The organism is Methylomonas methanica, from assembly GCF_001644035.1.
GTDB lineage: Bacteria > Pseudomonadota > Gammaproteobacteria > Methylococcales > Methylomonadaceae > Methylomonas > Methylomonas methanica_A.
Window position 1 is genome coordinate 1 of sequence record NZ_LUUG01000075.1, and the last position, 57,671, is coordinate 57,671.

Here is a 57,671-nt window from a genome sequence, read left to right on the forward strand (position 1 = left end):
GGTTGGCGAAAGGGGCTTCCTGCCCCTTCGCCAACGAGCGGCATCCCTGCCGCTCCCCTCCGGGCTGATCCTGCAAAAAACTGCGATGCTCGGGGTCGAAATACGGGACCAAAACCCTCCCGATGACAAAATCCTCCTGTCTAGCAATCTGCTTAAGCTAAACCAAAAAATCCGTCATGCCCGCCGGGAGCGGGCATCCAGTGCCATGGATGGCCTGTCTTGATCGGTTTGATGCTCAAGAGGAATTTCATAAATAACCAAACATCTGCTACACAGCAAGGGTGTTCCCCCGTATGCCGCGCCGAGCACCGGAGCTTTTATCGAGAATAGCCCGAAGGGGCAGCGCATGGATGCGCTGCGTCGGCGGAGGGGCTGGGAAGCCCCTTCTGCCGACCCTCGATAAAAGCTTCGGAGCGCAGGATTAAAGCGGCATCCGGGCCGCCTTTTCTTTGGATACTTTCTTTTGGCGGAGCAAAAGAAAGTATCTCGGTTGTCGGTCCGAGAACCGATTTCTAAATAAGCCGTCGCGCTAGCGACACATTACCTCCACGGGTACTAAAACCGTACTTAACCTACCGAGCGAAATTAACTAGAAATCCAAGGTACTCGAAAAATTTTCTTCCAATCATATTGCCATGTCGGAAGGAGTGACTCCATGTGACTAGCATGAAAAAGAAAGAAATAACGCACAAAGAGTCTGTCGAGCATATCAATGCAATCGTCTAACTGTTTATATGTTGGAAGGTCCTTTGGATCTCGTCTGTCACGATGTGCAACACGTCTGTCTGCAAAATCCTCACATGCAGCACTTGTCTCGCGCAGATGCTTTAGGTCACAAGAAACTCTGTCAGGATCAATATGTTTACAATTTGGATCAGCAAACCGATTAAAGTCTTTGTTGGCAAAACCCTCAACAACTGAGCCTTTATAAAGTGAGACATAATAATCGCGGCTTAAAGTTTGAGGAGATGCGACCATTTCAGTCAACAACCGAGCCAAAGAAATACTTTGATCATCGCATTTTACTTGACGGCGAACCCCACTAACCACGTGGGATACATAAGTGTTAGAAAAGTATCTATAAAATGAGTTAGATTCGTGCAACTCAGGATTATCGCTAATTATTTTCTGGACTTCATGAAAGGTGTGCTTTGCAACGACAAGCTCTTGAATCTCTGACTTTATAATATCAAGCCATTTCAGCCATTTTTCGAGTTTCTTGTCCATGATTTCTTGCTTAGGGGCCTGAATTAAACAAGACCTAACCGCTTAGAAACCCTCACCAAATCCTCCTCCGTATCGACCCCCGCCTCCGGCGTCTTCTCCACAATCTTCACCAAAACTTTTTCACCATGCCAAAGAATTCTAAGCTGTTCCAAAGACTCGACACTCTCTAACGGCGACGCCGCCCAACTGCAATACCGCTGCAAAAACCCAACCGTATACGCATACATCCCAATGTGTCTGAGATGCGGCAACGTCGAAACGGCAGGATCGTGCTGATCAGGAAAAGTCGAACGGTTCCAGGGAATCGGCGCCCGGCTGAAATAAAGCGCATACCCGTTTTTGTCCAAAACGACCTTCACCGCGTTCGGATTGAAAATTTCATCCACATCCAAAATCTTCGCAGCCAGGGTGGCGATCCCGGCCTGGTCTTGACCAGCCAAAGCCATAGCCGCATCGCGGATGTACGCAGGTGGAATCAATGGTTCATCGCCTTGCAGATTGACCACGATTTGCTCGTCCGCCCAACCCATAATCCGGGCCACTTCGGCGATGCGCTCGGTCCCGGACTGGTGGTTGGGATCGGTCATCACCGCCAGCAGGCCCAGGTCACCGACCGCATCGAAAATGCGTTGATCGTCGGTCGCTACCACCACTTGTTCCGCGTCGGCTTCCAGCGCGCGTTCGCAAACATGCACGATCATCGGCTTGCCGGCGATGTCCAGCAAGGGTTTACCCGGCAAGCGGGTAGAACCGTAGCGAGCCGGGATAACGACTTTAAAACCGGTGCTCATTTACGTAGCGCGTCCGCTTCTTCAAAACTCAGTTCGCGGGCTTCGTCTTCCAGCATCACCGGAATATCGTCGCGGATCGGGAAGGCTAAATTGTCGGCCTTGCAAATCAATTCCTGTTTGTCTTTATCGTAAATCAGGGAGCTTTTGCATAGCGGGCAGGCCAGAATATCAAGCAGTTTTTTATCCATGAGCTTTGTCTTTGAGTAGTTTTAAGAGTTGTTGGGAAAATGCCTCGGGCAGTTCGGCATCAATAGGTAAATACCAGTACTGGTCGGTAGCGAAGCGGGCACATTTGACCGCGTCTTTTTCGGTCATAAGCACCGGGCGCGGCTCTTTAAATTGTAAGTCTTCGGCAGTAAACGGGTGATGATCAGGCAAGGCGTGGGTTTGACAATTCAGACCGGCGGCAGCCAATTGCGCAAAGAACCGGGCCGGGTTACCTATCGCAGCGACTGCGTGACACGCCACACCCTTGAATTCGCCGAGCGGTTTTCTTTCGCCGGTTTGCAAATTGATCAGTTGTTGGCCCTTGCAGTGCATAGGCAATTCGCCTTCCAGCAATTCGTCAGGGCCGTTGACGACCACCAGATCGACGTGTTTGACGCGCTCCTGCGGCTCGCGCAACGGGCCAACCGGCAGACAATAACCATTACCGAAGCGGCGCTGACCGTCGATCACCACAATCTCGATGTCGCGTTCCAGCGCATAATGCTGCAAACCATCATCGGAGATCAGCACATCACAAGCGTTGCTTGACAGCAATTGCCTGCCCGCCGCGACCCGCTCCGCCCCTACCACTATCGGGCAAGCGCAACGTTTGGCTAATAACACCGCTTCGTCACCCACTTGCGCCGGGTCGCTGTCCGCGGTGACTACTTGCGGACTGGTGCTGGCCGCGCCGGCATAACCGCGGCTGATCACGCCGGGTTTGTAGCCGTTTTGTTTCAGGAATTCGACCATCCAGATCACCAAGGGCGTCTTGCCGGTACCGCCCACGGTAATGTTACCGACGATGATTACCGGCACCGGTAGCCTGGTTTTTTTCAATACGCCGATGCGGTACAAAAAGCGCCGCAAGCGGATGGCATCGACGTAGAGCATGGACCAGGGCATCAGCCATGCGGAGATATACATCTCTTTGTACCAGGCATCCTCAAACCATTTGATTAGTTTCTTGTTCACGGCTTTTCCGGTCTGTTGATAGCGAAAGTAATGTGGTGAAAGCCCAATTGATTCGCGACATCCAAGGCGCTGACTACGGCTTGATGCGGGGCTTTGCCGTCGGCGCTGATGATGAAGGGCAACAGCCTGGAGTCACCAGCGGTTTGTGCTAAAGCCGCTTTCAAACCTTCCAGATTCTGATTCACCAGCTCGTGAAACTGATTGTCGTCGCCGGCCAAAGCATAAGTGCCTTTCGCATCGACATATAAATTGATGGTCTTAACCTGCTCCGTGGCGTCGCTGCCTTGGGCTTCGGGCAAGTTGATCTTCAGTTCGGAATGATGGCGAAAAGTGGTGGCCACCATGAAGAAAAACAGTAAAACCAACAACACGTCTATCATCGGGATTAAACCGATATCGACCTGTGTGCGGCGTTTGCGGCGGAATTGCATTAAATATCCTCGCGCGCGCCTTGCATGATGTCGATCAGGCGGAGCGATTCTTCTTCCATGCGCACCACATGATCGTCCACCAACCGTTCGAAATAGCGGTGAAAAAACAGGCTGGGAATCGCCACGGTCAAGCCCGAGGCGGTACAAATCAAGGCTTCGGAAATACCACCGCTCAACACGGCCGGATCGCCCATGCCGCCTATCGCGATGTCGGAAAACACCCGGATAATGCCGTCCACGGTACCCAACAATCCTAATAAGGGCGTGATCGACGCGATGCTGCCCAACGCATTCAAATAACGCTCCAACTCGTGAGTCACCTGCCGGCCGACTTCTTCGATACTGGATTTCATGATTTCCCGACCATGCTTGCGATTCAATAAGCCGGCTGCCAAAATCCGCCCGAGCGGCGAACTCAGTTTAATGCGCCTGATGGTCGGTTCGTCGAGTTTTTTGTCCCGATGCAATTGCCAAATGTACGGCACCAAATCGGCGGGAATAATGCGTTTGCGTTGCAAGGACCAAAAGCGTTCGCCGATGATCGCCATCGCCACGATGGAACACAAAATGATCGGCGCCATCATCCAGCCGCCGTTTTTGATTACTTCAAACACGTTGTCTATCCCTCTTTCATGAAACTGATCAATTTTAACCCAATCCCGGGCGAGATTGCCGGGCCACGCCGATATAGGTAATCAGTAAGGCCACGCAACACACCAAGGCGGCGATGATGTAAACCAAACGCCCACCCAGCATATCCCAGAAATAGCCGCTGTACAGACTGCCTATCATCCCGCCCAAGCCAAAACTGATGCTGCTATAAAGCGCCTGGCCTTTGCTTTGATGCCGCTCGCCAAAATACTGATAAAGCAATTGCATTGCCACCACGTGCGCCACCCCGAAGGTCGCCGCATGCAGAATTTGCGCGCTAATGGTCAATGCCAGCGAATCCACTCCCTCGGCGATTAACAGCCAACGCACCACGCTCAGTAATACCGCGAAAAGCAATAAAGTGCGCGGCGAGAGCCATTTCAACAACTGGCGCATCGCCATAAACAGCAGCACCTCAGCGGCGACACCGCTAGCCCACAATAAACCGGTTTCGGTGGCCGAATAGCCGTGCTGCTTTAAGTAAACCGAATAAAATACGTAGTAAGGGCCGTGGGCGACTTGCAGCAGCATATAAACCAGCAGAAACGCTAGCAGCTCCGGCTTGAGGAGAATTTGCCAGATGCCGCCAGTGCTGCTGTGTGTCAGACGCGGCCGCGCTTCCGGCGTCATCAGCGCCATCAGCCAATTCAACAGCATCAAACTGCCGATAATCCACGGCAAATAGGCGATGCTAAACTGATCCAGAAACCGGCCTATGCCCAGTACTGCCGCAATAAAGCCGATAGACCCCCACAGCCGGATTTGGCTATAACGCTGCGGTTCGGCTTGTAGATGAAACAAGGTAGCCGCTTCGAACTGCGGTAGGGTAGCGTTCCAGAAAAAACTGAAGATCACCGTCACCGCCGCAAACCACAGGTAATCGCTACGGTACAAAAAACCGGCAAAACACAGCACAGACAGCAAAGAGGTGATACGAATCAGGCGTAAATTACGGCCGGTTTTGTCGGCTAACCACCCCCAGTAATTCGGCGCGACGATCTTGGTAGCCACCAAAAACGCCGTAAGCTCGCCGATTTCGGTAGCGGCAAAGCCGACTTGCTTCAGGTATAAACTCCAAAACGGCAGGAAAGCGCCCAGCGTGGCGAAATAGCAGAAGTAAAAGCCGGATAAGCGCCAGTAAGGTACGCTCATTCAGCGCAGAATCGGCAACCCGGAATTTACATGCAAATTCTGCGCGCGGTGCCGTAACAGATGATCCATCAACACAATGGCGACCATCGCTTCGGCGATAGGCGTGGCGCGGATACCGACGCAAGGATCGTGGCGGCCTTCGGTGACTACTTCTATGACTTCGCCTTTGCTGTTGATACTGCGGCCCGGCAAGCGCAAGCTGGAGGTTGGTTTCAAGGCAATCCTGGCCACAATGTCCTGGCCGCTGGAAATCCCACCCAAAATACCGCCGGCATGATTGCTTAAAAAGCCTTCCGGGGTGATTTCGTCACGAAATTTCGTGCCTTTGGTATCGATGCACTCAAAACCGTCGCCAATCTCCACACCTTTTACCGCATTGATGCTCATCAAAGCATAGGCCAGTTCGGCATCCAGCCGGTCGAAAATAGGTTCGCCCAAGCCGGGCGGCACATTGCTGGCGATCACTTCGATCTTGGCACCGATGGACTCGCCTTCCTTGCGCAAGGCGTCCATGTATTTTTCCATCTCTTCAACCTTGCCAGCGTCAGGGCAGAAGAACGGGTTATTCGGAATTTCGTTCCAGTCGAACGCGGCTATTTTGATCGGGCCCAGTTGCGACAAATAACCACGCACCAGGATGCCGTGCTGTTGGAACAGATATTTCTTCGCAATCGCACCTGCCGCAACCCGTGTGGCGGTTTCCCGTGCCGAGGATCGGCCGCCGCCGCGATAATCGCGTAGACCGTATTTGTGCTGATACGTGTAATCAGCGTGGCCGGGGCGGAAACTGTCGGCGATTTTTGAATAATCCTTGGAGCGCTGATCGGTGTTTTCGATCAGCAGCCCAATCGGGCAACCGGTGGTTTTGCCTTCGAACACGCCGGACAAAATTTTCACTTCATCGGCTTCCCGGCGTTGGGTGGTGTGCCTTGAAGTACCGGGCTTGCGTCTATCCAGATCGATTTGCAAATCGGCCTCGGACAACTCCAGTCCGGGAGGGCAACCATCGACAATGGCGCCTATTGCCGGGCCGTGGCTTTCGCCGAAGCTGGTGACGGTAAATAATTTTCCTATGCTGTTTCCGGACATGGTTATAAAGCGCTGACAAAGTGTGAGTGATAAAGAGTGACTTGTGCGGCGGTCAGTAAAAACACGCCGTCGCCGCCGCGTTCGAATTCCAGCCATTGGAACGGCACGTCGGGAAACATTTCCTGCAAGGTTTCGGCGCTGCTGCCCACTTCGATGATCAAAATGCCCTGCTCCGCCAGATAACGTTTGGCGTCGACCAAAATCCGCAACACCAAATCCAAACCGTGTTCGCCGCCGGTAAAGCCCATCTCGGGTTCGGCGTGAAATTCAGCGGGCAGGTTTTCCCATTCGGCGATGGCGACATAGGGCGGATTGCTGACGATGATATCGTAAGGCTTGGCCGGCAATTCGTTGAATAAATCGGATTGATAGAGTTGGACCTGTTCTTGCAGTTCATGTTTTTCAATATTGATCTGCGCCACCGCCAGCGCATCATCCGACAATTCCACTGCGTCCACTTGCGCATCCGGAAAGGCATAAGCGCAAGCGATAGCGATACAGGCGCTGCCGGTGCATAAATCCAGGATATTGAACACCTGAGTTTCTTCCACCCAAGGCTCGAAGCGTTCGGAGATTAGTTCGGCGATGGGCGAGCGCGGCACCAACACCCGTTCATCGACATAAAACGACAGGCCGGCAAAAATCGCTTCGTGGGTTAAATAGGCGGACGGTTTACGTTCGACGATGCGGCGCTCGATCAATGCCACCACCGCCTGCCGTTCGGCCATAGTCAGTACCGAATCCAGATAGCCGTGATCCAAATCGTAAGGCTGATGCAAGGTATGCAACACAATCGCCGCCGCTTCGTCCAAAGGCGTGACAGTGCCGTGACCCAGAAAAACCCGATGTTCGGCAAAGCGGCTGGCAGCCCAGCGAATATAGTCTCTGATGCTGCTGAGGGTTGTGATAACATCCGGGCCTGTTAAATTCATAGCGTGTCTATACTTAAAAATACGTTTAAAAATGCAGCAGCGGATTTTAAACCAATCCCCCGCCGCTTGCCCGAATAAAGCAAAGTAAATGACCGAGGCCCATTCTCAAGCGCTATCCGCCAAACTGGCAAAAAATCGTCTGTATCAAGATTGCTTTAAATATATGCAATCCGATTCCTTGGCGTTACCGACCATCCCGGATGTATCGGTAAAAATCCGCCGGGCGATCAACGAACCCAACGCCAACAGCAACAAAATCGCCAGAGTCGTGCAAATCGACCCCAGCATTACCGCGCGCTTGGTAAAAATCTCCAATAGTCCGCTATACCGAGGCCGGCGCAAGATTGAGAGCTGCCCGGAGGCCTTGACCCGTTTGGGCTTGAAAGCCGCGCAGGACATCATTACCGCCTTCGCGTTAAAAGCAGTGTTTAACGCCAAATCGCCGGTGATTCGCCGCAAGATGCAAGATCTTTGGGCCCATAGCAGTTACGTGGCAGCGATCAGCGCGGTGTTTGCTCACAAAACCCCCGGTTTCGATCCGGACCGAGCTATGTTGGCCGGCTTGATTCACGACATAGGCGTGGTGCCGATTTTGGCCTATGCCGACCGGCAACCGGAGATTTTGGCTAACCCGGGCGATCTGGCCGAAGCGGTACGCGAATTGCGCTGCCCGATAGGCGTGCAAATCGTCCGCAAATGGGATTTTCCCAGCGACTTTGAAGACGTGATCATTCATGCCGAAAACTGGCACCGCGACAGCGGCGAACAGGCCTGTTACAGCGACATAGTCATGATCTCGCAACTGCACAGCTTTATTGGCAAGATAGACATCAAACAAATGCCCAAGCTGGACGAATTACCGGCGTATAAAAAACTGGCTAAAGGCAATCTGGACGCGGATTTAAGCATCAATATCCTCGATCAGGCAAAGGATGAGATCGAGCATATCCGACAAATGTTGAGTTAAACCGCCCTGCGCAAGCGTTGGCAATCTGCTCAAGTTGCGGAATAATCTGCCCAGCCCGGTTTGGTTGCCTACATTGCCATTCGTGGCGTTGATTTTTCTTGGCTTTTTTCTATCGACGGAGTTAACTACATGTCATATAAACTACTGTTTGCCGCCCTTCTGCCCTTGATTTTTGTAACCCCTGCCCAAGCTGGCAGCCTGAACAACGGCAGTTGGCAACCTAGCGGTTGCGGCGTAGTGCCTGACTCACCTACCATCGATGGCGGCAATATCGATGCCTACAATAAGAGCATTGCGGCTATAAACACCTGGCAACAAAAATCTCGCGATTATTTCGAATGCTTGATCAAGGAAGCCAACACTGATAACGGTATCATCGCCGATCATGCCAATCAGGCGCAGGCCAAATATCGCGACACTGTGGAAAAAATCGGCGCGGAAGCCGAGGCAGCCAAGAAAAAACTGGATAAAGAATAAGCTGGTTACGCTGGTGCAATCCACGAAACTCAGTTTATGCGGCAAACACGCCATTTTTACCGCGATTTACAATTCGCGCACCGATTAAGCCTCCCGAGCAGCCGGGATTTATCATAAAATCTCCGCATGATATCAAGCAGCCATTCGCCAATGCGGAGGCTGCGCTTCAAGACCTCCACTCCTTAGCAATAAACACTATCCAAGACATGAAAAAAATCCACACCAAGCTGCTGATACTGGCGATCAGCATGCTGTTAAACGGTTGCGCCAGTCTCGGCAAAGGTATTACCGAAGCCATTCTGGAAAAGCAGGAAGCGGAAGATACCCGCATTTGCGAAATCAAAGGCGACAAATTCGAAGGTATTAAACCGCAACTGGAAGTGCATGATCGAAAAATGAAGCTGCTGATGGTGCACGGCGTCGGCAACCACTTGCCGGGTTACTCCACGCAGTTCATGGAAAAGCTGGCCAAAGAACTTGATCTGACCGTCACCAGCAGAAATGTCAAAAATATCCGCTTGTCCGATGCAAAAGCCGATGAACGACCGCTGGGCAATTTGCGTATCCACCGTTATCTGGACGCCGGCAAATCCCAGGAAATGCTGTTTTACGAGCTGACCTGGTCCGAGATCAGCGCCAAGGAAAAAGAAGTGCTGTCTTACGATAACTCCGGAGAACAGTCGTTTCGCCGCGCGGAAGTCAACGATCTGTTAAAAAAGTTCTCCAACGATACAGGACCGGACCCTATTATTTACCTGGGCGAAAAGCGCGAAGATATTCTGTCGGCATTCGCGCAATCCTTTTGCTGGATGATCCACGGCGACTGGAACAGCCTGCCGGATGACGCTAAGCAAACCTGTTCCACCAAGAACGTCACGCCGTTTTATAACGACAGTTACGCTTTCATTTCCCATAGTTTGGGCAGCCGCATTACCATTGACGGTCTGCAACAGATTGCCGCGAAGTTGAGCAACGGCGAAACAGCCAGCTATTACGCGGCATTGACCAACGTCTTAAAAAATAAGGAGATACCTATCTATATGATGTCCAACCAATTGCCCATGCTGCAATTGGGGCGGGCGCTACCGGAAGTCGCCAATCATGCCGACACCTATTGCCAAGCCGCAGGCGCCAAATATAACGAACGGATCATGGCTAAAACGTCGGTGATCGCGTTTAGCGACCCCAACGATTTGCTGAGCTATGCCATCCCGCACAATTTTGTGAATAAATATCTGGATTCGCGCTTGTGCGTTAATGTCACCAACATCAACATCAACGTCGCCAGAGTTTATGATGCGTTCGGATTGGGTAAGCTGGCTAATCCTATGGACGCCCATATCGGCTACGATACCGACGACCGGGTGATTGCCTTGATCGCTAAAGGTATTGCTAACGAGCACACCGCGCCTATCGTTAAAGAGCGTTGCCATTGGGTGGAAACCATAGATTAAGCCCTTCAGGGTATGGCTAAAGGCTTAGCCATACCCTTCCGTATAACGCGTAAGACAATCCCGCCGACTTCACCCTCGCTTCACATTCACCACATCATCCGCTCACCTTGCCGGAGCATGCTGTTCATCGTCTTTTAACTCCACGGAATAAACGCGATGCAAAAAAAACTCTGGCAAAAGATCTGCATAATGTTCGGTCTGACTTTGGTGCTGCTGATACCAATCGGCATGATAAAAAATCTGGTGGGCGAACGCGCCGAGCGCCAACAACAGGCAGTGAGCGACATTGCCGCCAGCTCGGCCGGGCCGCAACAGTTATTCGGCCCGTTGCTGGTGGTGCCTTATAGCGAACGCTGGACCGAAATTATCGAAACCAAACAGGACGGCCAAGCCAAGCGCGAACAAATTGAACGCATCGATAATCGCCTGCTGTATTTTCTACCCGAGCACCTGAATATAACCGGCGAACTGGCCACGGAAACCAAGCAGCGCGGCCTGTTCAAAGTACGCTCTTACGTGCTGAATGTCAGTATCAAGGGCGATATGAAATTGCCGGGCGGTTACGGCAACCCCAAGCCGCTGCATAACGGCCAAATCAGTTTCGGCACGCCTTACGCCAGCGTCGTGCTGGCGGATATGCGCGGTGTATTGGAAGCGCCGGGCGTGGAATGGGGCGGCAAGCAGTATGCATTCGAACAAGGCGCTGAATTACCCATGCACCAAGCTAACGGCATGCACGTGACATTGGATGCGCCGCCGGTCGAGTTTGGCCCGATTAGCATGCCGTTTGCGTTCACGCTAAAAATACGCGGGATCGAATCGTTGGACTTTATTCCGGCCGGCAAGCAAACCCGTGTCGACCTGTCCTCCGCCTGGCAACATCCGAGCTTTTACGGCCGCTTTCTGCCTGATCCGCAAACCCAGCAAGTCGGCGCAGCGGGCTTTCATGCGCTATGGTCGGTCGATGCGTTGGCATCGAATGTCGCCGAAAACCTGTACAAGTGCCAGGCCATCAGTTGCTACGACAGCTTTGGGATACGCTTGATGGAGCCAATCAATGTCTATTCCTTGTCTGATCGCGCCAGCAAATACGGTTTTTTGTTCGTCTGCCTGACTTTTGCAGCCATCTTTCTGTTCGAAATCCTGAAAAACCTGGCGATTCATCCCGCTCAATACGCCTTAGTCGGTTTGGCACTAGCGATGTTTTTCCTGCTGCTGTTGAGCTTATCGGAACACTTGGATTTTGTGCTGGCTTATCTAATCGCCAGCGCCGCTTGCGTGGCGTTGATCGGCTTCTACCTCAGTGCGGTCCTGCGTAGCGTAAAACGCGGTATTACCGCCGGCGCCTTACTGGGCGGCTTGTTCGGCAGTTTGTATGGCTTGTTGGAATCAGAGGATAACGCGTTGATGCTGGGGTCTTTACTGATGTTCGCATTGTTGGCCCTGGCCATGGTCACCACGCGGCGCCTGGATTGGTACGGACTCAGTCAATCCAGTACCGATAACTTGGCAATCATTTAAATCCCATCGGCTCGGGACGCCGGCTATAAGCATCGTTCCGAGCGACAACATCGAGGTAGTTATGATTGTTGCTCATCTCCCAGCCGGTTATATAGTATCGACACTGCTGTTTCACAGATTCGAAAAACATGGGGTGCCAAGGTTAGTTTTTCTGCGTGCCGGCTTACTCGGCAGTATAGCCCCTGATCTGGATATGATTTATTTTTATGGTTTCGACCACCGCGCTCACCCACACCACAGCTATTTCAGTCACTTTCCGAGCGTTTGGCTACTGTTATTAACACTGGCAATACTTGGTTTTCAGCATTGTAGGCACAAGAAACTGCCGTTGTTGGCGCTAATTTTTACCTGCAACGGGATGTTGCATATGTTGCTGGACTATATCTCGACCAATATTTACTGGTTGGCGCCATTCGTAAACAGGCCTTTTGCTTTATTCAGCGTGCCTAAGGCCTACGAAATCTGGTGGCTAAACTTTCTGCTGCATAGATCGTTTGCGCTGGAAATTTTGCTTGTCTTTTGGGCCGCCTATTTGTGGAGTAAGCAGCGCATGGCCCGGCGCGACTGATGAAGGGAATAAGGTCTAATCGGGCAACATAATTTTGCCTTCCGCGAACAACACGGCTTGCCCACCGACCCTGATGGTCAAGTTCTCCAGGCCTTTGTTATCCATTTCCAATTGAATCAAGCTGCGGCGAGTGCTTTGCTCGCCGCGTTCGACCGCGAAAGTGTGGGTACCTTTTTGGGTGTGTTCGAAGGAACACAAGTAGCAACAAAACGCCGGCATCGCGCTGCCGACCGGCGGGTCGGCATGGATGCCGATATTAGGTCCGAGCAAGCGCGCATTGAAATCCGCTTCCGGGCTTGACGATTTCGGACAAAACAGCAAGATTTCCTGCGCCGCGGTTTGCGGGGCCGCCGATTGCGCCCAGGCCGCATAATTAAAACGCGCCTTGCGCACCGATTCGACATTCCAAACCGGCACTACTAAATAAGGAAACCCGCAAGACACCAAGCGCGGCGAGTATTTTTTATGATCCAGCTCCGATAATTGCAAGCCTAAAAAACTGCAAATTTCATCGTCGCTGGGCGCGAAGCGGTCGACAATGGAATCGACGCTACGGCTAAATTGCACCAAGCCTGGCTGACCATCCTGACTGGACAGATTGACTTGGATAACGCCGATATTTTGTTCGAACTCAAGTTTGGTGAGCGGCTCGGTTAACGCCACATCGCCGGAGATAGCCAACACATAGGCTGCGGCAATAATCGGATGGCCGGCAAAATTGATTTCGCCCAACGGGGAAAATATTCGCATCCGCCGGTGCTTGTCGCTATCGGCTTTGTGAAACAGAAATACCGTTTCCGACAGATTCAATTCCTTGGCAATCTTGGCCATTTTTTCGGCATTCAAGCCGTCCGCCTTCGGCAATACCGCTATCTGCGCACCGTTGAAAATCTGGTCGGTAAAGACATCAGCGATGTAATATTGGTAGTTCACACGTTACTCCATTTCACAGACAGCCAAAGACGGCGATTTTTGTTGCACCGGCGGCGACGCCAGCATGACGGCGACTCTGCCGTTTTCCAAGCGTACCGGATAGGCGGGCACACTAACACCGGCATCTTCAAAGCAAACACCGGTACGTAGACTGAAATGTTGCTTGTACATGGGCGAGGCGACCATTGGTTCGTCACCGATGTCGCCTATCATACCTCGCGACAGGACATTGGCCTCGCTAAACGGATCGAAGTTACCGATTGCATAGACTTCCTGCCGACGCTGCAAGTAAAAAATCGCGATTTGTTTGCCTTTTAGTAGGGCACACACGCCAGAATCGGCTTGCAAATCGTCGATGTCACACACATCTATCCACGTACTCATTATGCCGCCTCCTCGATCAATTTGAAATGTTTACGTTCTTGCGCGTTGGCGGGCCGCACTTGACCGCGCTCCTCGACAAACACCACGTTGTCGTCGGCTTGATCGCTGTTGACGAAATGCCGGAAACGTTTCAGCCTTTGCTCGTCCGCCAGCGTAGTTTTCCATTCGCACTGATAGGTATCGATAACATGCTGCATCTGCCCTTCCAGCTGTGCACCTATACCCAGCCGATCATCTATCACTACCGATTTCAAATAGTCCAAGCCGCCTTCCATGTTTTCCATCCATACCGAGGTGCGCTGCATGCGGTTGGCGGTGCGGACATAAAAAATCAACACCCGGTCGATGTATTTGATTAGTGTCTCTTTATCCAGATTGGTGGCGAACAAATCGGCGTGACGTGGTTTCATGCCACCGTTGCCGCACACATACAAATTCCAGCCGTTCTCGGTGGCAATTACACCGATGTCTTTACCTTGCGCTTCCGCACATTCGCGGGTGCAGCCCGACACCCCAAATTTGATTTTATGCGGCGCGCGCAAGCCTTTGTAGCGGTTTTCCAACTCTATCGCCAAACCAACGCTGTCATCGACACCGAACCGGCACCAGGTACTGCCGACACAGGATTTCACCGTGCGCAAGGATTTGCCGTAAGCATGACCGGACTCGAAACCGGCGTCGATCAGCTCTTGCCAAATCGCCGGTAATTGCTCGACGCGGGCACCAAACAAGTCCACGCGCTGACCGCCGGTGATTTTGGTGTAAAGCTGATACTTTTTGCCGACTTGGCCAATTGCGATCAACATGTCCGGCGTAATTTCCCCGCCGGCTACCCGCGGCACCACGGAATAAGTCCCGTCTTTTTGCATATTGGCCAGGAAGATGTCGTTGGTATCCTGCAAACCGATATGTTCTGTTTTCAGGATGTAGTCGTTCCAATGTGAAGCCAGGATAGAACCGACCGCCTGCTTGCACACTTCGCAGCCCAAGCCTTTGCCGTGTTTGTCCAGTAATTCGTCGAAGGTTTTGATTTCCTCGACCATCACCAGGTTATACAAATCCTGGCGGGTATGTGGAAAATGCTCGCAAATATCGGTGCTGACTTCGACACCCAGCTTGGTTAATTCGCAATCCAATACTGACTTCAATAGTGCTGAACAGCCGCCGCAACCGGTGCCTGCTTTAGTCTCGGCTTTCAGGCCGCCCAGCGTGGTGCAACCGGCTTCAATTGCGCCGCAAATCTGGCCCTTGCTGACATCGTAACAGGAGCAAATCTGCGCCGAGGCGGGTAAGGCATCCGGCCCCAGACCCACCGGTTCGCCCGCGAGTTGCGGCAAAATTAATGAATCCGGATGCTCCGGCAGTTCGATGCCGTTCAAACAATATTGCAACAACGTACTGTAAGCGGAAGCCTCGCCGACCAAAACCGCGCCCAACAGGCGTTTCTGGTCTGGGCTGACCACCAGGCGTTTATAGATTTCGCTGGCGCCGTTTTGATAGGTGTAGACCATGGCGCCTTGGGTCTTGGCATGCGCATCGCCGATACTGGCTACATCGACACCCATCAGTTTAAGTTTGGTGCTCATGTCCGCACCGGTAAAACTGCCCGCTTCGCCGGCCAAATCGGCGACCACGGTACGCGCCATCGCGTAACCGGGCGCTACCAAGCCAAAAATCTGCCCGTTCCACAGCGCACATTCGCCAATCGCGTATATATCCGCGTCGGAGGTGCGACATTGATTGTCGATGACGATGCCGCCGCGCGGACCCACTTCCAAACCGCAGCCGCGCGCAATGTCGTCGCGCGGGCGGATGCCGGCGGAGAACAAGACGATGTCGGTTTCCAGCGTTTCGCCGTCGGCAAAATTCATTTTGTGTAGGCATTCCGCACCGTCGTCGATCAACGTGGTGTTTTTGTTCAAATGGACTTTGACGTCCAGCGCTTCGATCTTGCGCTTCAACATTGCCCCGCCGCCGTCGTCCAGTTGCACCGCCATCAAACGCGGCGCAAATTCGACCACATGCGTGTCCAGCCCTAAATCCTTTAACGCTTTGGCGGCTTCCAGGCCCAGCAAACCGCCGCCGATGACCACGCCGACTTTGGATTTCGCTGCCGCGGTTTTCATCGCTTCCAAATCTTCGATGGTCCGATACACCAGACACTGCGGTCTTTCATGCCCTGGCACCGGCGGTACGAATGGATAAGAGCCGGTTGCCAATACCAGTTTGTCATAATCGACTATCACACCTTTGGCAGAGGTAACTTGCTTGCGCTCCCGGTCGATACTGGCGGCCTTGTCGCCTAAATAAATCTCTATGCCGTGCTCTGCAAAGAAACCGTCTTCCACCAAGGATAAATCGGCGGCCGTTTTCCCGGAAAAATATTCTGACAAATGCACCCTGTCGTAAGCGGCTCTGGGCTCTTCGCAGAATGTGACAATCCGATAGCGATCTTTCGCGTTGCTGGCGACCAATCCAGCCAGAAAATTCTGGCCTACCATACCGTTGCCGATAACAACCAGGGTTTGTTTCATATTCATCAGGGGCCTCTGTTTACTCAGAATTTATGCAAATGCGCTACCTGGCCTAGTGGCGGTAAGGCGATTCAAGGAGCTACTGCCTGGTCGCTACCGCCCTTTTTCACAGCCAAAAAAAAAGGCATCCTGTTCGAATGAATGACTCATTCAAGCAGGACGCCTTTGTCCAGGTTTAATACGGGGGCAAGTCTAACGACAAGACTTGATAAATCTATAACAAAATTGATGCCAACATTAAAAACCCTTTAAAAATGCCGGCTCCCGCAGCCAGGTAACGTTTTTTTCCGCAAAATTCGCACCCAAATAAGGCAAATAAACCGGTCTCTTGCACCACTATGGCGCCATGCTGCCGCGAATTGACGGATTTGTCGCGACCGTATCGTTGGCACATAAGCTGCTTATATAAACCAAGGAACGACAACCACGGATCATCCATGTCTTTTACCCCTTTTAAATTACTCTCCATGCGCGGCAAGGCCAAAGTGCTGCACATGAGCTGGATCGCGTTTTTCATCAGCTTTGTTATTTGGTTCAATCATGCTTCTTTATTAGTACTGATCCAGCAAGACCTGGGGATCAGCGAAACCCAAATCGAAATTCTGTTATTGCTGAACGTGGCGCTAACCATACCGGCCCGTGTCATCACCGGTATGCTGGTAGATAGATTCGGCGCAAAAATCAGCTATAGCGTGTTACTGGCGGTATGCAGCATCCCCTGCTTCATGTTCGCGATGGCGGAAAATTTTGCCGAACTGGCTTGGTCGCGGTTTTTACTGGGCTTTATCGGTGCCGGCTTCGTGGTAGGCGTGCGCATCATCGGCGATTGGTTTCCGGCCAGCCAAGTTGGCACTGCGGAAGGTATTTACGCCGGTTGGGGCAATTTCGGTTCGGCGGTTGCGGCGATTTTCCTGCCGGGATTGGCGTTTTATTTCGGCGCCGAACACGGCTGGCGTTCCGCGATTGCCTTGACCGGCGTCATCGCTTTGATCTATTCAGTCATTTATTATTTCAGTGTGGAAAACCTGCCACCGGAAATTGCCGCATTGAAAACCCGCCGGCCGATGGCGATGGAAGTCACCAGCATCCGCGACTTGTTTTTATACATGCTAAGTCTGGTGCCCTTGTACGCGACCATCTCCTTATTGGCCTGGAAACTGTCCACGCCGGCCACGCCGGTCCTAACCGACGGCTGGAATCTGACTATTCATGCAGTCGTCTGGCTGCTGTTCCTGATCCACGTGTTTCAATTGGTCAACAACAACGCCGACCGCCTCAGCCAACCCATTGCCAGCATTCATCATTATCAATACCGGCAGGTATTCATCCTGGCGATAGCCTATCTGGTTACCTTTGGCTCCAAACTGGCCGTATTATCGATGCTGCCGATGTTTTTCTTTAAGACATTCAACGAAACCCAAGGCACCAGTATGTTGGATGCGGGGTTTTTAGCCTCCAGTTTCGTGGTGACCAACGTCATTGCCCGGCCGGCTGGCGGCTGGCTCAGTGACAAGATTGGCCGCAAATTGTCCCTGTATTTATTCGTGGCCGGCCTGGCCGGCGGTTATTGTCTAATGGCGATGATTTCCGCGCAATGGACTATCCTCGCCACAGTGGCTGTCACTTTGCTTTGCTCGATATTCATGCAAGCGGCGGAAGGCGCGATATTCGCGTTCGTGCCCCTGGTCAAACGCGCCATCACCGGCGAAGTAGCAGGCATCGTCGGCGCTTACGGCAACGCCGGCGCCATCGTCTATTTGATTTTGCTGACCTTCGTCTCCACCGGGCAATTTTTCTTAATCCTGGGCCTGTCCTGTTTCCTGTTGTTGGGATTGATTTACTATCTGGAAGAACCGAAAAATTACATCACCGAAATCATGCCTGACGGCACCTTGCTGAAAATCGCCCTGGATTGAACATGGCAGCGCTTAATGTCTTGGTCGTCGATGAATTCGACAGCGAACCCCTGCTGGAAACCAGCTTGCGCCAACACGGCTGTGAGGTGGTAACGCTAAAACTTAAAGAACTGGACATGATGCAAATTGTCCGGACACTGAATCCCGACGTGGTGGTCTTGAATCTGTATGCCCCTAACGAGGCTGTCTTACGCACTATCGTCGATATCAACCAAAACTGCTCACTGCCGGTCGTCATTTTCGCGGAGGATCAGCAAACCGAGACCATCAACAAGGTCATCAAAGCCGGGGTCAGCGCCTATATAGTGGATGGTCTGGATCCGAAACGTATCAAATCCATCATCGACATCGCCATAGCGCGTTTCAAGGAGCAACAAGCCTTAAAAGAGGAATTGAAAAAAACCAAGACTCAATTGGAAGACCGCAAACTAGTGGATCGCGCCAAGGCGATTTTAATTAAGTCGCAAGGCTATACGGAAGATCAGGCTTATCACGCTCTACGCAAACTAGCGATGGACCGCAACATCGCCATCGGCGAAATGGCCAAGAACGTCATCTCGATGGCGGAGTTGTTTAACAAATGATCGCTATTTACCCGGCCTTGCTTTGCGCCGCGAGCCCTGATGTACCAGCATCTTAGAACAGCCTTCAACTCGCCACCGCGGGGCCTCGCAACGAACGCAGGTAATCCAAAACCCGCGCTTGCCGCCAACGGTCATCGGCAGCGCAGTCAGCGATCCGCGCGCGTTGACAAGCAAGGATAGCTTCGTCGCGGCCTTTAGCTGTCCACGGTCTTAGATCCGCTGGCGAATTCGCCAGCAGCACAGCAGCCTCCTCGTCGGGCAACGCCGGGCCGTCACGCAGCCAGGCTTCGGCCTGCTGAAAGTTGTCGCGGCACATCAGCGCAATCATATAGTCGCAGGCCGATTGCAGCCCGGACCGCAGCCGGCCTGGGCTGACCGACACCATGGGTAGCAGCGGCGCCAGCGAGGGGAACAGGTGATTGGCATAGATGGTCGCACCCCAGTACGATTCGGCGGTCCGGCGAAAATGGGCCAAGTCGCGCACCGAGACTAAACCGCTGGCAGCCAGCGACAGAATTTCCACCGGCGGTTTGTTCATGTCGACGGTATCGTTGGCAACATCGACATACAAGCCGCCGAATTGCAGCGCGTTCTGGAAATATTGTTCGCGCAACACGCCCCATACCGAGCGCACGATACCGCCTTGGGATATGAAGTCGAGCAGCACTTGTTCGATCGGCATCTCCGGTTGACGTAAGCGGGTCGCGAGCAGTGCGTAAATCTCACGGGTGATCTCCTCGCAGCGACCATAGGGATAAGGCTTGCCTGCGGCAGCCGGAAGTTGCGGCGCCAACAGCGCATCGACCTTAACTCGCAGACCCAGAAAATAAGACTGCAATGCAGCGATCCGTGCAGCCAGATAGGCGTCGGTCAATGCACTCTGTTGGGCGTCAACGGGTGCGATTTGCTGGGGAAGTAAGGGAATCATGGCAGAGCGGGATTGTCGCCGCGAATGCCAATCCTTGCAAATTACTTAGAACAACTCAATCTCGGTCGAATGCCGGTCAGGTTTTGAATGTTCGACTTGCGGCTGATTTTCCGTTTCCGACAGTAATAATTTCAAGGCTGCAATTCGCTGTTTGAAACGCGTTAAACCGTCGCGCTCTTCCCGGTCGTGATGCAATCTCAAGAACGCGTGCAAGTAATTGCCGACATTTTTTGTATCCACGGCTATTTTTGCCATCATTTGGGTAACGATATCCTCAAACTGCATCGCCATTACCCCTTCCTGAGCCAGTCGCTGGATTTCATCGGTTGCCAGGGTGATGCTACTTGAATGCCCATTAGCCTTGGATGTCATTTGGATCAATTCCTGACCTAGGCTGCCCAGGTTTTCGCGTGAACGTTCCGCCAGACTTAGATCAGTCTGCGCCGCTTGCGATACCAGCTGATCCACTTCTTGCAACGATTGGATTATGTCATCGAGTGTGGCGCGGATTTCATCACTGAATTGACGAGTCTGGGCCGCAAGTTTTCGGACTTCATCGGCGATGGACCGCTTAATGTGAAAGGTTTTTAACTGAGCGAGCGCGTCTTGAATGGTTGAACTGACCTTGGTGGTAATGACCGGACTGTTCATATATTCCCTGAGTGGCCTGTCGGTGGTATCAGCGGAGGAAATAAGTTTAAAAATATCCTTGGTGGTGATGATGCCTATCGGTATTTTGGATTCGACGACAATAATAGAATCTTCCATTTTCTGGAGATGGTTGAGCACATCTTCCAAAATCCAGTCCGCAGTGAAGGTTACGGGCTCTACTCTGGTCACCAAGTCGCCGATGGTTTTTTTTTGCACCAGTACGGTAGGATCCACCGCCGATAGAATGTCGGTATCCGTTAATATCCCGACAAGACTCTCTTTGGCGTCGACGACACCTAAATACCGATCGCCGCTGGTTTCAAGGATTTCGAATGCCGTCAGAACTCGTTCATTTTCGAAAACGCAGGTAATCTTGCGTAATGCCAATTCAGCTAAGGTAGCCTCGCTGCTGCCGCCACCGTGCAGATGCTTCAGCAAATCTTCAACGGAAAATACAAAATATTCCTCGCCAATCTCAAGCACTACACTGCTGACATTATTGTGATCTATCAGCTGCGAAACCGAACGAATAGTCATATTTAACGTCGCTCGCAAAAGCTGTTTTTGCGCTATCGACCCCACAGTTGGAAAAATTGTAAATTCAGTCACGAGCGTCTCAAATTTGGCTATGCCTTGCGGTTGATTCTTGCCGAAAAGTAATTTTATTGTCTGGCAAGTGGTGTTAAGCCGGGGATTTTTGGCGTTTCTCGCGCTTATTAATTTGTTGGGTGTTCAATATTTTCAGCGGGGGTATAGTGGCTGAATCAATAAGCCCTTGGCGGGTATTTGACTTGAATGTATCGTGCAATCTCAGTAGATCGGTGACCGATTTGGCGTCGGTTTTACGCATTAAATTCGCGCAATGCACTTTTACGGTCTTTACAGAAATATCCAGTTTTTCGGATATTTCCTTGTTGGTATGGCCCAACACAACCAACTCGCAAGTTTCAATTTCGCGTTTCGTCAGGTTACGGAATTGATTGTTGATAGTGACAGCGAATTCATATTCGAAAAAAGCCAGTTCAAGGCATTTGCGTATCTGTTCCAGACTAAAGGGCTTTTCAATAAAATCAAACAATCCGATTTTTATCGAACGCAAGGTTGTCGATAGATCACTTGATCGGGTGATACAAATCCGGGGATATTCCAGTAATAAAGCAAACTCGGAACCGGACGGCGATATTTCGACCACTTCAGGGTCGAACACCATCACAAAGGCAATTTTTTTGCTGGTTAAACTCGCTTTGTTGTCGACGAGCCATCGAGACAATTCATCACGACTAGCCACGTAATCTACATTCGCTTGCAGACTTTCTCTGACCCGATTAATACCTTTAAACGATGAGACTTCGCGGTCAGCAACCAAGATTAATCTATCGAGTCCAAAACCTTTAGTGCCATAGTCTGAAAAAATTGATGCAAATTCGTACTCAAAAACGTGTCAAGTGTACGTAAGTCTTAAAGTTTGTCTATTGGGCTAAGGTCTTGGATGCCTCTACCGCTTCCCCGCTATTAAGGCTATTTTCACGGATCGAAGAAGCAAGGCATCTTCAGCACCCGCAAATATCAAGCAAACCGTATATTTGCCGCCACCTACGTTCACGGGCGATACTTGCCGATGCTTACCCCGCAAACCGAGCGATATGAAAATCCAGACACCCTCATTGAAAGAGATCGAAACCGCAACGCTGAATCATTACAGCCAAAATGCCGAATCGTATTGGCAAGGCACCAAGGATCACGACGTTACGCAGAACTACGCGGCCTTCCTGGACGCGTTGCCGCAAGAGCTCGTATTGGATATTTTAGATTTGGGCTGCGGTCCCGGCAGAGACGTGTTCTATTTCAAGTCTTTGGGCCACAGACCGGTCGGTCTTGACGGCAGCGAGGTATTTTGCCGGATGGCGCGCGCCCACAGCGGCTGCCGGATATTGCAGCAAAGTCTACTTAGCCTGGATCTGCCGCCACAAGGTTTCGATGGCATCTTCGCCAATGCGTCTTTATTTCATGTACCGAGCCGCGAATTACCGAGAGTACTTAACGATCTTTACACAGCGCTAAGACCGGCAGGAGTTTTGTTTATCTCAAATCCGCGCGGTAATGGCGAAGGCTGGTCCGGGCAACGCTACGGCCATTTCATGGAAATCGACAACAGTCGGGAGTTTTTGGCAAACGCGCAATTCGAGATACTGGACCATTACTACCGCCCGTCCGGCAAACCGAGGCACGAGCAGCCCTGGCTGGCGATTACGGCAAGAAAACGGGATGAAAGCTGCTAGCCAGTAAGCACTGCGCTAATCCAACATCAGTCCAAAATGCTGGGCAATGCCGGGGCATTTCCCTAACTCTGTTATTATGGCCTGCCAAGTGCGCGCTATTTCGCCGCATCTCCTTGATATTAGAGTCTTTGTGAATACACCTGAATTTTCGTCCCTGCCGTTAAAACCCGCCCTACTGGAAAACATCGAATCGCTGGGTTACACCCACCTGACGCCCATCCAGGCCGAAAGCCTGCCGCATATTTTGGAAGGCAAGGATGTGATTGCCCAAGCCAAGACCGGCAGCGGCAAGACCGCGGCGTTTGGCATCGGTTTGTTGTCGCGGCTGGATTTGAGCATCTTTAAAGTGCAAGCCATGGTGATCTGCCCTACCCGCGAACTGGCCGATCAGGTTTGTAAGGAAATAAGACAACTAGCCCGCTTTACGCAAAACATTAAAGTCCTGGCCCTGTGCGGCGGCACACCATTTGCCCCGCAACGCAGTTCACTGGAACACGGCGTGCATGTAGTGGTGGGGACACCGGGGCGTCTGCAGGAACATCTGCAAAAAGCCAGCTTGCGCCTCGATCATTTAAAAGTGCTGGTATTGGACGAAGCAGACCGCATGCTGGACATGGGCTTTGCCGACATCATCTCCGACGTGATTTCCTATGCGCCGACGCATCGGCAAACCCTGCTGTTCTCCGCCACCTATGCCGAGCCGATACGGGCCCTGAGCCAGAAGTTTCAATTCAAACCGGTGTCGGTCAGCGTCGAAACCAGCCATCACGATAACCCTATCGAACAGCGTTTTCATCAAGTAGATAAAGCCAAGCGCTTGAACGCGCTAGGTTATTTGCTGGCTTACCATCGCCCGGAATCGACAGTGGTGTTTTGCAATACCAAGCGCGAATGCCAGGACGTGGCGGATACATTGACCAATTGCGGCTTTTCCGTGCAGGCGCTGCACGGCGATTTGGAGCAAAAAGACCGCGATCAAGTGCTGGTACGCTTTGCCAATAAAAGTTGCTCGATTCTGGTTGCCACCGATGTCGCCGCGCGCGGCCTGGACATCAAAGATATGCAGGCAGTGATCAATTACGAACTGCCTTGGGACCCGGAAGTGTACGTGCACCGGATAGGCCGCACCGGCCGAGCCGGCGCGAAAGGCCTGGCGCTGAGTTTGGTCAGCGAAGCAGAGTTGAACCGGGTCAAAGCCATCGAAGAATATATTGCCGGTTCCGTAAAGTGGGACGACATCGCACCATTCAAACTCAGCAGCGAACACCGCTTCGAGCCGCCCATGGTCACACTGTGGATAGACGGCGGCCGCAAGGACAAAATGCGACCGGGCGATATTTTGGGGGCATTGACTGGTGCTAACGGCATAGCTGGCGGCGAAGTGGGTAAGATCGACATCTTCGATAAACACGCTTATGTTGCGGTGAAGCGCAGCAGCGCCGATAAAGCCCTGACCTGTTTGCGGGCCGGCAAAATCAAAGGCCGCAATTTCAACGTGCGCAAGTCGCAATGGAATTAGCCTAAGGGCAAGCTCTTTTTTAGAGCGTTGATTGCAGACATCCCTTGGAACCCGCCTCGCGGGTATGGTAGCCAGAATCGGCTCAGCGGCGCCTTGCGCCGCATTTGCTAGGGCCTATCTATTTGCAACCCGGCAAATAAAAATAGCGCGCAGATAGTCGAATCGCCAAAGCCTGCTATACCTATGCCAGCCCATATCCCCTACTCTAATAAAAACTCAGCCCGTGGCGCCTAAAACTCATATCAGTTACCTGGACACTATTCGCGGTCTGGCGGCCTTGGCCGTCATCAGCGAACATTTTGTTATTGCCTATGGACTACCCTGCGAAACGCCGCTCTGTCAGCAATTACTGGATTTCTCGCCGCTGCACATCTGGTGGGACGGCTCGGCGGCGGTGTCTATGTTTTTCGTGCTCAGCGGCGTGGTGCTGTCTTTGCGCTATTTTCGCGCGGGACATATACCGGATCTCAGCGAATTTCATTTGGCGCGCTTCCTGATCAATCGGATGTTCCGGATCTGGCTGCCGTATTTGCTGGTTTTGCTGATCAGCACCGGCCTGTTCGTGAACACCTTCGACAGTGAGATACTGAGGACCAGCCTGCCTGCCACCGATTGGATAACCGGAATGTGGCATAAATTTCCGCTAACTCCCACCGATATGTTGCGCGAAAGCTTTTTATTGAAATTACCCGCCTTGATCGTACTGCTACCGCAAGCCTGGACTTTAAGTATCGAACTGGTGTTGTCTCTGCTGTTGCCGGTAGGCTTGTTGCTGGCGGGACGCGGCACTTCTTGGCTGGTATTTTTTGGTTTGCTGGCCACCAGTCTGTTGGGAGTGTCTATTTTCTTGCTGCATTTTTTATTGGGCATGACCATTGCCAGACACTATACCGATCTAACCCACTACCTGTCCGGTCGGCGCTGGCAACGGCGTTTGCTGTTACTAGCGGGCTTAGCATTTTATACCTGCGCGACGTTTGTACCGTCTGAATTAGTGGGCGATAAAGCTGTTTGGCTGGGTTCCGGTCTGGGCGCCGGTTTGATTTTGATGTTCGTATTAGGTTCTAAAGATGCACAAAGGTTGCTGTCGCAGCCGGTGTTAAGGCAAATAGGCAAAGTGTCTTACAGCGCTTATCTCAGCCACATGGCTATCCTGATATGCCTGACGCCGCTTGTCTTAAAATTTCTGGAAGGGTTTACTGAAAACCGGTTGGCGCTTTGGTTTGGTGGCTGGCTTATTACAATCGCTTGCGTACAAGGCGTTTCCTTGTTGTTCTATCACTGGCTGGAAATACCCAGCATGCGCTTGGGGCGGCGCGTGACCGATGCAATAGCCGCCATCGGCACGCCAACGTTATAATCCCAACCAGTCACTCCATTTCCTAGCCATTTCATCATGCGCCTTGTTACCCTTTCAACACTATTATTAAGCGTTGCCGCGTTCAGCCTTAGCTCCGAGGTTACGGCCGGCTCAACTGCTCACGACTGGGCAAAGATCACCACACCGACCCAAGAATCCAGCCAAAGCATCGGCACCTACACCAGCGGCTGTATCAGCGGCGCGGCCACCTTGCCGCTGGACGGCCAAGGCTATCAAGTCATGCGCTTGTCCCGCCACCGCTATTACGGGCACCCTAATTTAATCGGCTTTATCCAGCACTTGGGTCAGTTCAGCGTTGAACAAAAACTGGGCTCTTTGTTGATCGGCGATTTAGGCCAACCGCGCGGCGGCCCGACCTTAAGCGGACATCGCAGCCATCAGTCAGGCCTGGATGTGGATATTTGGTTTTTGTTATCCGAACAAGCCAGTAACCGGCAATTAACAGCCAATGAACGCGAAACTTGGAGCGCGCCGTCGGTCGTGGACATGCAAAACGACACTATCGATTACCGGCATTGGTCGCAGGATCTGGCAAAGGTACTGGAAGCAGCCGCACGCCAACCGGAGGTAGACCGGATTTTCGTCAACGCCAGTATTAAACAAGAGTTATGCAAAATCAAAAGCCCAGGCTCCGCTGGATGGTTGCGCAAGATTCGCCCATGGTGGAAACACGACGATCATTTTCATGTGCGCTTGAAATGCCCACCACATAACCCGCATTGCGACTCGCAAGACCCGTTGCCTGCTGGAGACGGCTGCGACGCCAGCCTGGCATGGTGGTTTTCCGCGGAAGCCAAAGCACCGTCGAAAAACGTACCGCTGCCGCCACCGCCGTTACCGGCATTGTGCGAGCAGTTGTTGCGCCGCCCCTAAATTTACAAAGGTAAACATGGTTTTATCGGGACGGGTCAGACTGCTCTTCCCACAAGCCTGTCTCGTATCATTGCGCTAAAACTCCAGACGGGCACCCATTGTAAATAAATGACTTTCCACGTCCCGGTACCCCACTAGCGCGTCGTAGTTCAAGAACGCGCTTAAGCCTTGCGCAAACGTGCCCGATACGCCCGTACCTACCGTAAAATAATTGCGGTCCGGCGCGTTAGTCACCGTATTAAAGGCTAAACCGCTGCTGTTATCGCCTAGAAAGCGCGCCGCGATATTGCGGCTGCCGTCTTTATATTGATGATGCCATTCGCCGCGCACATTAGGCGTAAACACACCCCACGCCGTACTAACCGCATACGAAATCTGATTGCCGACTGTGGTGGTGACCGACTCGACGCCCTGATCGGCAAATGCCATTCCCCAGCCGCTGCCGCCTGATTCACTAAACCCGTCGACATCGAGTTTGATGTAATTGGCTTTTACGTAGGGATTAAACAGCCATTGTTTTACCGCAAAGTTATAGCCGCTGCCCACGCTAACGGAGTATTGGTTCCCGGTAGGCGCAGCCTTGGCAAGCGTATTCACAGTTTCACTGGGTACCGTATATTGGATATGCCGCACCGACGCGTAATCGATGGCGCCCATGGTCGCCACACCGTCAAAATACAAGTTATCCGTTACGTAGTAGGTACTGTAAAGCGCGCCGGTGTAAGCATCGCTATCCAAGGTACCGCCGTTGCGGTCGAAACTGGACTCGGCGCGCGTATAGGTAAACGCAGCACCCACAATCAAATCATTACCAAACCGATAGTCTATTCCGGCATTAATGCTGCCGCTATTTAAGTTATAACCCAGTTGATTGACATCCGTATCGACATTGCCGGTGTTGTAATTGCCGTTGACGAAACCGCCCAATCGGTCCCAAACGCCGCCACTATCGCCCGCCGCGCCGCCAAGCGGGTTTGCCAGCGAAGCCAAATTGATCGGCACCGCACCGCTACCCAATCCGGCGACCTGAAAGCCGCGAGCACCGGCTCGCAAAGCGGACATCCGTCCGGCAATCGCGTTGAAAGAAGTACGCGTAGCCGAAACGCCTTGCGAAGGTATCTGCTCGGGTGAGGTTTGTTGTAGCGCGTTAAATGTCTGTGGTATTGATCGGTTAAGAGCGGAACCTACTACCGCATCGCAGCGATTCTGAAAATCGTCAGAGTTAATTCCCCGCCCGCCTGGACAGGCAATTTCGATCACGTTGGCCAAATTGCTCTGGCTGGAATTGATACCGCTGGTATTTTGCAGCAATCCCGCGATAGGCGACACGGCTGGCGTGGCAGCCGAGAAGCTAAAACCCAACAACAACACGCCAAGTTCTAACGGTACCCGCGGGTAGCGGTGGCCGGATATTGCTCCGGTCTTGTTTTGCATCGTCATCATTATTTCTCCCCCATGAAAATGTTTATGTGCTTTAAAAATCGAAATATCAAACCGGTAATTTGGTCTTAGCATAGACGATAACGAAAATACCTACATAGTTACTGCGAAATCACAAAAATTGAAACTTATTGTCAGACAATAAATCAGCCTAAAAACCAGCATCGCTGATAGCTAAATAGTTACAATAAAACTTTATACTTCAGATGAGATAGCCATGCCGGATTTCTTACTTCATCAGCAACTAACGCAAGATTGTTTCAAAGTGGGGAGTTTTAGCCTGTCGGAATTGTTAATGATGAACGATAGCCAATATCCCTGGTTTATCCTGGTACCAAGGCGCCACAATATCAGAGAAATTTATCAGCTTGACCAGGTGGATAGACAGACTCTGCAAGCCGAGTCCTGTCTACTTGCCGAGGCACTTGCAGACATTTATCGCCCCGACAAACTCAATATTGCCGCCATCGGCAATCTAGTACCGCAGTTGCATCTGCATCATGTGGTGCGCTATCAAACCGATAAAGCCTGGCCGGCGCCGGTTTGGGGAAAGTTCGCCAGCCTACCCTATGCTGGTGACCAGCCGGAACAACGAATCACCCAACTCCGCTCGGCGCTGAACCAGCAATTAATCAATTGATAATCAAATTTAATGTTTTACGTTACCGATTACGTGGTGTATCGCAACGGCTAACAATAAACAGAAGGCGTTAATAAATCCACATGGAAATACTTTAGCTAGAGAATGGCGCAGCGATAATATGAAATAAGCTTTCGGCGGCTGAAATAACCTAGTTTTTATGTGATTGACGCTCACTATAAAAGCACGTCACAATCGATAAACGGTCGCAAAATAAGGATAGATTTTCCGCAAATTCGCATAGCTCCAGCGTGAGCGGGAATGTGTCGAAATTAGGGCAGACTGTGTAAAACTTCAAAAGCCATTGTTACTACCATGCCTATATTCATCATCTGCTGTTTAATATTAAGCACCCTCACCCTAACCCAAAATGCATTTTTGCCCCTTCTGAATATAGAGGCCGTCTGGGCGTCCAGCGCCGGCCTTGCGGTGCTTTTCCTATTGAGCGGTTGTTTGAAATTCGCACCCAGCAAAGTATGGCACGACGGCTTTGCCACCACTGGCTTATGGACTTGGTACGGTTACTGGAGTCCGCAATTTAGCGACGGCTCGCCTCAATTCAGCGTATTTCCGGTCTATTTTGCCTTGCTCAGCGGTTGGATGCTGCTGGGTTTAATTAACAAAAGTCCGCAGTTTGATTGGGAATCGCAAGAATCCTTACGTTATTTGCAAAAATATTTGTCCCGCTTCGACACCTGCGTAGTAGCTGGCTTGGTACTAGTGTGCCTGGCATTGCCGGAGCACTATCTATCCTATCCTATTGCAATGACCTTCTTCATCGTCCGCAGCGCTTTTCAACGCTGCCTGGAGATCATCGATAGCCTGTAAGTTTCGGAAAACCGACTTTGTCCGGCGATCCATCGGTTTTACCGTTTCCTCAAAAAAATATTTAAGTATTGTCTGCCTGGAGCAGTGCGGAAGCCCAGCTGAAACTGGGTTACCGCCTGCTCCGGCAAGATACCTAAAAGGCGCGGGGCTAAGCTACTTCCTTGGCCTTATCCTGATAGCTGTCGATTTGATCGAAGTTAAGATAACGGTAGGTATCCGCGCTGGTTTGTTCGATGCTGGCGGCATATTGCATATACTCGGCAACTGTCGGAATCTTGCCCAATAAAGAACAGACTGCCGCCAATTCTGCCGACGACAGGTAGACGTTGGCGCCATTACCTAAACGGTTGGGGAAGTTACGCGTCGACGTCGATACCACCGTCGAACCTTCCGCTACCCGCGCCTGGTTGCCCATGCATAAGGAACATCCGGGCATTTCGGTGCGAGCGCCGACTTTGCCGAAAGTGCCGTAGTAACCCTCTTCAATCAATTGGTTTTGATCCATTTTAGTCGGCGGTGCCACCCACAGACGTGTCGGCAAGGCCCCGGCTTTTTCCAGCAATTTACCGGCGGCGCGGAAGTGACCGATATTGGTCATACAGGAACCGATGAACACCTCGTCAATCTTGGTGCCGGCCACTTCGGACAAGGGCTTGATGTCGTCCGGATCGTTGGGGCAAGCCAGCAATGGCTCGGTGATTTCGTTCAAATCGATTTCGATGACTTCCGCGTATTCCGCATCCTGATCCGCTTCCATCAATACCGGATTGGCCAGCCAATCCTGCATCGCTTTGATGCGGCGTTGGATGGTTCTGACATCGCCGTATCCTTCGGCGATCATCCATTTCAATAAGGTGATATTGGAGTTCAGATATTCGCGAATCGGCGCTTCGTTGAGCTTGATGGTGCAACCGCCGGCGGAACGTTCGGCCGAGGCATCGGACAATTCGAATGCTTGCTCGACTTTTAAATCCGGCAAACCTTCGATTTCCAGGATTCGGCCGGAAAACACGTTTTTCTTGCCTTGTTTAGCCACGGTCAACGAACCGCTTTTCAGCGCGGCATATGGAATCGCGTTCACCAAGTCGCGCAGCGTAATTCCGGGCTGCATTTGGCCTTTGAAACGCACCAATACCGACTCGGGCATATCCAATGGCATCACGCCGGTCGCCGCAGCAAACGCAACCAAACCGGAGCCGGCCGGGAAGGAAATGCCGATCGGAAAGCGGGTGTGCGAATCGCCGCCAGTACCGACGGTGTCAGGCAACAGCATCCGGTTCAGCCAGGAGTGAATCACGCCATCGCCGGGACGTAGCGAAACGCCGCCGCGGGTCATAATAAAGTCCGGCAGGGTGTGCTGCATTTGCACATCGACCGGCTTTGGATAAGCGGCGGTATGGCAGAAGGATTGCATCACCAAATCAGCTGAAAAACCCAGGCAGGCCAAGTCTTTTAGTTCATCACGGGTCATCGGCCCCGTGGTGTCTTGCGAGCCGACCGTGGTCATTTTCGGTTCGCAATAGCTGCCCGGCCTAACACCGGCGACGCCGCACGCTTTACCGACGATTTTTTGCGCCAGGGTAAAACCTTTGCCGCTGTCATGAGCCACGCCCAAGCGGCGGAACACCGTGGAAGCCGGTAAGCCCAAAAATTGGCGGGCACGATCGGTCAAACCCCGACCGATGATCAATGGAATCCTGCCGCCGGCACGGACTTCGTCAAAAATCACTTCGGTTTTTAACGCAAATTCGCAGACGACTTCATCCGTACCGTGGCGTTTGACCACACCCAGATAAGGAAAAATGTCGATCACATCGCCCATCGCCATGCCGGTCACGTCGCATTCGATAGGCAGTGCGCCGGAATCTTCCATCGTATTAAAGAAAATCGGTGCGATCTTGCCGCCGATGCAGACGCCGCCGCCGCGCTTGTTGGGGATAAACGGAATGTCGTCACCCATGAACCACAGCACCGAATTGGTAGCGGATTTACGCGAGGAGCCGGTGCCGACCACGTCACCGACGTAGGCCACCGGGAAACCCTTGGCTTTCAGTTCGGTAATTTGCTGCTCGGCATTGGTGATGCCGTCGCGCGGCATTTTCAGCATGGCTTTGGCGTGCAGCGGAATATCCGGTCTGGACCAGGCATCCGGCGCAGGCGACAAATCGTCGGTATTAGTTTCGCCGGTGACTTTAAATACGGTTACCGTGAGTTTCTCCGGCACTTCTGGTTTGGCAGTAAACCACTCGGCATCCGCCCAGGATTGCAGCACTTGTTTGGCGTAAGTGTTGCCTGCTTCGGCTTTTTCCTGCACATCGTGGAAGGCATCGAAGATCAGCAGAATTTGCGACAAGGCTTTCGCGGCAATCGGCGCTAACGCGGCATTGTCCAGCAGTTCGATCAACGGTACCACGTTGTAACCGCCGAGCATGGTACCCAACAATTCAGTGGCTTTTTCCGGTGTCAGCAAAGGTGAAGTCGCCTCGCCTTTGGCGACGGCAGTCAGGAAACCAGCTTTGACATAGGCTGCTTCGTCGACACCAGCTGGAATCCTATTGGCCAGTAAATCCAGCAAAAATACGTCCTCTCCCGCAGGCGGATTTTTCAACAACTCAACCAATGCCGCAACCTGCTCGGCATCCAAGGGTTTAGGCACCACGCCTTCGGCGGCGCGTTCGGCTACGTGTTTTCGGTATTGTTCTAACATGATGATTTCCGGTAAAAAGATATTAGGCTTGGGATGAGTTGGCTTCGGCGGCGGCTTGTTCGGCCATAAATGTGCGCATATCGTCGTTATCGACTCTGGCATAAATGTCAGCGACACTGAGAGTCAAACCAACCGATTCGAACAGCACGTCGTCGCCGAGAAAATAGTGATTGGAGACCCAGCCCTCGCTACGCCGGCAGACTTCGACGTCGACGATGTCTTGCTCGATCAGCACGTATTCCAGCAAGCTGGGAATGCTTTGGTAGACACGGCGTTTGATGGTTTCGTCGAGGCGGCGGGTGGATTTAGACAGGACTTCGACGACCAGTACCGGTGCTTCGGTGTAGTACTCGCTGGTATAATTTTGATCGCATACCACCATCGCATCCGGATAAAACACGTGTCTATCGGTTTTAATCTTGACGTTGGAGCCAAAGGCTTCGCACGGCTTGTCCCGCAAGTGATTAGTTAACTCTATCGCCATATTAAGCGAAATTCGTTCGTGATTAAGACTGGCTCCCGACATCGCGTAGACCTGACCGTCCATGTACTGGTGCTTGGTATCGCTTGCCAGTTCACCCGCCAAGTAATCTTCGATCGAAATCCAGGCTCGCTCGAATTTAGGTTGCGCGCTCATAATCGCCTCCTCCGCTTATTAATCACTCCATCGCATCGACAATGGCCTGACCCATTTCCTTGGTGCCGTATTTGCTGTCCGGGTTCAAATCCGGGGTTACATAGACACCACCGTTAACGACTTTTTCAATCGCGTTTTGCATGCGGATCGCGGCTTCGTGTTCGCCCAAATGATTCAGCATCATCACGCCCCCCATCATCACTGCGGTAGGGTTGGCAATATTTTTGCCGGCGATATCCGGCGCACTGCCGTGTACCGCTTCGAACAAAGCGGCGTCCACACCTATATTCGCGCCGGGGATCAAGCCCAAGCCGCCTACCAAACCGGCGGTCAAATCGGACAAAATGTCGCCGAACATATTGGTGGTTACGACCACATCGAATTGTTCCGGCTTCATCACCATATGCATACAGGCCGCATCGACGATTTTTTCGTCGAATTCAATATCAGGATATTTTGCCGCTATTTCCCTAGCAGCTCTCAGAAACAAGCCCTGAGTGTATTTCAAAATATTGGCCTTATGACAGACCGTTACTTTCTTACGATTGTTGTCGATAGCATACTTAAATGCATATTCGACGATACGTTCCGAACCGGCCTTGGTGACTACGGCCAAGCTTTCTGCAATGTCTTTAGCAGGCGTCAGGTAATGCTCCAAACCGACATACAAACCTTCGGTATTCTCGCGGACGATGACGATATCTACATCGTCGTACCGGGTTTTGACACCCTTCCAGCTTTTTGCCGGACGCACGTTGGCATAAAGATCGTATTGTTTGCGTAGTTCGACGTTGATACTTCTAAAACCTTCCCCCACCATTGTGGTCAACGGCCCTTTGAACGCCACCCGAGTCTGGGCGATGGATTCCATCGTGGCATCCGGCAGCGGCGTACCGGTTCTTTCATACGCCGACATGCCGGCGTCCGCCTCATGCCAATGAATTTTCGCGCCCGAAGCGTTAATCACCGCCACGGCGGCATCCATGATCGAAGGGCCAATACCATCACCTTTAATCAACGTGACGTTATGCATTCATTTCTCCTACTTGATAATTAAAAATAACAACTCACTGGGCACGCTTGGCTGTATCGCAATTAGCATCAATTCGCCCTCACAATAAAGCGCCTACATAATGAGTAATAATACACAGTTTCGCAGCCCGCCGCACGGGCAAGCCGCAAGCAGATACGCCTTAATTTCTGACATCCTTGAGCGACGCCGGCCAAACTGACCCAATAAATCCAGCAAAATTCATACCCAAGCACGGCAGGCCGATAATCGGCGTCCGGCACACAAAAAAGCGGTATCATCGAACCAGCATTATTTCTACCCAAGTCCCGATTAAAACTAACCATGATCACCGCCGACAAGCTGATTTTCGAATACCCCGGCCTGCGCGCTTTGGACGATGTGTCGTTCAAAATCGCATCCGGCAGCATTACCGCGCTGGTCGGCCCCAATGGTGCCGGCAAAACCACCCTGCTGCGCTGCATGGCGGCCTTGGATCAGCCGGTCAGCGGCGCAATCAATATCGCCGGCATCGACGTATTGGAACAGCCGCGCGATTGCCACCGGATCATCGGCTATTTATCTGATTTTTTTGGGCTTTATCAACGCTTGACTGTGCGGCAATGTCTGCATTACGTGGCCCGCGCCCAGGGCATTTTTGAAGCCGATTGCGCCGCCGCTATCGAAGATGTAAGCCGTCGCTTGCATATCCAGGATAGATTGGAAAACAGCCCTGCCCAGTTATCGCGCGGCTTGCGGCAAAGGGTAGCCATTGCGCAAGCCATCATTCACAAACCGCCAGTGGTGTTACTGGACGAACCGGCCTCCGGCCTGGATCCGGAAGCCCGCCACGAACTGGCCGAGCTATTTTTAGACTTGCAAGCCCAAGGCATGACGCTGCTGGTGTCCTCGCACATCCTCGCCGAACTGGAAGCTTACTGCACCGACATGCTGGTGCTGCGCCAGGGGCGGATCGTCGAGCAAGTGGCGGTCAAAGCGCCTTCCCTAGTCAAACCATTTAAATTACTTCTGGCTAATCCGGTAGAAAACCTGCTTCCGCTCCTGCAATCCCTGCCAGGTATTAAGGTGCTAAATAGTGACAATAAACAACAAGCCATATTGCAGCTAGACGGTGGCGCGTCGCAACAACACCAAGTACTGAAAGCCCTCATCGCGCTGGATTTAACGGTCTGCGAGTTCGCACCTGCTGCCAGCAATCTGCAAGACGCTTACCTACAAACCATCCGCCACAGCTCATGAATCTAAATCCCGAATTTGAACGCCAACTAATTTTGGAATGCTCGCAAGCCCGGCTGATCGGCGCGACTATCGTGTTGAGCGCCGTTTTTACCTTAACCTATTTTCTGGATGACTACCGCCTAGGTAACATAACCGCTCAAGCCGCACTAACGCTATTCATGCTGATAACACTGCTTTGGGGCACCCGGCAAAGCCTGGACAGCATCGTCGAGGAATACCGCGACCGCACCTGGGATATTCAACGCCTGTCAGCGCTAGGCCCCTGGCAAATGGCCTGGGGCAAACTGCTGGGCAGCACCAGCATGGCCTGGTACTGCGCCGGCATCTGTTTGCTGGTCCATGCACTAGCTACCGACAATCCGGCCTCCCTACCCTTGCTGTTTTTTTACGCCATTGGCACGGCATTACTGGTACAAAGCGCCGGTCTTTTGCTGGGTTTATTGGCGGTGCAACGCGGTCAGCTTAAAACCGGTTCGATACTAATTTTGGTGTTGGTGGGCTTCATCGTTTTCATGCCGTCACTGACCGATTTAACCGATACGGCAAATTATTTGCCCGACAATTTACAAATCAGTTCCTGGTACAACCTAACTGTAAACGCGCAGACTTTGCACCAAATAAGCCTGCTTTGCGCCTTATTCTGGTGCGTGATGGGCAACTATCGCTTGCTAGCACAAGACTTGGGCTTGCGTAATTTGCCCTGGGCCTGGCTGGGTTTTACGCTGTTTTTGGTCGTCTATTTGGGCGGCTTTATTCCCAGCTCCAGCTATTCCTTTTCCCTGGCTGCTTTTGCGGTTTGCAGCGTGCTGACTTACGTCGGCGTGATCGTCGAACGGCACGAACCTATGCGTATCAAACGCTTGCTGGACTATTACCGACAAGCCAACTGGCGCCGAGTGGGTGAGGAACTGCCCTTGAGCGCATTGAGTTTTGCGCTAAGCCTACCGTTTGCGATATTTCTGAGCTTCCAAGAGCAACGATATGCCTGGCTGGACATCTCCCTGCATGCCTACCCGCTAGCTATCGCGCTATTAGTACTGCGCGATTGTGCCATTTACCTGTTTTTTTGCTTCGGCAAAAATCCACAACGCGCGTTTAGCCTGAGTTTACTGTCCGCCGCACTGCTGTACGGCATTCTCCCCGGCCTGTTCGGTGCGGTCGGCATGACGGATATTTCGGCATTATTCTTTCCGCTGTGGGCCGATTCGGCATTTGCCGCGTTAGTCTTTGCCGCCTTGCAATGCGTACTGATTTTACGTCTGCTCTATCAACGCTGGCGAAAAAGCGTTTAACCTAAGCAGAACGTGTCTGTGCGTTAGCACACATAACTTGCTTAAGCCCGCCAGAATAGAGAAAATAAAGCCAAGCTACAAAAACAACAATAACTTGGCTATCGGAAAAACTGATGCGCCCTTGCGCCGCACCGAGTACGATGGTTGCGACCGGGACCTGCGGCATGCGCAAACCAAATCCATTCATCGAGCATCTTTCCAGCCAGGCCTTTTTTCGGGCACCCGCCCGTCGCCCACTCGAGCGTTTACTCGATACCAAGCTGTCGCTCAGCCCCATTAAACTATTTGCCATCCCCCAGTTTGACGAAGACACCGAACGACAATTTTGGGAAGAACGTTATCTGGTGTTGCTTAGCCCCCTGAAATGGGCCTTGGGCCTTGGAGCCGCCGCATTCCTGGCTTATATCCTGCTGGACCTACAGATTGGCAATACCTCAAACACCGAAGCGTTATTAAGGCTGCCCATCGTCCTGGTGTTGGTGGGTTTATTCAGATACTTACATGGCCGTGTCGAAGCGGTTGCCAAAATCAACACCATCGCCAAACTCAGCGCCGGACTGTCCGCAGCCAATTTAATAGCCGTCTTGTTATACGACGGCAATCCCCGTTATTACGCGGAAACCTGGCCCGCTCTGCTGCCCATGTATTTTTTCAGTTACGGGCAAATGTTCATGTCACTGCGCGCAACGATAGGCTTTGGCTGGAGCACCGCGCTAACCATGCCGCTGGCCGGTTATTGGCTTGGACTGACCATGATTGACTTGATCCCGTCTATGCTGAATCTTTGCATCGTCAACATCTTTGGCGTCTGCACCCGCTGCCAACTGGAAGCTTACGCCCGCAAATCCTTCCGCGAAAAACGCAAAGCCCAACTCAGCGCCGACGACAAAACCCGCTTTTTGCAGCAAATGGGCCACAATCTGCGCCAACCCTTGCAAGCCTTGGCCTGCTATGCCGCCGTGTTGGATACCGCGCAAGCCAACCCGCCTAGTAACAGCGCGGCTTTCATGGTCAACCGCATGGGCTTGGTGATAGACGAATTGAACGCCGCCTTTAACCATGTGCTGGACATCGCCAACCTGGAAACCGGCCGGCAAATTCCGCAACCGACCAGTATCGATCTGAATACGCTGCTGACCGGCTTGGAAAACCAATATGCCCCGCAAGCCGCCAAGCGCGGCATCCGGCTAAAGGTAGTGTTGCGCCGCCAAGAGCCATTCAACATATGCAGCGACGTCAACATCCTGCGGCAAATCCTCGGCAATTTGCTTGATAACGCGATCAAATATACCGAGAGCGGCTGGGTACTGGTCTCGGCAGTCAACACCGGCAAGCAATATCTAACCTTGCATGTCTGCGACAGCGGCCCTGGGATTGCAGAAGAGATGCGCGAAGAGGTTTTCAAGGAATTTGTCCGCAACCAGCGTCGCCAGAACGACAACAAAGTACCAGGCTTGGGCATAGGCTTGGCTTACGTGGCCGCAGCCGTTAAATGTTTACCCGAACACAGTCTGAGTTTGGTATGTGGCTCTCGTTTTGGTTGCGACTTTAAACTCCAGCTACCGATTGCCGAGCCGACATTGGCTATTCACTGTGGATTGGATAAAGACAGCGACTTCTCCGGCTACTTTGTAATGGTAGTAGACGACGATGCCGAGGTATTACAGGCCATCGCCAAGCAACTCAGAGCTTGGGGCTGCTTAGTGCATGAAGCGTCGTCATTGGCGGAAACCGCAGAGTTACTAGTCGAAAATGACAGAGACCCGGATTTATTGATAACAGACTTTTATTTGGGCAACCGGGAAACCGCCCACGACATCATCGCCGCAGTCCACACCGCCTGCGGGCCGGTGCCGACCATGATCCTCTCCGCTCGCGCCATCTCGGACCACGAGAAAACCCTGTTACCGGCACACACCGCCATCCTGCGTAAACCCGCCGGAGCCAAAGCGCTGATGGAAGCTATGGCTAAAACCATGCAGATAACCAAATCCGTGTGAAGAATAGTCGACAAAGAAAATCAGTTTATTAACCAATGGCGTAAAGTTAAGCTCTTGCGCTATTAATTCCCCTCTTTGAAAAAGAGGGGCCAGGGGAGATTTTCTATAAATCCCCTCAACTTCGAAGCCGTCAATTCCCCACCCCCGGCTTCCCAAACACAATCCCCCGTTCAAACACCTTCACCAACAACTCAGTACGCTTAGTGACCCCAAATTTTTGATAAATCACCCGCAAGTGATTGCGAACGTTTTGCTCTCCAACACCGAGGTGCCGGGCAATCTGCTTATTACCTATCCCTTTCACCAGCCAAGTCAGCAACTCAAACTCTCGTGGTGTCAAACCTAAACTCGCCGGATCCGATACCTTAGGTATTTCTGCAACTGTTGCGATTTGCAAATCACCAGCACGTTGCGGCCCCACCGCGGATGCAGGCAAATACACCTTACCGGCCAATACGTCCCGCAAGGCCTCTACAAAGGTTTGCCGCGACACCGTCTTGACTATAAACCCCATCGCCCCCAAACGTAGGGCCTGAAAAACCAGCTCCCTATCGTCCAACCCGGAAAACATCACTACACACAAATCCGGAAAGGCCTCCTTCAATTCTGCCAACCCCACCAAACCGTCTTTACCGGGCAACTGCACATCCAACATTACAAGATTCAACGGCGTTTGCTTAGCCAATGCCAAGCCCTCGTCAAAGCTCTCCGCTTCGAATACTTGTAGCTCAGGAATGATTTGTTTCAACAAACACGCCACGCCCTCTCGGGCGCAGAAGTGGTCGTCTATGAGGAGGACGTTCATCTATTGATTGCCTATCGAAGATAACGTGATGTTGGATTTTAACGCTAAACAGCCGAGGAAGTAGCCAGTACGTTTGTACTGGTACGAAAAGCAGCTGGATCACAGCCGTTAGTTACCGCAAAATCCGATCATAGCTAAAAGCAGTGTCAAAGCAGCGAATTTCAGTATTCAATGAGGATGCGAACCATGGCCAGAAACTATCGATACAGCTTGGGCTGGCGGCCGGATTTACCCGATATACGCGACTATCAAACGGAAAGCGATACGATCCAAAAAATACTCAGTAAATCGGAAGCCTTAAAAGCCACACCCAAACAATTGCCGGCTTCCGTAGACCTGCGATCTTGGTGCTCGCCTATCGAAGACCAGGGTGATTTAGGATCATGCACCGCCAACGCCGGTGTCGGTCTGATCGAATACTTCGAGCGCCGCGCCTTTGGCAAACATCTGGACGCCTCCCGCTTGTTTCTTTACAAAACCACCCGCACCCTGGCCGGCGACAAGGGCGACAGCGGCGCGCAACTGCGCGATACCATGAAAGCCCTGGTGCTATTCGGTGTGTCGCCCGAACAATACCATCCTTACGACATCGCCCAATTCGACCAGGAACCCTCAGCGTTTTGCTACGCCTTCGCCCAAAGCTACAAAGCCGTGCAGTATTACCGGCTTGACCCGCCCGGCACCCCGTTATCCAAACGCCTGAACATCATCAAAACCAATCTGGCCGCCAACCTGCCGTCCATGTTCGGCTTTTCGGTGTACAGCTCGATTTACGACGACGCCATCGGTAAAACCAAGGGCGCGTTATTAATTAGAAACTCCTGGGGAGAAACTTGGGGCGAAAAGGGTTATGGCTGGCTGCCTTACAAATATATTGATGACGGATTGGCGGACGATTTTTGGTCGTTGATTAAGGCGGAGTATGTGGAAACTGATTTATTTAAATAATCCAATAATGCTTGATAATTTTTTATAAGAAAAATCTAAATTATATAATTACTCACACCACTATAATTGCACATAAATGTTAAGAATATTTATTTTATCCTTGTTAGTTTTTAACAGTTGCGCCATACAATATTTTGATGATGACACAGGGGCCCAACACTTATTTGGTATTGGTCACATGGTAATGAAAGTGGAAAAAAATAGCACTCAAGAGGTCGCTTTATTTTCCGGACTAAGTACTTTAGGCTTAGGAGCTGGAACAACTGCAGACGGCTTTTCATTGATTAGTGGATGGTCGTACCATCAAAGCATAAATATCTTAGAACCAAATGCAAACTTTCGGTTGACGTGGCCAAATGCCGATTGGCTTAACATAAAAATAGGTCAATAACCTAATTAAACCCTTATAAAAGTCGGAGCAATAATCATGGAACCTAGACTTAAACTAATCAAGCTTGTAACAATCTATTTTATTATGTCCGCTGTTTCAGGCTGCGGTATAGGGCAAAAGAAACTTCTCTTTGTTTCCAAAACCAATGTCGGGGTAGACATTGACGCAGACCGCTTAACTGCCCAAATAAATATTGATCGAGAGGAAGCGGCAATTGGGCCAACATTTGAAGGTGGGAAACATGTGCCATTAGTTGCAGGATTTACTAATGAAAGTCGATTTTTAGGAGGTTTTGGAGTCTCTACTATTTTTGCGGGTGGTACAGCAGCAGAAGCATTTTCAACAAAATGGCAAAGTGACGGCACAAACTGTGGAACAGAACCAAATGATGAAAATACAGCAATTAAACTTACTGAAATGCCAAAATTCAAAAAAGGACCTTTTAGAAAGTTTTGGGACCTAATTACTAGTGCGGAAACCGACGAATTTACCTCATTACCCGGACCTGGCGACGTCAAACCTTTTATATTTTCAACCGATTCCAGCTTAGGTTTAAAAGTAGCCTGGTCTCCAAGTAGCGCAACATCGGGTATTCCAGATAAAATTCAAATTGGTTTTAATCGTGAAGAACTAGCATTAGCGCCACTAATGGTGACAAATATTAATGACCAAGCTGAAATAAAAAACGGATTTAAATATAAAGTTTCTAGCCCTTCCTTTCTTGCGTCATTGGTTTCAGACACAAGCTTTTCTGACCTAAAGGACTCTAAGCTTGCTTGGGTGCAAACCTTTGCAGTCGGTACAACAGCTACTCATATTGCTTGCGATTCAGCAATACGAAAAGATCTGCAGAAAAAATTTAGCATTACCCCTAAATAATAGAAATGACAATAATATCATAAATAATTTTTAGCAATAACCTCTAAAATTTTTATTATCAATAATCACCTAATTTAGTCTTTGCCAGCTTGAACTAAATCATTATACCGGATATTTTTTCTAATAAGTTTAGGTTGATTTTATGAATAAGAGAATAACTTATTTTTTATGCAGCGTTTTTATTACTTTGATATTTGTTACTGGCTGTACAACAACCAGCAAAGCTCTTTCATTTTTTGCACTTGGTCTATCTAATATACGCTCACCAATCACAATAGATTCAATGAGAATTATGGGCAACTCAGAAATCCCGAAGACAGATAGGCAATTATTAGAGAATGCTTCTAATCATTTGAAATATTCACAAAAATCTGGTTTGAGTAGACAAAAAATATGGGAAAATTCAATTAATGATAAACCTAGTTCAATATACGATGAACGATTCAATAATTTTAACAATACAGAGAAAGTAACTAACAACATAAATATATCAAATAATTCTTTTGAAAATTTAGATGGGCTATGCACCAGAGAGTCAACTTTAATGGTTGCTTTATCTGGTGGCGGTGCTCGTGCAGCAGTACTTGCCTCTCATGCTTTAGCTCTCTTAGAAGAAAAATATAATCAAAATAGAATAATAGATAAAAACCATAATGGCGACCTTGATTTTGTAGATCAAATCTCAGTTTTTTCAACAGTAAGTGGGGGCTCTATATACGCTTATCAAGTTGGAAGAATTAAAACTCTTCTTGAAAAAGTCCTTGAACAATTAAAAGAAAGAAAAAACGACCCTGAATACAAAGACCAGGAATTAGTTAAATATGAAAAAATCCTACTCGATTACAAAAGGAATTTTTTTCAAAACATTGACTCTGCATCAACATACAGCTTAGAAAATATAAAAAACCATGGCACAGCAGCTCTAGCTTGGTATTTAAGCCCAGGAAATTTTTTTATCGGTCCCGCCCTCACATTTTTAACTAACTATAACTATGCTCACGTTTTATCATTTTCAGCCGACATCATTACCGGTCAGAAGGAAATCGAACTTCTGAGTTATGAAACTAACAAAGGCGACTTCTTTTATAATCCAGATTCAAAAATAGAATTTGATAAATTTTTGAAGTACCTAACCTATAGATCTCTCGGTATTACATTCGGCATAAATAAACTATCTGATATAACTAGTAGACCAATTTTTTTATTTAATGCCACTGACTTAAGCTCCGGAGCTCCATTTGTTTTTACACAACGATATATTCATATCCCTTTTCCCCAAAAATTTAATCAAACTGCTCGACTGGATCTTTACAATTTTAATAGAGACCCTCAAGAGGTAATTGCAAGGCCCCTCCGGGCAGCAACTTTAGAAGATATTAATAGTTCTCCAGCTAGTATGCCATCAGCTGTTGCAGCAATGGCTAGCGCCGCTTTCCCTCTAGGAATAGAGCCGGTGGAATTGATAAAGTTTGGATACGAACCAGTGCATAAAGATATTTTTCCAACCGCGGATAGACTGCGTGTGTCTGACGGAGGCGAATATGACAATTCAGGGCTAAGCTCATTAGTTGATCTAATAGATTACATCCGGATAGCAAAGACTAACAATACATGCGCCGTCAAGAAATTGGCATTGTTATCTATAAATGCTGACGCCGATGGCTACGACAATTTTTATCCTTATCGAGAAGCTGCTCCAGAAAGTTGGACACAAAAAGTCCCTGTCGATCTTGGCCTACCTATAAGAGTACATGCACTTGGAGTTGATGCATTAAATTTTATTCATTTTAAAAATAAACGTAGAGCCGAAGAAATTGCGCTTAATAATATTAAAGAAGATATTGTTAGGTATGATTCAAATAATAGAACATGCAACCACAAAAGCAAAGAATCCGATATTGACGTTTATTATTTTCCAATAAGTCTTCAGCAACTATCAGCATTTGACAGCTATTCAATTGAAGATAAAAGCAACATTTATGAGAGATTAAAAAACATTCCCACAAATTATCAAATCAGTGAAGATGATAGTATTGAACTAGCTCGTGCGGCATCTAAAATAATTACCGCTGATCAAAAACATGGATGGTGTGACTCCCAGAATTCTATTGGTGAGAAAAAAGAGATAAGTCGCTTGGATGATGCTTTGTTTAATGTTTTGTTTTAGTACTCTCACCCCACTTGCCCAAATAACCCGCAAGACGAAACGCGTCAGCTATTCTGGTGAAATATTTGTCGCCGCGAATTGGTAGATCGCATATCAGTATCCGCACTACGGCCCTGATTAAAAAAGTAAGCCAGTAGATATAAAATGCGTTGATGAGTTAACAGAGCCGATAAAGCTTATACTTACGAAATTCAACTTATACCAAAAATTAATATTATATATATTTACCAAAGTCATTCTGAATTTAAGTAATAGTTGGAGAACACCTATGAGCGATTTAAAACTAACCAAGCCTCTGCAAAAAGGCGATAAAAAAGGCCAAGTCAAACTTATACAAGAATGGCTTTATTTACACGATGAAAAAATAGCAATCGACAACAACTTTGGCTCAGCAACTGATACTGCTGTTCGCGATTTTCAAGCCAAAAACAGTCTACCGGTTAACGGGATAGTTGATCAGATTACTTTTGACGCGCTAATTTCGCCGATTACCAAAGCGTTAGCCCCAATACCAGCGAATGGTAAGTCTTTGGGTGAACTTGTAGTAGCTTATGCTAGGCAGCATCTGGCCCAGCATCCTCTGGAAGTCGGCGGACAAAATAGCGGCCCCTGGGTACGGTTGTATATGAATGGTAATGAAGGTGAAGAATGGGCTTGGTGCGCGGGTTTTACGTGTTTTTGTTTGAAACAGGCCTGCGACACTCTGAATAGACCGTTACCGTTCAAAACTACTTTTTCGTGCGACTCGCTCGCTGCTTTCGCCAAGGAAAAAGGTGTTTTCGTCAGTGATTCTGATGCTAGTCCAGGTAGTTTTTTTCTGGTGCGCCGAACCGATACCGACTGGACACATACTGGCATAGTTACCGAAGTTATTGGTGACGTTATTAGAACCATTGAGGGGAATACCAACGACCAAGGTAGCCGAGAAGGTTTTGAAGTGTGTGCTCGTACCAGGGGAATCAAGAAAATGGACTTTGTCAAAATATAATTGTGGCAAGAAAACCTGCATCTACTGATCTCTCATTTATCGTTTGTCTGTATGGAGATTAAACAATGACCATCACCCTAGGCCCCATCATCGGCCACACCACCGACACTTCTGTCAAGATCTGGATACGCGGCGCGAAAGGCCCTAATCATGCCACTCGCGAGTTTTGTTATGGCGCTTTCGATTTATACGACGGCGCCATATTGGTCGCGTCGAAATATTGCTTTTTAAAGGACTATTACGATTTTACCGGGGTGGTGAGTTTCGATGGTTTAAAAGCCAATACGGCTTATCGGCTGGAATGCGGGCTGGTTTATAAACAAGATGCGCAGGCGCCGGCTACCGATGTTTTGGTGCAGGGACCGGTCGTAAATAGCGGACAAAAAGTCGGCACGACTTTTAAAACCCACAGGACCAGTAACGATACCACGCTGAATTTTGTGTTCGGCTCTTGCCGATATTTGTATTGGGACAATTTCGTTTTGAATGATGCGGAAAAAGGCGACAAGACGTTCCGCTCCATTTTCAACCAGCACCAACAAAATCCGCTGGATTTCTTTTTAGCGGTTGGTGATCAGGTATATGCCGATCCATTAAACAAATTGCACGAGTATTCCAACTTCGACGAGTTGTGCGAGATTTACCGTAAGTCATTTAAATTAGCCTATATCCGTGAGTTGATGAGTCGCGTGCCTACTTACATGATTCTGGACGATCATGAAATTCGCAACGACTGGTCGAAAAACCAGATGCGCGATGAAAACAGCGGTTTTTTCGCGACGCGAATGCGGGCCTATGCGTCTTATCAACACCTGCATAATCCTGACACGCCCAATGGCCAGTTTTGGTATACCTTCAACAAAGGGCCGTTTCCGTTTTTTGTAATGGATACCCGCACGTTAAGGATTAGCGTAGCGACTAGCATCGAAGGTAAAACCATGCTCGGCCGCGAGCAGTTCAACGCATTTTTGGAGTGGCTACATGAAAACCGCAATGCGCCGGTGAAATTTGTGGTATCCAGCGTGCCCTTCTTCCCAGACCCGAAGCCGACCAAAGGCAACGAGGACAAATGGGCCGGCTTTGACGACGAACGCAGTATGATCCTGGAATTCATTCGCGTGGAAGGCATTAGCGACGTGGTGTTTTTGTCCGGCGACGTGCATAACTCCAGTTTCGCGCGGATGCGCTGCTACCAGGATCAGCAATTTCTGTTGACTTCGTTGGTATCATCGCCGTTTTATTGGCCCTACCCGCACGAAAGCAAAAGCGATTTTTACGGCGGCAGGACGCTGGAATTTATGCAGTGGTCGGACGGTAGCCGCAGGTTGCGCGACCGGATTGAATATCGCTACGAGGGTGAAGGCTTTATCGGCGATGAGAGCTTCACCCGAGTGTCGGTGGATATTGGCAAGGGCAAGCCTTGGTGTAGCGCGGAGATTTTTGACCGTAAAGGTAAGAAGTTTCGTGAATATTCCGAACCGTTTTTGTTTTAGGGCTTGCCTAAACGCGTCCGCTTTCAGAGCAATATGCTTGCTTTGTTGGAAACCATTCCTTCGTCCTCATTTAATTCTCCTCACCTCACCCCAACCCTCTCCAGCAGGAGAGGGAGCTTTATTTGTTACGGTTGAGCATTTACAGAATTTCCGGATTCCCGCTTTCGCGGGAATGACGGGATGTTCCAAGGGGCGGCGATTTATTTCCCACCACCAATCAACGCCACCATCTCCTCCCGCTGAATCACTTCTTTCTCCTGCAGCAACTCCGCCAACTTATCCAAATAACCGCGCTTCTCGCTTAATATCTTTTGCGCCCGGCGTTCGGCTTCTTCGATTAAGGCCTTGATTTCGGCATCGACAACACGCGCGGTTTCTTCGCTGTAGTTGCGTTGTTCGGACATATCGCCGGGCAGGAATTGCAGTTGCTGGCGTTGGCCGTAGATTTGTGGCCCCAGTTTTTTACTCATGCCCAAGAAGCAAACCATGTTGCGGGCAATTTCGCTGGCTTTTTCCAGGTCGTTTTGGGCGCCGGTGGAGATGCTTTGCAGGGCCAGTTGTTCGGCGACGCGACCGCCGAGCAGGATAGCCAACTGGTCTTTCAGCTCGTTTTCAGTGGACAGATATTTTTCTTCGACGGGCAATTGCAAGGTAAATCCGAGCGCCGAGACGCCGCGCGGGATGATGGAGATTTTATGCACCGGCTGGCCGGTGGGGACGTTTTCCGCAACCAGTGCGTGACCGGCTTCGTGGTAGGCCACGCGGCGTTTTTCGTCCGGACCGAGGATGCGGTTTTTCTTTTCCGGACCGGCCATCACTCTATCGATGGCGGCTTCGAAATCGGCCATGTTGACAGTGTCGCGGCCACTGCGCGCCGCCATAATCGCCGCTTCGTTGGCAATGTTGGATAGATCGGCGCCGACGAAACCGGGCGTGCGCTTGGCGACGGTGTTCAAGTCGATGTCTTTGTCCAGTTGCATGGCTTTGCTGTGCAATTTCAGGATAGCCACGCGGTCGATCAGGTCGGGTTTATCGACCACAATTTGCCTGTCGAAGCGGCCGGCACGCAGCAACGCTTTATCCAGTATTTCCGGTCTGTTGGTAGCCGCCATTACCACCACTCCGGAGGTAGCGTCGAAACCGTCCATTTCGGTCAGCAATTGATTCAAGGTTTGTTCGCGTTCGTCGTTGCCACCCAGCATTGCCGGGCCGCCGCGCGAGCGGCCAATCGCGTCCAGTTCGTCGATGAAGATAATGCAAGGGGCTTTTTGCCGGGCCTGTTCGAACAAATCCCGCACCCGCGCCGCGCCGATACCGACGAACATTTCGATAAATTCCGAGGCGCTGATGTTAAAAAACGGCACTCCGGCTTCGCCGGACACCGCGCGGGCCAATAGGGTTTTGCCGGTACCTGGGGAGCCGACCAGCAATACCCCTTTCGGCATCCGCCCGCCCAGTTTTTGCAGTTTTTCCGGGGATTTTAAAAACTCGATGGTTTCCTTCAATTCCTGCTTCGCGCTTTCCGCGCCGGCGACGTCGTCGAAGGTGGTTTTAGAGGTTTCCTGCTGAATACGAATTTTATTACCCAAATTCAAAAAGCCGCGCCCTGCGCCGCCGGTCATTTTTGGCAGCAACCACATCCACAGCCCGGCAAAGATCGCGACGGGAATCACCCAGTTAAACAGTAAATTGCTTAACCAGTTGTCACCGCTTCTGACTACGTATTCGACTTGATGCTCTTGCAGGTTTTTAACCAGCGACTCGTCCCACAGGGGCACGGTGAAGAAGTGCTTGCCGATTTTTTTGTCTTCTTCTTTTAATGTACCGTTGATGAAACGCTGAGTGACGACGGCGTTTTCGACTTGGTTGTCATTAACCAGCGTTAGAAATTGGCTGTAGGGAATTTCCTGGCCCTGGATGCGCTCGCCGCCGGCGAATAGCGACAGTACGAAAATCCCTAACAGCACATATAGCCATATCGGCGAACGCTTGGGCTCGCTGCTGTCGGGCTGGTCGGCACCCGGTTTAGGTTTGGATTGCGCTTGCCAGGTAGATTTTAGCCAGGCCCAAACCACGCATAACCATTTGACAAAAGCCTGATAAAGCTCGGTTAATTTTTGCTTGTCTATCATGACGCATTCCCCGTTTGTAGTTATCGAGGTAACCCCAAAAACCATTTCCACCAAGGGTGGGCATAACGCGTTTTTGAGGCTCCTTTGTTCGTTTACTGTACTCCAGTTTTACCTGATTTTATCGGGTAATCAAATGTATCCAGCCGGAATCGTTTTTAAAACTCGTCATTCCTGGGTATGCGGAAATCTAGTTTTTTAACTCTCCCTGGGCTCCCGCTTTCGCGGGAGCGACGAAAATTTGAGTCGCGGTGATAATGAAGCATTCCCAAAATGAATTTAAGGTCAGGCCTACTAAATCCAATTATTTTTTACTGATCGGAAAGTGAAAAATGCATCCAAATCTTTGGTATTTTCGTACATCTCTACACAACCTAATTTCGGCACAATCACCTTATCAATTGAGTTGCTGTTTCGTCGCGTTTGCTATTTAATGACCAACGGTCAAAGCAACCCGGGCGCACGGCGTCCCGCAACTCATTTTTCCCAACTTAGAAGGAGGGACAAAATGTCAAACCCGCTTAGTGAACTGATCGGCAAGTTATTCACAGACCCGGTCGAGCAAGTCGGCATCGCTCTGCCATCCGCTGCTTTGGTAGCAGTGTTTTTTAATTATCGAGAGCAAATTCATCCTGCCCTTCTTCGTCTACCCGACCCTTTCGCCGCCAGCACAGCCGGCGCGCTGATTTTTCTGGTACTGACGCTGGCAGTCTCCCTCGTCGTCAAGCGCCTGTCGCACGACTTACTCAATACCACTTACGATTATTTATATCGAGACCGCAAACGCCTGAAGTCGGATAGTTGGTACCGGCGCGCGCAAAATCTGGCTTTATCCACCAACGACCCCTTGCTGAGTAAATATCACGAAGCCTTGGATAGGCTCCGGGACAACGATAATCCGGTGGTCGCCAAGGTGGAAGCCCTGCAAATTCAATCCAAACTGGCGCGAAGCTTGACCTTGATATTGGCGATCTTTACGTTGGTATTGTTTATTGAAAAGTTGATGTTACTGGGGTTGGTCTGCGGCGGTGTTTCAGGATTAATGCTAGCCAGTTTTTGCAAGGAACGGTGGGCCGCATCCGAAATGGTTTATCAAGCGCTTTACGAAACCTATTTCCGCCAGGAACGCCGACATCCGATATGGACTTCGCCTATGATTCGTATCAACAAACCGGTACAGCAGTCATGCGAGACCGAGGCAGTAGAATAAGAAAACCGTAATTGGCAAATCGAAAAACCGTTCCAGAGTCGCAGAGAACGAATACTAGACCGGCAGATAGAGCGGGTATATTATCCGCCCGGCAAGCCTAACTAGAGACCTTAATCGATCAACCAGATCGTTACCAAAAAGGCGGACTTATGCATAAACCCACATATCGACTTAAAGCCCTGGGTTGCGCCGGGCTGAGCCTGCTCCCACTCACCGTTGCCGCGCAAACCGCGGCCGTTAACGGCGAGGACAAACCCATCGCCTTATCCATTCACTTTTTGATAACGCTGGGCATCCTGGCGGTGGTTGTGCTGGCGTTTTTACTGTATTTGCGGCATCTGCAAAAAACCTTTCTGGAAACCTGCACCCGCGAAAAACAACTGGCGCTGTTCTTTCAAAGCCCGGCCGGTCTGCCGGAAGGGACGATACGCGGTGTGATTGCGATGTTGATCGTCACCGCTTCGATGCTATTTTTGGCCTTACCCAACAACCAGTTTCCGGACGTATTGGGCGGTATCCTCGGCACCATCATCGGTTTTTATTTCGGCGCCCGCGGGCAAAATCGCGATTCCGAAAGTGCCGCATTGCAGCAAGCCCATGAGGCAACCACGCAACGCGACGAAGCCGTCAGCCAGCAACAACAATCCAAAACCGGTTCCATCCTGGAAACCGTCAGCACCGGCATCGACATGGCCCGCACCGTGGCCGGTCTACTGCCCAAAGACATTGGCGGCAAATATGTCGATCTGGCGAATAAAGTCGAAAAAGGCGTGAATGTCGCCAAAGGCCTGATGGGTGAAGGCAAAATCGAAGATGCCCTGCACGCGGTCACCGACACGCAAAACACGCTGGATCAGGACGGCCCGTTGACAGACATAGTCGGCAGCGCCGTAAAAACCTTCGGCGCTACGCTGGGTACTTTCATGCCCCCGGCGGCCTTGATCGCGGCCGTGGTGGCAGGCACCGTCAAACTGACCGGTATTTATTATCAAAAATGGAAAGCCCGGATTTTGCACATGCCCTTCTCGCCGGCGGCCGGTTTGACGCTGGAACCGGTCGACGATAACACCGGCTTCATGTTGCTGCGGCAAAGTCCGTTATTTCGTGACGCTTTCCAGGCGCAAATGGAAAACCCCAAGTTTCTGAAAGACGCGGTTAACGACTTCATAGGCAACGCCGATTCGGCGGAATTATTCGAAAAATATGCCGAACAGGGCGGCTTTAAAACCTTAGCGCAATTTGAAGAAGGCCTGGACGAATTCCATCGCGCCGCCGCCGACCGCGAATTGAAATCCTTGATCCTGGCCCGAGACCCGGCCATGTTCGGTAACACTGGCGGTTACGAGTCGGTGTTGCAAGCCGTCGATAAATTGCACCAAAACCCGGATGCATTAAAAGACCTGGATAGTTTGATCGTGGTGACTGAAAAGCTGCAAGCCGAAGACAAACCGGTCGCCGGCATGATCAACAAAATTCTGGAGGGCCCAGCGTCATGAGGCCGAATCTGAAAATAGTCATACGTTTTTTAGTGATGGGTTTGCTAGTCTCCGGCTGCGCCACCCGGCAATTGAAAAACTTCAAGGAAGCCGCCGCTGCCAACAATTGGCAGGAAATCGCCGCGGCGGAAGTTGATTGCAAAGCCGACGACGCAGCCTGTAACCAGCTACATTTGTTAAAAGGCGATGCCTGTTACCGGCTGGCCAAACAAAACACCGACAGCGTCAAAAACTATCAGTGCGCCGCCGAGCAACTCGAACAAGGGATTCATCTGACAACCGACTGGGCCAACGCCGAGGCCGTAGTCGGCAAACGCGCCCAGTATTTCGAAAACTGGTGCGAGTCATTGCGCTTACTGCGTAGCGAACAAACCAGCACAGCCGCCGCCACGCCTTACAATCAAAAGCTGCACGCTTGTGCCCGCGAATTTCTGCAAGCCCCAGGCGCCTTAAAACCGGCCGCCACCTTTTTTCTACATAACGCCGAACTGGCTGCGATTCGTTTCCAAATCAATGATACCGGCAGTTGCCAAGCGCTGAAACAATTGCAACAAAACGAGAGTCAAGCCGCCGCACAGGCCGCCCAAAGCCGCTACGCCGACCATCATCGGCGCTTGTTAAACGACATCGCCGGGATCAAAGCGTCAATTCCCGGCTGCCCATAAGCCTTTAACAGATAGGAGCAGGTCATGGCCTTTAGTCGCCCCCTTAAATTTCAACTGCCTATGCTGCGCGGCCGCGATGTTCTTGAAGTACAAACGCGGTTAAAAAGCTTGCAAATCAACGGTGTCGGTCAGCCCGACGGGCTATTCGGTGCGAAAACCTCCGCAGCGGTCGTGACGTTTCAAGCCAGTCGCGGTTTGGACAGCGACGGTATCGTCGGCCCGTTAACCTGGAGTAGTTTGTTCCAGGACGACAGCTTCCCGAACACACAACGCCCGGCCGCCAACGACGCCGGCAGCACCGTCATCGGTCAAGATTTACTCGACGAATTAAAAGCCAGGCATGCCTATCAAGACAGCGTCTCCTGGCAATTAAGCGCAAACGGCTTACTGATAGGTAACGACGCTGCGCCGATAGGTAGCGGCGGCGAGCCGAAAACAGTCGCCAAAATCTGGAGTCAGTACAACAGCCCGTTGACGCATTGGTCCACAGAGCTGAAAGTGCCGGTCGAACTCATCATCGCCACCATCTGTACGGAGTCGTCCGGCAATCAAAACGCAGTACGCGAAGAACCCGGATTTATCGACGAAGTGCGCACGCCCCATAGAATCTCGCCGGGCTTGATGCAAACTTTAATTTCCACCGCCCGTGCGGCCCTAAATAAAGACGACATCGACAAAGCTTGGTTATTAATCCCCAGCAATTCCATACAGGCCGGCACCGCCTACATCGCCGGGCAATGGAAGCAAACCCATTTCGATCCGCCGAAAGTGGCATGCGCTTACAACGCCGGCGGCATTTATCGTAACGACTCGGCCCGCAACCGCTGGAAAATGCGCCAATATCCGATCGGCAGCGCCGAACACGCGGACCGCTTTGTCAAATGGTTTAACGACTGTTTTGTGTTTTTCGAGAACAACGGCGGCGCGCCCGAGTGTAGTTTTTTTAATGCTTTGCGCAAATAAGTTTAACTGCTGCACCTGACTCTTAGACTCCCTGAAGCTGTCATTTCCTCGAAAGTGAGGCAGGTAGACCACCGAGCGCATCCAGGCAACAGGTCTCCCACCTGCATCGGCAGTCGTAAAAGCTCCCTCTCCTCGCGGGAGAGGGTTGGGGTGAGGGGGATATAAAGCATTGATCTGCATACCCTCACCCTGCCCTCTCCCGAAGGTAGAGGGTTCTGTGTTGGCTTTTACGACAACCACCTTGGGGAAACGATGTTTGAGCTTAGGGTTAATCGCAAGATTGGCTCTTCGGTTCCCAGACTTCCCTACCACCGCCATTTGACAATTCCCTGCACCAAGGAATCTTAAACGCATGAAGGTGTCGATTGACGTGAGGTATTGCCGCATCGCCACCATCCGTGGCATAACGTCGGCTGACCTTCTTGCCAACCTTGAGGCCCAACATGCTGCAAAAACGCCTGATTGCCCTGCTGTTGCTGTTGATCCTGTTGCCGACTTTATCGGTCGGTTACATGGCCTATCGGTTTGCCATCGACAATATCCGCACGGATCGCTATAAGATTGTCGGCCGCGTGGCGGAAAGCCGCCACGAACAACTTAAACTGGTACTCGAACGCGCCGACACCCGCGCTCACGCCTTCCTGGCCGAAGTGTTAATGAAATGCGTGGCTGTCGATCAATTAAACCGCGCTTGCGCCACAGATTTTTTAAACGACTATTTACTCACCGAAGGCGCTGCCGGTGCGGTTTTTTTCCGGCGCGACGCCAATTCCGGCACGGTCAGCGTCGGCGAGCAGCCCGTGACTCTGGCCAATCTAAAAGATTTTCAACCCGGACAATTAGCCGATTTCAGCAAACCTGTACCGGAACAGCCACGTTTTTATTATGTGCTTGCCAAAGATGCCAAACTGCCTTGGCAATTGTTGGTGAGTTATCCGGTTAGCCTGATTCAAAGCATTTTTGCGGCCCATCCCGATCTGGGCAAATCCGGCGAATCGTTTCTGGCCGATGCCACCGGTTTTTTCGTTACCATACCGCGGTATGCCAGCCGACAAGGCAATAGCCATCCGATCTCTGCGCAACCGATGCAAAGCTGCCTGGCCCGGCAAAACGCAGAAATGATGGACAGCGATTACCGGGAGCGGCCGGTCATTCATGGCTTTCGCTATATTCCGGAAACCGGCGGCGGCTGCATCATGGCGCATATCGAACAAGCCGAGGCGCTGGCCCCGATTCGGACGCTGGAAAAACAGATGTTGATTACCGTGCTGGTATTTGTGGTCTTGACGACGATCATCGCCAGCACCTTGTCCAGACGTATCGTCAGACCTATTTCGCGCCTGACCGGCACCGCCAGACGCATCCGCGACGGCGATCTGTCGGTGCGCGCCGACGTCAGCGGCCTCGACGAAATCGCCGAATTGGCCAGTTCCTTCAATCACATGACCGACGCGCTGGCAGACGCCCAGCATAATCTGGAAGCCAAAGTAGCCGAGCGCACCCAAGCCCTGCGCATCAGCGAGGAACGGTATATGCTTGCCGAGCGTGCCGTTAACGACGGCATTTGGGACTGGGATATCGTGCATCACGAATACTATTTATCGCCGCGCTGGAACAAAATCCTGGGCTATGCCGACGGTGAATTACCCAATGTGGAATCCATTTTCTTCGAATTAATCCATCCGGACGACAAACCGCGCGCTAGCGAAGCGTTTCGCAAACATCTGGAGCATAACGAGCGCTACACCACCGAACTGCGTTTGCGGCATAAAGACGGCAGCTATCGCTGGGTGCTGGATCGCGGGGACGCGTTGCGCGATGCCGACGGCAAGCCGGTGCGGATGGTCGGTTCCATCACTGACATCACCGAACGCAAAGCGGCGGAAGCCGAGTTGCTGAAGTACCGCGAACATCTGGAAGAACTGGTGGCGATGGCCACCACGGAAGTCAAAGCCATCGTGCAAACCGCGGTAAACGGCGTTATTTCCATCGACAGCAGCGGTCTGATTCGGATGTTTAATCCCGCCGCCGAAAAATTATTCGGCTGGAGCAGCGCCGAAATCGTCGGCAAAAATGTCTCGCTACTGATGCCGGAGCCGGATGCTTCAGCGCACGACAGTTACATCCAGCATTTTCTGGCTACCAATCAGGCCAAAATTCTCGGTATCGAGCGGGAAGTTATCGCCCAACGCAAGGACGGCAGCCGCTTTCCGGCCAATCTAGCTGTGGGCCACGGTATCATCTCGGAGGGTCGACATATGTTTGTCGGCTTTATTTCCGACATCAGCCTGCAAAAACAAGCCGAACAGGAACTGAGACTAGCCAAGGAAGCTGCGGAAGCGGCCGCCAAAGCCAAGGCCAACTTCCTGGCCAATATGAGCCACGAAATCCGTACACCGATGAACACGGTGATCGGCTTTGCCGAAGTTGCCTTGCAAGATCAAAACCTGGCGGGCGATACGCGCGGCCATATAAAAACCATCCTCAGTTCCGGTCGGCATCTGCTGAGCGTGATTAACGACATTCTGGACTTTTCTAAAATCGAAGCCGGTAAGGTGGAGTTGGAATCGGTCTGTTTCAATCTGCCGTTTGCGGTGCAAGAGGCATTGCAGATCATGGGTTTGCGCGCCGCCGAAAAAGGCTTGCGCATCGATTTGGCGATAGAAGCTGGCTTGCCCACCCATTTCGTCGGCGACCCGAACCGCTTGCGGCAAGTGATTTTAAATCTGGTCGGCAACTCGGTAAAGTTCACCGATACCGGCAGCATAGGTGTGACGATCACGCGCGCGGAGGGCGTCGAGATGTTGCATTTTGCCATCAGCGACACCGGCATCGGCATGACCCCGGAACAAACCGAACACATCTTCGAATCGTTCTCGCAAGCCGACGCCACCACCAGCCGCCGTTTCGGCGGCACCGGCCTGGGTACCACCATCAGCAAACAAATTGTTGAAATGATGGGCGGCCGGATCTGGGTGGAAAGCCAGGCGGGTGTCGGCTCGGTGTTTCATTTCACCGTGCATATGCCCGAATCGGCCAGCGCGGAAAACTGCCTGTACGATGTTAGCTCCGTGCATACCGTGGCCTATTTTTCGCCGCGCCGATTTAAGGTATTGCTGGCCGAAGACATAGAAGCCAATGCCACGCTGGCGCGCCTGCGTCTGGAACAGCAAGGCCATCAAGTCAGCTGGGTCAAAAACGGCCAGGAAGCAGTGGATGCCTTTCGCAGTGGCGACTACGACCTGATACTGATGGACCTGCAAATGCCGGTGCTTGACGGCATCGCCGCTACCCGGCAAATTCGCGAACTGGAAAAACCCGGCGGCGGCCATATCCCGATTCTGGCTTTGACCGCCAGCGTACTAAGCCACGAACGCCGCGAGTCGCTGGACGCCGGCATAGACACCATTGTCGGCAAACCCATCGATGTCGACGATTTATTGACGCAGATGGAAAGACTGGTACCCAAGGGCCACGGCATCGCCAATACCGGCATCAGCATCGCCGAACCGCCGAAAATTGCCGTGGACTTTACGCCCTTGGCCGGCGTCGCGGATTACGAAAAAGGCTTGGCAACCTGGCTGGACCCCTTGATTTACGCCGATGCCTTATTAAACTTTGCCGAACAACACGGTGGGGACGGCCGTAAATTGCTGCGTAATCTACAAGAACATCCGGAAAATCCAGAAGCGGTCAGGCGCATCGCCCATGCTTTAAAAGGCGTGGCCGGTAATCTGGCGCTCTCGACCATAGCATGTCTGGCCACTGACATCGACGCGCAATTCAAAACCGGCGATCCGCAAAATATTGTGCAACTGATCGAAACGCTGGACGCTGCGTTAAACGCCGCCGTCCAAGCCATACGCCGGCTAAAACTGCCGACTAAACCGGTAGCTGTCGCAGCAATACCCTTCGACGCCGAGCAGGTCGGCAGTCTGTTACAGCAATTGAACACCGCGCTGGACGCCTTGAATCCTGACCACGTCGAACCGATTTTAGAGCAGCTCAGCGCGTTTCTCGACGAAACCGAGCTAAAAGCCGTCCGCTTCGAGGTCGATAGTTTCGATTTCGACGCCGCGAAAACCCAAGTTAAACTCTTATTGGATAAATTAGCGATCACGCTTAAGGAAGTGCCCCAATGAAAGACAGCTATAAAGTGCTGCTGGTAGACGACGAACCAAATAATTTAAAGGTGCTCCAGCAGATCCTCAAAGATCGCTTTCAACTGCTGTTTGCCATTAACGGCGAAAAAGCCCTGGCGGCCGCCAAAGAACATCAACCGGACATTATTCTGCTGGATATCATGATGCCGAACATGGATGGCTACCAAGTGTGTACGCATTTAAAAGCCGATCCGCTGACCGCGAAAATCCCGGTGATTTTCGTCACCGCGATGGGAGAAATGGAAAACGAGGCGCGCGGTTTCGATGTCGGCGCGGTCGATTACATACAAAAACCGGTCTCCGGCCCCATCGTGCTGCGCCGGGTGCAAACTCATCTATCGCTGGTACGGGTGGACGAATTGGACCAACTCGCCCGCGCCGCCATCGAAATGCTCGGCGACGCTGGCCACTATAACGACCCATACACCGGCGATCACATCTGGCGCATGGCCGCTTATTCGGCGGCACTGGCCCGCGCCGCCGGCTGGTCGCCGTCGCAAGTGGCGATGATGGAATTGGCCTCCCCCACGCACGACACCGGCAAAATCGGCATTCCGCACGGCATTCTGAAAGCGGCGCGGGCTTTGAACGAAGAGGAATGGCCCATCATGCAGTCGCATTCGCAAATCGGCTACGACATCTTGAATAAAAGCGACAATCCGGTATTTAAAATGGCCGCGGAAATTGCCCGTCATCACCACGAAAAATGGGATGGCAGCGGTTACCCTTTGGGCTTGGCCGGCGAAGCGATTCCGGAGTCGGCCAGAATAGTGGCGATTGCCGATGTGTTCGATGCGTTGACCACGAAACGTCCCTACAAAGAACCGTGGCCGCTGGAGGAGACCTTAAAATCCATGCAAAACATGGCCGGCAGCCATTTCGATCCGCGCCTGCTGGCCTTGTTTATGGAAATAATGCCGGAAATTCTGCGCTTGAAAGCGGCATGGGGCCAATAATCGCCTGGGATTTACTAAATATCGTATTGGTGACGAATCTCCGTAACGATTCAACTGGGAATTCGGCCTTTCTGTTTTTGCCAGTATTGGCCTTTAAGCACTCACACCTTATTCCATAAGGCTTAGCGGCCACATAGGACAAACCCAATTTAATTCAACAGCTTTGGCACTTTTTATGCTG

Annotated in this window: 49 protein-coding genes; 28 read left to right on the forward strand and 21 right to left on the reverse strand. The window is 51.2% G+C overall.

Going from position 1 to position 57,671, the window contains the following annotated elements:
- A partial coding sequence (locus A1332_RS26015) for a hypothetical protein (RefSeq protein WP_231890285.1) occupies positions 1 to 223 on the forward strand: 223 nt, incomplete at its 5' end.
- A gap of 362 nt (positions 224 to 585) precedes the next feature.
- On the opposite strand, the gene A1332_RS12730 is transcribed toward A1332_RS26015, so the two are convergent.
- From A1332_RS12730 to prmB, 9 genes are read right to left on the reverse strand one after another with little or no spacing between them, the layout of a single operon-like run.
- Positions 586 to 1,227, reverse strand: a complete 642-nt coding sequence (locus A1332_RS12730; RefSeq protein ID WP_064008865.1) for a hypothetical protein — start codon at positions 1,225 to 1,227, stop codon at positions 586 to 588.
- 23 nt (positions 1,228 to 1,250) lie between these two features.
- Positions 1,251 to 2,018 carry a 3-deoxy-manno-octulosonate cytidylyltransferase gene (gene kdsB / locus A1332_RS12735; protein ID WP_064008866.1) on the reverse strand — a complete coding sequence of 256 codons (768 nt, stop codon included), beginning with the start codon at positions 2,016 to 2,018 and terminating at the stop codon, positions 1,251 to 1,253.
- Positions 2,015 to 2,206: a Trm112 family protein gene (locus A1332_RS12740; protein ID WP_064008867.1), complete on the reverse strand. Its 192-nt coding sequence runs from the start codon at positions 2,204 to 2,206 to the stop codon at positions 2,015 to 2,017. The genes kdsB and A1332_RS12740 overlap by 4 nt, the downstream gene beginning before the upstream one ends.
- Positions 2,199 to 3,152: a tetraacyldisaccharide 4'-kinase gene (gene lpxK / locus A1332_RS12745; RefSeq protein WP_064008934.1), complete on the reverse strand. Its 954-nt coding sequence runs from the start codon at positions 3,150 to 3,152 to the stop codon at positions 2,199 to 2,201. Before lpxK ends, A1332_RS12740 begins: the two co-directional genes overlap by 8 nt.
- Before the next feature lie 44 nt (positions 3,153 to 3,196).
- Positions 3,197 to 3,631, reverse strand: coding sequence for an ExbD/TolR family protein (locus A1332_RS12750; protein ID WP_064008868.1), 435 nt, complete (start codon positions 3,629 to 3,631; stop codon positions 3,197 to 3,199).
- Positions 3,631 to 4,245 (reverse strand): MotA/TolQ/ExbB proton channel family protein, encoded by a 615-nt coding sequence (locus A1332_RS12755; RefSeq protein ID WP_036273364.1) that lies wholly within the window; start codon positions 4,243 to 4,245, stop codon positions 3,631 to 3,633. Before A1332_RS12755 ends, A1332_RS12750 begins: the two co-directional genes overlap by 1 nt.
- 34 nt (positions 4,246 to 4,279) lie before the next feature.
- A complete protein-coding gene (locus tag A1332_RS12760) occupies positions 4,280 to 5,434 on the reverse strand; it encodes an MFS transporter (protein ID WP_064008869.1) in 1,155 nt (384 codons plus the stop codon).
- Positions 5,435 to 6,523 carry a chorismate synthase gene (gene aroC, locus A1332_RS12765; RefSeq protein ID WP_064008870.1) on the reverse strand — a complete coding sequence of 363 codons (1,089 nt, stop codon included), beginning with the start codon at positions 6,521 to 6,523 and terminating at the stop codon, positions 5,435 to 5,437.
- A 2-nt stretch (positions 6,524 to 6,525) separates the two neighbouring features.
- Complete coding sequence (gene prmB / locus A1332_RS12770) at positions 6,526 to 7,455, reverse strand: 50S ribosomal protein L3 N(5)-glutamine methyltransferase (RefSeq protein ID WP_064008871.1); 930 nt, start codon at positions 7,453 to 7,455, stop codon at positions 6,526 to 6,528.
- Positions 7,456 to 7,543: 88 nt separating this feature from the next.
- Here prmB and A1332_RS12775 point away from each other — a divergent pair, with 88 nt between their 5' ends.
- The 5 genes from A1332_RS12775 (at position 7,544) to A1332_RS12795 (ending at position 12,442) form a co-directional block, all read left to right on the forward strand.
- Positions 7,544 to 8,422, forward strand: coding sequence for an HDOD domain-containing protein (locus tag A1332_RS12775; protein ID WP_064008872.1), 879 nt, complete (start codon positions 7,544 to 7,546; stop codon positions 8,420 to 8,422).
- A gap of 129 nt (positions 8,423 to 8,551) precedes the next feature.
- Entirely contained in the window at positions 8,552 to 8,899 is a 348-nt protein-coding gene (locus tag A1332_RS12780) for a hypothetical protein (protein WP_064008873.1), read from the forward strand.
- 206 nt (positions 8,900 to 9,105) lie between these two features.
- Positions 9,106 to 10,353, forward strand: coding sequence for a hypothetical protein (locus A1332_RS12785; protein WP_064008874.1), 1,248 nt, complete (start codon positions 9,106 to 9,108; stop codon positions 10,351 to 10,353).
- 156 nt (positions 10,354 to 10,509) lie between these two features.
- Positions 10,510 to 11,874: a cell envelope integrity protein CreD gene (creD, locus tag A1332_RS12790; RefSeq protein WP_064008875.1), complete on the forward strand. Its 1,365-nt coding sequence runs from the start codon at positions 10,510 to 10,512 to the stop codon at positions 11,872 to 11,874.
- A 61-nt stretch (positions 11,875 to 11,935) separates the two neighbouring features.
- On the forward strand, positions 11,936 to 12,442 hold the full coding sequence (locus tag A1332_RS12795; protein ID WP_064008876.1) for a metal-dependent hydrolase: 507 nt from the start codon (positions 11,936 to 11,938) through the stop codon (positions 12,440 to 12,442).
- A gap of 15 nt (positions 12,443 to 12,457) precedes the next feature.
- Here A1332_RS12795 and A1332_RS12800 read toward each other — a convergent pair whose 3' ends face one another.
- From A1332_RS12800 to nirB, 3 genes are read right to left on the reverse strand one after another with little or no spacing between them, the layout of a single operon-like run.
- Entirely contained in the window at positions 12,458 to 13,375 is a 918-nt protein-coding gene (locus A1332_RS12800; protein ID WP_064008877.1) for a PhzF family phenazine biosynthesis protein, read from the reverse strand.
- A gap of 3 nt (positions 13,376 to 13,378) precedes the next feature.
- Positions 13,379 to 13,759, reverse strand: a complete 381-nt coding sequence (gene nirD, locus A1332_RS12805) for a nitrite reductase small subunit NirD (RefSeq protein WP_064008878.1) — start codon at positions 13,757 to 13,759, stop codon at positions 13,379 to 13,381.
- Positions 13,759 to 16,299 carry a nitrite reductase large subunit NirB gene (gene nirB / locus A1332_RS12810; RefSeq protein WP_064008879.1) on the reverse strand — a complete coding sequence of 847 codons (2,541 nt, stop codon included), beginning with the start codon at positions 16,297 to 16,299 and terminating at the stop codon, positions 13,759 to 13,761. The genes nirD and nirB overlap by 1 nt, the downstream gene beginning before the upstream one ends.
- A gap of 431 nt (positions 16,300 to 16,730) precedes the next feature.
- Here nirB and A1332_RS12820 point away from each other — a divergent pair, with 431 nt between their 5' ends.
- A complete protein-coding gene (locus A1332_RS12820) occupies positions 16,731 to 18,209 on the forward strand; it encodes an MFS transporter (protein ID WP_064008881.1) in 1,479 nt (492 codons plus the stop codon).
- 2 nt (positions 18,210 to 18,211) lie between these two features.
- A complete protein-coding gene (locus A1332_RS12825; protein WP_064008882.1) occupies positions 18,212 to 18,793 on the forward strand; it encodes an ANTAR domain-containing response regulator in 582 nt (193 codons plus the stop codon).
- Positions 18,794 to 18,857: 64 nt separating this feature from the next.
- Here the strand turns inward: A1332_RS12825 and A1332_RS12830 are convergent, their stop codons facing one another.
- The 3 genes from A1332_RS12830 to A1332_RS12840 form a co-directional block, all read right to left on the reverse strand.
- Complete coding sequence (locus A1332_RS12830; RefSeq protein WP_064008883.1) at positions 18,858 to 19,721, reverse strand: hypothetical protein; 864 nt, start codon at positions 19,719 to 19,721, stop codon at positions 18,858 to 18,860.
- Between the two features lie 45 nt (positions 19,722 to 19,766).
- A complete protein-coding gene (locus A1332_RS12835) occupies positions 19,767 to 20,981 on the reverse strand; it encodes a CBS domain-containing protein (protein WP_157204010.1) in 1,215 nt (404 codons plus the stop codon).
- 73 nt (positions 20,982 to 21,054) lie between these two features.
- The gene (locus tag A1332_RS12840) at positions 21,055 to 21,738 is read right to left on the reverse strand and encodes a response regulator transcription factor (RefSeq protein WP_064008885.1); all 684 of its coding nucleotides are present in this window, start codon (positions 21,736 to 21,738) and stop codon (positions 21,055 to 21,057) included.
- 277 nt (positions 21,739 to 22,015) lie between these two features.
- Here A1332_RS12840 and A1332_RS12845 point away from each other — a divergent pair, with 277 nt between their 5' ends.
- The 4 genes from A1332_RS12845 to mepA all read left to right on the forward strand — a co-directional run bounded on the left by A1332_RS12845 (position 22,016) and on the right by mepA (position 26,424).
- Positions 22,016 to 22,651 carry a class I SAM-dependent DNA methyltransferase gene (locus A1332_RS12845; protein ID WP_064008886.1) on the forward strand — a complete coding sequence of 212 codons (636 nt, stop codon included), beginning with the start codon at positions 22,016 to 22,018 and terminating at the stop codon, positions 22,649 to 22,651.
- 130 nt (positions 22,652 to 22,781) lie between these two features.
- Positions 22,782 to 24,170 carry an ATP-dependent RNA helicase DbpA gene (gene dbpA, locus A1332_RS12850; RefSeq protein WP_064008935.1) on the forward strand — a complete coding sequence of 463 codons (1,389 nt, stop codon included), beginning with the start codon at positions 22,782 to 22,784 and terminating at the stop codon, positions 24,168 to 24,170.
- Positions 24,171 to 24,393: 223 nt separating this feature from the next.
- Positions 24,394 to 25,530 carry an acyltransferase family protein gene (locus A1332_RS12855; RefSeq protein WP_064008887.1) on the forward strand — a complete coding sequence of 379 codons (1,137 nt, stop codon included), beginning with the start codon at positions 24,394 to 24,396 and terminating at the stop codon, positions 25,528 to 25,530.
- Between the two features lie 36 nt (positions 25,531 to 25,566).
- Entirely contained in the window at positions 25,567 to 26,424 is an 858-nt protein-coding gene (gene mepA / locus A1332_RS12860; protein WP_064008888.1) for a penicillin-insensitive murein endopeptidase, read from the forward strand.
- Between the two features lie 75 nt (positions 26,425 to 26,499).
- Here mepA and A1332_RS12865 read toward each other — a convergent pair whose 3' ends face one another.
- Positions 26,500 to 27,867, reverse strand: a complete 1,368-nt coding sequence (locus tag A1332_RS12865; protein ID WP_064008889.1) for an autotransporter outer membrane beta-barrel domain-containing protein — start codon at positions 27,865 to 27,867, stop codon at positions 26,500 to 26,502.
- 214 nt (positions 27,868 to 28,081) lie between these two features.
- On the opposite strand from A1332_RS12865, the gene A1332_RS12870 reads away from it, so the two are divergent.
- Both A1332_RS12870 and A1332_RS12875 read left to right on the forward strand, forming a co-directional pair.
- Positions 28,082 to 28,504: an HIT domain-containing protein gene (locus A1332_RS12870; RefSeq protein ID WP_064008890.1), complete on the forward strand. Its 423-nt coding sequence runs from the start codon at positions 28,082 to 28,084 to the stop codon at positions 28,502 to 28,504.
- A gap of 453 nt (positions 28,505 to 28,957) precedes the next feature.
- Complete coding sequence (locus tag A1332_RS12875) at positions 28,958 to 29,332, forward strand: DUF2975 domain-containing protein (RefSeq protein ID WP_231890287.1); 375 nt, start codon at positions 28,958 to 28,960, stop codon at positions 29,330 to 29,332.
- Positions 29,333 to 29,480: 148 nt separating this feature from the next.
- Here A1332_RS12875 and acnB read toward each other — a convergent pair whose 3' ends face one another.
- From acnB to A1332_RS12890, 3 genes are read right to left on the reverse strand one after another with little or no spacing between them, the layout of a single operon-like run.
- Positions 29,481 to 32,039 carry a bifunctional aconitate hydratase 2/2-methylisocitrate dehydratase gene (gene acnB / locus A1332_RS12880; RefSeq protein WP_064008892.1) on the reverse strand — a complete coding sequence of 853 codons (2,559 nt, stop codon included), beginning with the start codon at positions 32,037 to 32,039 and terminating at the stop codon, positions 29,481 to 29,483.
- A gap of 22 nt (positions 32,040 to 32,061) precedes the next feature.
- Positions 32,062 to 32,676 carry a Uma2 family endonuclease gene (locus A1332_RS12885; RefSeq protein ID WP_064008893.1) on the reverse strand — a complete coding sequence of 205 codons (615 nt, stop codon included), beginning with the start codon at positions 32,674 to 32,676 and terminating at the stop codon, positions 32,062 to 32,064.
- Positions 32,677 to 32,698: 22 nt separating this feature from the next.
- Positions 32,699 to 33,709, reverse strand: a complete 1,011-nt coding sequence (locus A1332_RS12890; protein WP_064008894.1) for an isocitrate/isopropylmalate dehydrogenase family protein — start codon at positions 33,707 to 33,709, stop codon at positions 32,699 to 32,701.
- A gap of 321 nt (positions 33,710 to 34,030) precedes the next feature.
- On the opposite strand from A1332_RS12890, the gene A1332_RS12895 reads away from it, so the two are divergent.
- From A1332_RS12895 to A1332_RS12905, 3 genes are all read left to right on the forward strand, one after another.
- Positions 34,031 to 34,945 (forward strand): ABC transporter ATP-binding protein, encoded by a 915-nt coding sequence (locus tag A1332_RS12895; RefSeq protein ID WP_064008895.1) that lies wholly within the window; start codon positions 34,031 to 34,033, stop codon positions 34,943 to 34,945.
- A complete protein-coding gene (locus A1332_RS12900) occupies positions 34,942 to 36,237 on the forward strand; it encodes an ABC transporter permease (protein ID WP_064008896.1) in 1,296 nt (431 codons plus the stop codon). The genes A1332_RS12895 and A1332_RS12900 overlap by 4 nt, the downstream gene beginning before the upstream one ends.
- A gap of 164 nt (positions 36,238 to 36,401) precedes the next feature.
- A complete protein-coding gene (locus A1332_RS12905; RefSeq protein WP_231890288.1) occupies positions 36,402 to 38,237 on the forward strand; it encodes a hybrid sensor histidine kinase/response regulator in 1,836 nt (611 codons plus the stop codon).
- A 130-nt stretch (positions 38,238 to 38,367) separates the two neighbouring features.
- On the opposite strand, the gene A1332_RS12910 is transcribed toward A1332_RS12905, so the two are convergent.
- A complete protein-coding gene (locus A1332_RS12910) occupies positions 38,368 to 39,042 on the reverse strand; it encodes a response regulator (RefSeq protein ID WP_064008898.1) in 675 nt (224 codons plus the stop codon).
- A 186-nt stretch (positions 39,043 to 39,228) separates the two neighbouring features.
- Here A1332_RS12910 and A1332_RS12915 point away from each other — a divergent pair, with 186 nt between their 5' ends.
- The 5 genes from A1332_RS12915 (at position 39,229) to A1332_RS12935 (ending at position 45,908) form a co-directional block, all read left to right on the forward strand.
- On the forward strand, positions 39,229 to 39,990 hold the full coding sequence (locus A1332_RS12915; protein WP_064008899.1) for a C1 family peptidase: 762 nt from the start codon (positions 39,229 to 39,231) through the stop codon (positions 39,988 to 39,990).
- Positions 39,991 to 40,417: 427 nt separating this feature from the next.
- Positions 40,418 to 41,260 carry a hypothetical protein gene (locus A1332_RS12920; RefSeq protein WP_064008900.1) on the forward strand — a complete coding sequence of 281 codons (843 nt, stop codon included), beginning with the start codon at positions 40,418 to 40,420 and terminating at the stop codon, positions 41,258 to 41,260.
- Between the two features lie 142 nt (positions 41,261 to 41,402).
- A complete protein-coding gene (locus tag A1332_RS12925; protein WP_082879682.1) occupies positions 41,403 to 43,427 on the forward strand; it encodes a patatin-like phospholipase family protein in 2,025 nt (674 codons plus the stop codon).
- Between the two features lie 268 nt (positions 43,428 to 43,695).
- The gene (locus tag A1332_RS12930) at positions 43,696 to 44,415 is read left to right on the forward strand and encodes a peptidoglycan-binding protein (protein ID WP_064008902.1); all 720 of its coding nucleotides are present in this window, start codon (positions 43,696 to 43,698) and stop codon (positions 44,413 to 44,415) included.
- 65 nt (positions 44,416 to 44,480) lie between these two features.
- Entirely contained in the window at positions 44,481 to 45,908 is a 1,428-nt protein-coding gene (locus A1332_RS12935; protein ID WP_064008903.1) for an alkaline phosphatase D family protein, read from the forward strand.
- Between the two features lie 200 nt (positions 45,909 to 46,108).
- On the opposite strand, the gene ftsH is transcribed toward A1332_RS12935, so the two are convergent.
- The gene (ftsH, locus tag A1332_RS12940; protein ID WP_064008904.1) at positions 46,109 to 48,040 is read right to left on the reverse strand and encodes an ATP-dependent zinc metalloprotease FtsH; all 1,932 of its coding nucleotides are present in this window, start codon (positions 48,038 to 48,040) and stop codon (positions 46,109 to 46,111) included.
- Between the two features lie 505 nt (positions 48,041 to 48,545).
- Here ftsH and A1332_RS12945 point away from each other — a divergent pair.
- From A1332_RS12945 to A1332_RS12970, 6 genes are all read left to right on the forward strand, one after another.
- Entirely contained in the window at positions 48,546 to 49,247 is a 702-nt protein-coding gene (locus A1332_RS12945) for a hypothetical protein (protein WP_064008905.1), read from the forward strand.
- 149 nt (positions 49,248 to 49,396) lie between these two features.
- The gene (locus A1332_RS12950; RefSeq protein ID WP_064008906.1) at positions 49,397 to 50,743 is read left to right on the forward strand and encodes a hypothetical protein; all 1,347 of its coding nucleotides are present in this window, start codon (positions 49,397 to 49,399) and stop codon (positions 50,741 to 50,743) included.
- Positions 50,740 to 51,408 carry a hypothetical protein gene (locus A1332_RS12955; protein WP_064008907.1) on the forward strand — a complete coding sequence of 223 codons (669 nt, stop codon included), beginning with the start codon at positions 50,740 to 50,742 and terminating at the stop codon, positions 51,406 to 51,408. The genes A1332_RS12950 and A1332_RS12955 overlap by 4 nt, the downstream gene beginning before the upstream one ends.
- 24 nt (positions 51,409 to 51,432) lie before the next feature.
- Entirely contained in the window at positions 51,433 to 52,371 is a 939-nt protein-coding gene (locus A1332_RS25670; protein WP_064008908.1) for a peptidoglycan-binding protein, read from the forward strand.
- 443 nt (positions 52,372 to 52,814) lie between these two features.
- Complete coding sequence (locus tag A1332_RS12965; RefSeq protein WP_064008909.1) at positions 52,815 to 56,513, forward strand: PAS domain S-box protein; 3,699 nt, start codon at positions 52,815 to 52,817, stop codon at positions 56,511 to 56,513.
- On the forward strand, positions 56,510 to 57,490 hold the full coding sequence (locus A1332_RS12970; protein WP_064008910.1) for a response regulator: 981 nt from the start codon (positions 56,510 to 56,512) through the stop codon (positions 57,488 to 57,490). The genes A1332_RS12965 and A1332_RS12970 overlap by 4 nt, the downstream gene beginning before the upstream one ends.
- The last annotated feature ends 181 nt before the right edge of the window (positions 57,491 to 57,671 follow it).

Excerpts from the sequence above, each read along its gene's own strand:
- prmB (WP_064008871.1), bottom strand. The coding sequence starts at position 7,455 with ATGAATTTAACAGGCCCGGATGTTATCACAACCCTCAGCAGCATCAGA.
- A1332_RS12965 (WP_064008909.1), top strand. The coding sequence starts at position 52,815 with ATGCTGCAAAAACGCCTGATTGCCCTGCTGTTGCTGTTGATCCTGTTG.
- A1332_RS12740 (WP_064008867.1), bottom strand. The coding sequence starts at position 2,206 with ATGGATAAAAAACTGCTTGATATTCTGGCCTGCCCGCTATGCAAAAGC.
- nirD (WP_064008878.1), bottom strand. The coding sequence starts at position 13,759 with ATGAGTACGTGGATAGATGTGTGTGACATCGACGATTTGCAAGCCGAT.
- A1332_RS12945 (WP_064008905.1), top strand. The coding sequence starts at position 48,546 with ATGTCAAACCCGCTTAGTGAACTGATCGGCAAGTTATTCACAGACCCG.
- nirB (WP_064008879.1), bottom strand. The coding sequence starts at position 16,299 with ATGAATATGAAACAAACCCTGGTTGTTATCGGCAACGGTATGGTAGGC.
- A1332_RS12865 (WP_064008889.1), bottom strand. The coding sequence starts at position 27,867 with ATGATGACGATGCAAAACAAGACCGGAGCAATATCCGGCCACCGCTAC.
- A1332_RS12905 (WP_231890288.1), top strand. The coding sequence starts at position 36,402 with ATGCGCAAACCAAATCCATTCATCGAGCATCTTTCCAGCCAGGCCTTT.
- A1332_RS12780 (WP_064008873.1), top strand. The coding sequence starts at position 8,552 with ATGTCATATAAACTACTGTTTGCCGCCCTTCTGCCCTTGATTTTTGTA.
- mepA (WP_064008888.1), top strand. The coding sequence starts at position 25,567 with ATGCGCCTTGTTACCCTTTCAACACTATTATTAAGCGTTGCCGCGTTC.
- A1332_RS12730 (WP_064008865.1), bottom strand. The coding sequence starts at position 1,227 with ATGGACAAGAAACTCGAAAAATGGCTGAAATGGCTTGATATTATAAAG.
- A1332_RS12900 (WP_064008896.1), top strand. The coding sequence starts at position 34,942 with ATGAATCTAAATCCCGAATTTGAACGCCAACTAATTTTGGAATGCTCG.
- A1332_RS12895 (WP_064008895.1), top strand. The coding sequence starts at position 34,031 with ATGATCACCGCCGACAAGCTGATTTTCGAATACCCCGGCCTGCGCGCT.
- A1332_RS12825 (WP_064008882.1), top strand. The coding sequence starts at position 18,212 with ATGGCAGCGCTTAATGTCTTGGTCGTCGATGAATTCGACAGCGAACCC.
- A1332_RS12830 (WP_064008883.1), bottom strand. The coding sequence starts at position 19,721 with ATGATTCCCTTACTTCCCCAGCAAATCGCACCCGTTGACGCCCAACAG.
- A1332_RS12890 (WP_064008894.1), bottom strand. The coding sequence starts at position 33,709 with ATGCATAACGTCACGTTGATTAAAGGTGATGGTATTGGCCCTTCGATC.
- A1332_RS12925 (WP_082879682.1), top strand. The coding sequence starts at position 41,403 with ATGAATAAGAGAATAACTTATTTTTTATGCAGCGTTTTTATTACTTTG.
- A1332_RS12920 (WP_064008900.1), top strand. The coding sequence starts at position 40,418 with ATGGAACCTAGACTTAAACTAATCAAGCTTGTAACAATCTATTTTATT.
- A1332_RS12785 (WP_064008874.1), top strand. The coding sequence starts at position 9,106 with ATGAAAAAAATCCACACCAAGCTGCTGATACTGGCGATCAGCATGCTG.
- aroC (WP_064008870.1), bottom strand. The coding sequence starts at position 6,523 with ATGTCCGGAAACAGCATAGGAAAATTATTTACCGTCACCAGCTTCGGC.
- lpxK (WP_064008934.1), bottom strand. The coding sequence starts at position 3,152 with ATGTATATCTCCGCATGGCTGATGCCCTGGTCCATGCTCTACGTCGAT.
- kdsB (WP_064008866.1), bottom strand. The coding sequence starts at position 2,018 with ATGAGCACCGGTTTTAAAGTCGTTATCCCGGCTCGCTACGGTTCTACC.
- A1332_RS12970 (WP_064008910.1), top strand. The coding sequence starts at position 56,510 with ATGAAAGACAGCTATAAAGTGCTGCTGGTAGACGACGAACCAAATAAT.
- A1332_RS12870 (WP_064008890.1), top strand. The coding sequence starts at position 28,082 with ATGCCGGATTTCTTACTTCATCAGCAACTAACGCAAGATTGTTTCAAA.
- A1332_RS12935 (WP_064008903.1), top strand. The coding sequence starts at position 44,481 with ATGACCATCACCCTAGGCCCCATCATCGGCCACACCACCGACACTTCT.
- A1332_RS12910 (WP_064008898.1), bottom strand. The coding sequence starts at position 39,042 with ATGAACGTCCTCCTCATAGACGACCACTTCTGCGCCCGAGAGGGCGTG.
- A1332_RS12775 (WP_064008872.1), top strand. The coding sequence starts at position 7,544 with ATGACCGAGGCCCATTCTCAAGCGCTATCCGCCAAACTGGCAAAAAAT.
- A1332_RS12760 (WP_064008869.1), bottom strand. The coding sequence starts at position 5,434 with ATGAGCGTACCTTACTGGCGCTTATCCGGCTTTTACTTCTGCTATTTC.
- A1332_RS12885 (WP_064008893.1), bottom strand. The coding sequence starts at position 32,676 with ATGAGCGCGCAACCTAAATTCGAGCGAGCCTGGATTTCGATCGAAGAT.
- A1332_RS12750 (WP_064008868.1), bottom strand. The coding sequence starts at position 3,631 with ATGCAATTCCGCCGCAAACGCCGCACACAGGTCGATATCGGTTTAATC.
- A1332_RS12950 (WP_064008906.1), top strand. The coding sequence starts at position 49,397 with ATGCATAAACCCACATATCGACTTAAAGCCCTGGGTTGCGCCGGGCTG.
- A1332_RS12795 (WP_064008876.1), top strand. The coding sequence starts at position 11,936 with ATGATTGTTGCTCATCTCCCAGCCGGTTATATAGTATCGACACTGCTG.
- A1332_RS12820 (WP_064008881.1), top strand. The coding sequence starts at position 16,731 with ATGTCTTTTACCCCTTTTAAATTACTCTCCATGCGCGGCAAGGCCAAA.
- A1332_RS12915 (WP_064008899.1), top strand. The coding sequence starts at position 39,229 with ATGGCCAGAAACTATCGATACAGCTTGGGCTGGCGGCCGGATTTACCC.
- A1332_RS12930 (WP_064008902.1), top strand. The coding sequence starts at position 43,696 with ATGAGCGATTTAAAACTAACCAAGCCTCTGCAAAAAGGCGATAAAAAA.
- A1332_RS12955 (WP_064008907.1), top strand. The coding sequence starts at position 50,740 with ATGAGGCCGAATCTGAAAATAGTCATACGTTTTTTAGTGATGGGTTTG.
- acnB (WP_064008892.1), bottom strand. The coding sequence starts at position 32,039 with ATGTTAGAACAATACCGAAAACACGTAGCCGAACGCGCCGCCGAAGGC.
- ftsH (WP_064008904.1), bottom strand. The coding sequence starts at position 48,040 with ATGATAGACAAGCAAAAATTAACCGAGCTTTATCAGGCTTTTGTCAAA.
- creD (WP_064008875.1), top strand. The coding sequence starts at position 10,510 with ATGCAAAAAAAACTCTGGCAAAAGATCTGCATAATGTTCGGTCTGACT.
- A1332_RS25670 (WP_064008908.1), top strand. The coding sequence starts at position 51,433 with ATGGCCTTTAGTCGCCCCCTTAAATTTCAACTGCCTATGCTGCGCGGC.
- A1332_RS12845 (WP_064008886.1), top strand. The coding sequence starts at position 22,016 with ATGAAAATCCAGACACCCTCATTGAAAGAGATCGAAACCGCAACGCTG.